The 44,188-nt window shown below is 39.6% G+C and carries 42 protein-coding genes; 24 read left to right on the forward strand and 18 right to left on the reverse strand.

Annotated features, from left to right (window positions below):
- Both H5116_RS20235 and H5116_RS18245 read left to right on the forward strand, forming a co-directional pair.
- Positions 1–211: hypothetical protein (locus tag H5116_RS20235; RefSeq protein ID WP_220487492.1), on the forward strand; the 211-nt coding region annotated here is incomplete at its 5' end.
- A gap of 165 nt (positions 212–376) precedes the next feature.
- Complete coding sequence (locus tag H5116_RS18245) at positions 377–724, forward strand: hypothetical protein (RefSeq protein WP_182695737.1); 348 nt, start codon at positions 377–379, stop codon at positions 722–724.
- Positions 725–882: 158 nt separating this feature from the next.
- Here the strand turns inward: H5116_RS18245 and H5116_RS18250 are convergent, their stop codons facing one another.
- On the reverse strand, positions 883–2,259 hold the full coding sequence (locus H5116_RS18250) for an NAD-dependent succinate-semialdehyde dehydrogenase (RefSeq protein ID WP_182672851.1): 1,377 nt from the start codon (positions 2,257–2,259) through the stop codon (positions 883–885).
- 216 nt (positions 2,260–2,475) lie between these two features.
- Positions 2,476–2,991 carry an NUDIX hydrolase gene (locus tag H5116_RS18255; protein ID WP_182716784.1) on the reverse strand — a complete coding sequence of 172 codons (516 nt, stop codon included), beginning with the start codon at positions 2,989–2,991 and terminating at the stop codon, positions 2,476–2,478.
- A gap of 234 nt (positions 2,992–3,225) precedes the next feature.
- On the opposite strand from H5116_RS18255, the gene H5116_RS18260 reads away from it, so the two are divergent.
- From H5116_RS18260 to H5116_RS18285, 6 genes are all read left to right on the forward strand, one after another.
- The gene (locus tag H5116_RS18260; protein ID WP_039485084.1) at positions 3,226–4,566 is read left to right on the forward strand and encodes a sigma-54 dependent transcriptional regulator; all 1,341 of its coding nucleotides are present in this window, start codon (positions 3,226–3,228) and stop codon (positions 4,564–4,566) included.
- A gap of 14 nt (positions 4,567–4,580) precedes the next feature.
- Positions 4,581–4,790 (forward strand): histidine kinase, encoded by a 210-nt coding sequence (locus tag H5116_RS18265; protein ID WP_039485081.1) that lies wholly within the window; start codon positions 4,581–4,583, stop codon positions 4,788–4,790.
- A 38-nt stretch (positions 4,791–4,828) separates the two neighbouring features.
- Positions 4,829–6,313, forward strand: a complete 1,485-nt coding sequence (locus H5116_RS18270; protein WP_182716785.1) for an ATP-binding protein — start codon at positions 4,829–4,831, stop codon at positions 6,311–6,313.
- On the forward strand, positions 6,314–6,775 hold the full coding sequence (locus H5116_RS18275; RefSeq protein ID WP_039485075.1) for a response regulator: 462 nt from the start codon (positions 6,314–6,316) through the stop codon (positions 6,773–6,775).
- A gap of 10 nt (positions 6,776–6,785) precedes the next feature.
- Positions 6,786–8,753, forward strand: a complete 1,968-nt coding sequence (locus H5116_RS18280) for a hybrid sensor histidine kinase/response regulator (RefSeq protein ID WP_182716786.1) — start codon at positions 6,786–6,788, stop codon at positions 8,751–8,753.
- A 332-nt stretch (positions 8,754–9,085) separates the two neighbouring features.
- A complete protein-coding gene (locus H5116_RS18285; RefSeq protein WP_182716787.1) occupies positions 9,086–9,706 on the forward strand; it encodes a fumarylacetoacetate hydrolase family protein in 621 nt (206 codons plus the stop codon).
- Here H5116_RS18285 and H5116_RS18290 read toward each other — a convergent pair.
- The 3 genes from H5116_RS18290 to H5116_RS18300 all read right to left on the reverse strand — a co-directional run bounded on the left by H5116_RS18290 (position 9,657) and on the right by H5116_RS18300 (position 12,197).
- Positions 9,657–10,580, reverse strand: a complete 924-nt coding sequence (locus H5116_RS18290) for an ABC transporter substrate-binding protein (protein WP_149602191.1) — start codon at positions 10,578–10,580, stop codon at positions 9,657–9,659. The two genes, H5116_RS18285 and H5116_RS18290, sit on opposite strands and share 50 nt — an antisense overlap.
- 117 nt (positions 10,581–10,697) lie before the next feature.
- The gene (locus H5116_RS18295; protein ID WP_154903473.1) at positions 10,698–11,750 is read right to left on the reverse strand and encodes an aldo/keto reductase; all 1,053 of its coding nucleotides are present in this window, start codon (positions 11,748–11,750) and stop codon (positions 10,698–10,700) included.
- 18 nt (positions 11,751–11,768) lie between these two features.
- Positions 11,769–12,197, reverse strand: a complete 429-nt coding sequence (locus tag H5116_RS18300) for a thioesterase family protein (RefSeq protein WP_002958095.1) — start codon at positions 12,195–12,197, stop codon at positions 11,769–11,771.
- Positions 12,198–12,928: 731 nt separating this feature from the next.
- On the opposite strand from H5116_RS18300, the gene dinB reads away from it, so the two are divergent.
- Together dinB and H5116_RS18310 are read left to right on the forward strand one after the other, a co-directional pair.
- On the forward strand, positions 12,929–13,981 hold the full coding sequence (dinB, locus tag H5116_RS18305; RefSeq protein ID WP_182716788.1) for a DNA polymerase IV: 1,053 nt from the start codon (positions 12,929–12,931) through the stop codon (positions 13,979–13,981).
- A gap of 129 nt (positions 13,982–14,110) precedes the next feature.
- Positions 14,111–15,631, forward strand: a complete 1,521-nt coding sequence (locus H5116_RS18310; protein ID WP_002961658.1) for a leucyl aminopeptidase family protein — start codon at positions 14,111–14,113, stop codon at positions 15,629–15,631.
- A 71-nt stretch (positions 15,632–15,702) separates the two neighbouring features.
- On the opposite strand, the gene H5116_RS18315 is transcribed toward H5116_RS18310, so the two are convergent.
- Together H5116_RS18315 and H5116_RS18320 are read right to left on the reverse strand one after the other, a co-directional pair.
- Complete coding sequence (locus H5116_RS18315; protein ID WP_154903475.1) at positions 15,703–17,340, reverse strand: methyl-accepting chemotaxis protein; 1,638 nt, start codon at positions 17,338–17,340, stop codon at positions 15,703–15,705.
- 142 nt (positions 17,341–17,482) lie between these two features.
- Complete coding sequence (locus H5116_RS18320; RefSeq protein ID WP_182716789.1) at positions 17,483–19,708, reverse strand: S9 family peptidase; 2,226 nt, start codon at positions 19,706–19,708, stop codon at positions 17,483–17,485.
- A 111-nt stretch (positions 19,709–19,819) separates the two neighbouring features.
- On the opposite strand from H5116_RS18320, the gene H5116_RS18325 reads away from it, so the two are divergent.
- Entirely contained in the window at positions 19,820–20,224 is a 405-nt protein-coding gene (locus tag H5116_RS18325; RefSeq protein WP_182716790.1) for an HIT domain-containing protein, read from the forward strand.
- Between the two features lie 41 nt (positions 20,225–20,265).
- Here the strand turns inward: H5116_RS18325 and H5116_RS18330 are convergent, their stop codons facing one another.
- Positions 20,266–21,966 carry a dipeptidyl-peptidase 3 family protein gene (locus H5116_RS18330; protein ID WP_182711485.1) on the reverse strand — a complete coding sequence of 567 codons (1,701 nt, stop codon included), beginning with the start codon at positions 21,964–21,966 and terminating at the stop codon, positions 20,266–20,268.
- 296 nt (positions 21,967–22,262) lie between these two features.
- Here H5116_RS18330 and H5116_RS18335 point away from each other — a divergent pair, with 296 nt between their 5' ends.
- Positions 22,263–23,102, forward strand: coding sequence for an HDOD domain-containing protein (locus H5116_RS18335; protein ID WP_039485043.1), 840 nt, complete (start codon positions 22,263–22,265; stop codon positions 23,100–23,102).
- Positions 23,103–23,157: 55 nt separating this feature from the next.
- Here the strand turns inward: H5116_RS18335 and H5116_RS18340 are convergent, their stop codons facing one another.
- From H5116_RS18340 to H5116_RS18360, 5 genes are all read right to left on the reverse strand, one after another.
- Positions 23,158–24,840, reverse strand: coding sequence for an amidohydrolase (locus tag H5116_RS18340; RefSeq protein ID WP_182716791.1), 1,683 nt, complete (start codon positions 24,838–24,840; stop codon positions 23,158–23,160).
- 132 nt (positions 24,841–24,972) lie between these two features.
- The gene (locus H5116_RS18345; protein ID WP_002961647.1) at positions 24,973–25,209 is read right to left on the reverse strand and encodes a calcium-binding protein; all 237 of its coding nucleotides are present in this window, start codon (positions 25,207–25,209) and stop codon (positions 24,973–24,975) included.
- 9 nt (positions 25,210–25,218) lie between these two features.
- A complete protein-coding gene (locus H5116_RS18350) occupies positions 25,219–25,455 on the reverse strand; it encodes an EF-hand domain-containing protein (RefSeq protein ID WP_182694203.1) in 237 nt (78 codons plus the stop codon).
- A 186-nt stretch (positions 25,456–25,641) separates the two neighbouring features.
- Positions 25,642–25,869, reverse strand: a complete 228-nt coding sequence (locus H5116_RS18355; RefSeq protein ID WP_024597597.1) for a hypothetical protein — start codon at positions 25,867–25,869, stop codon at positions 25,642–25,644.
- A gap of 24 nt (positions 25,870–25,893) precedes the next feature.
- The gene (locus H5116_RS18360; RefSeq protein WP_002961641.1) at positions 25,894–26,127 is read right to left on the reverse strand and encodes an EF-hand domain-containing protein; all 234 of its coding nucleotides are present in this window, start codon (positions 26,125–26,127) and stop codon (positions 25,894–25,896) included.
- Between the two features lie 330 nt (positions 26,128–26,457).
- Here H5116_RS18360 and H5116_RS18365 point away from each other — a divergent pair, with 330 nt between their 5' ends.
- Genes H5116_RS18365 through H5116_RS18380 form a run of 4 tightly spaced genes read left to right on the forward strand, consistent with a single transcriptional unit; the run spans position 26,458 to position 30,322 of the window.
- Positions 26,458–27,915, forward strand: coding sequence for a sensor histidine kinase KdpD (locus H5116_RS18365; RefSeq protein WP_182716792.1), 1,458 nt, complete (start codon positions 26,458–26,460; stop codon positions 27,913–27,915).
- A gap of 1 nt (position 27,916) precedes the next feature.
- Positions 27,917–28,462, forward strand: coding sequence for a hypothetical protein (locus H5116_RS18370; protein WP_024597599.1), 546 nt, complete (start codon positions 27,917–27,919; stop codon positions 28,460–28,462).
- A 2-nt stretch (positions 28,463–28,464) separates the two neighbouring features.
- Positions 28,465–29,811 carry a sigma 54-interacting transcriptional regulator gene (locus H5116_RS18375; protein ID WP_182716793.1) on the forward strand — a complete coding sequence of 449 codons (1,347 nt, stop codon included), beginning with the start codon at positions 28,465–28,467 and terminating at the stop codon, positions 29,809–29,811.
- Between the two features lie 10 nt (positions 29,812–29,821).
- The gene (locus H5116_RS18380; protein WP_002961636.1) at positions 29,822–30,322 is read left to right on the forward strand and encodes a DUF1543 domain-containing protein; all 501 of its coding nucleotides are present in this window, start codon (positions 29,822–29,824) and stop codon (positions 30,320–30,322) included.
- 30 nt (positions 30,323–30,352) lie between these two features.
- On the opposite strand, the gene H5116_RS18385 is transcribed toward H5116_RS18380, so the two are convergent.
- Positions 30,353–30,580 carry a hypothetical protein gene (locus H5116_RS18385; RefSeq protein ID WP_182196206.1) on the reverse strand — a complete coding sequence of 76 codons (228 nt, stop codon included), beginning with the start codon at positions 30,578–30,580 and terminating at the stop codon, positions 30,353–30,355.
- Positions 30,581–30,712: 132 nt separating this feature from the next.
- Here H5116_RS18385 and H5116_RS18390 point away from each other — a divergent pair, with 132 nt between their 5' ends.
- The gene (locus H5116_RS18390) at positions 30,713–31,963 is read left to right on the forward strand and encodes a multifunctional CCA addition/repair protein (RefSeq protein WP_182716794.1); all 1,251 of its coding nucleotides are present in this window, start codon (positions 30,713–30,715) and stop codon (positions 31,961–31,963) included.
- A 5-nt stretch (positions 31,964–31,968) separates the two neighbouring features.
- On the opposite strand, the gene H5116_RS18395 is transcribed toward H5116_RS18390, so the two are convergent.
- The 3 genes from H5116_RS18395 to pdsR form a co-directional block, all read right to left on the reverse strand.
- Positions 31,969–32,133, reverse strand: coding sequence for a hypothetical protein (locus H5116_RS18395; protein WP_182196201.1), 165 nt, complete (start codon positions 32,131–32,133; stop codon positions 31,969–31,971).
- 281 nt (positions 32,134–32,414) lie between these two features.
- Positions 32,415–34,553 (reverse strand): proteobacterial dedicated sortase system histidine kinase, encoded by a 2,139-nt coding sequence (gene pdsS / locus H5116_RS18400; protein ID WP_182716795.1) that lies wholly within the window; start codon positions 34,551–34,553, stop codon positions 32,415–32,417.
- The gene (gene pdsR / locus H5116_RS18405; RefSeq protein ID WP_182716796.1) at positions 34,553–35,242 is read right to left on the reverse strand and encodes a proteobacterial dedicated sortase system response regulator; all 690 of its coding nucleotides are present in this window, start codon (positions 35,240–35,242) and stop codon (positions 34,553–34,555) included. Before pdsR ends, pdsS begins: the two co-directional genes overlap by 1 nt.
- Before the next feature lie 204 nt (positions 35,243–35,446).
- On the opposite strand from pdsR, the gene pdsO reads away from it, so the two are divergent.
- The 3 genes from pdsO to H5116_RS18420 are packed head-to-tail and all read left to right on the forward strand — an operon-like array spanning position 35,447 to position 38,845.
- A complete protein-coding gene (pdsO, locus tag H5116_RS18410) occupies positions 35,447–36,178 on the forward strand; it encodes a sortase-associated OmpA-like protein PdsO (protein ID WP_182716797.1) in 732 nt (243 codons plus the stop codon).
- A gap of 46 nt (positions 36,179–36,224) precedes the next feature.
- Complete coding sequence (locus H5116_RS18415) at positions 36,225–38,243, forward strand: marine proteobacterial sortase target protein (RefSeq protein ID WP_182716798.1); 2,019 nt, start codon at positions 36,225–36,227, stop codon at positions 38,241–38,243.
- On the forward strand, positions 38,240–38,845 hold the full coding sequence (locus H5116_RS18420) for a class GN sortase (RefSeq protein ID WP_182716799.1): 606 nt from the start codon (positions 38,240–38,242) through the stop codon (positions 38,843–38,845). Before H5116_RS18415 ends, H5116_RS18420 begins: the two co-directional genes overlap by 4 nt.
- Here the strand turns inward: H5116_RS18420 and H5116_RS18425 are convergent.
- Positions 38,740–39,699 (reverse strand): DMT family transporter, encoded by a 960-nt coding sequence (locus H5116_RS18425; RefSeq protein ID WP_182716802.1) that lies wholly within the window; start codon positions 39,697–39,699, stop codon positions 38,740–38,742. The two genes, H5116_RS18420 and H5116_RS18425, sit on opposite strands and share 106 nt — an antisense overlap.
- A gap of 119 nt (positions 39,700–39,818) precedes the next feature.
- Between H5116_RS18425 and proB the strand changes: the two genes are divergently transcribed.
- The 4 genes from proB (at position 39,819) to gltX (ending at position 43,938) form a co-directional block, all read left to right on the forward strand.
- The gene (gene proB / locus H5116_RS18430; protein WP_024597326.1) at positions 39,819–40,922 is read left to right on the forward strand and encodes a glutamate 5-kinase; all 1,104 of its coding nucleotides are present in this window, start codon (positions 39,819–39,821) and stop codon (positions 40,920–40,922) included.
- A 101-nt stretch (positions 40,923–41,023) separates the two neighbouring features.
- Entirely contained in the window at positions 41,024–41,998 is a 975-nt protein-coding gene (locus H5116_RS18435) for a GGDEF domain-containing protein (RefSeq protein ID WP_182716800.1), read from the forward strand.
- Positions 41,999–42,054: 56 nt separating this feature from the next.
- Positions 42,055–42,414, forward strand: a complete 360-nt coding sequence (locus tag H5116_RS18440) for a glutaredoxin domain-containing protein (RefSeq protein WP_002961611.1) — start codon at positions 42,055–42,057, stop codon at positions 42,412–42,414.
- A 39-nt stretch (positions 42,415–42,453) separates the two neighbouring features.
- The gene (gene gltX / locus H5116_RS18445; RefSeq protein WP_182716801.1) at positions 42,454–43,938 is read left to right on the forward strand and encodes a glutamate--tRNA ligase; all 1,485 of its coding nucleotides are present in this window, start codon (positions 42,454–42,456) and stop codon (positions 43,936–43,938) included.
- Positions 43,939–44,188: the final 250 nt, after the last annotated feature.

A 44,188-nucleotide genomic window follows, 5' to 3' on the forward strand; every position in this document is an offset into this window, starting at 1 on the left:
TGCTCAGGAAGAAAGTGGCACAAATCGTTTCGTGATGGTGTTTCGTGGATTAATATACAGTATTGCAGCAAAAAATAATTCACTCCCAAAATCGACCATGCTCGAAACTGTCCAGTTCCGCGCAAACCGACCACCGCTGACAACGGTGGTCTTTGACGTTTTGAGATACGAGAAGTTATCTGAAAGCGGGGTTCTAGGTTATTTACTCTGACGAGCTTTTGTCCAAAATGAGTTTGATCGACCGTCTGTTTCTCGCTCATTGTTGCCTGTCAGGTTAAGTCTAGTGAAATAGATTGCATTGCATAATTAAAGTTTTTATATTGTTCGGCAATATTTTATTTGGTGCTAATAAAGCACTGCGTGCAAAGGAAAGCATGTGAATTATAAAAAAATGTACTATCCAGTTAAGGCGCTTGCTGTTTTATCTTTAGTTGCTGTTGCTATTAAGTACTGGATGCCAACTGAAATTGGCTTTGCGTTTATGCTGTTGCCTTATTTGCTTCTATATTTTTTAGCTAACGCTAAAAACTATAAAAATAAACGGCTCATTTTTATTAGAATTATAGCTGCATTACTTACTATTACTTTAGCGGCAGTACTTGTCTTTGGTATTGAACCTGACCCTCAAGCTGGGATTGGTATTATGTTTTTGCTGATAATGCAGCTAGCTGCAATTAGTGCCTCTGAATTTATTATATTATTCTTTTATATTGATAATGATTAAAAAGCAAACTGCTCATTTACAGTTATTACTGTTTAGTTGCTGTGTGGTTTGAACTTAGTAAAGACTAAGCTCTTCTGTAATCTAATTTTAAAGTTAAAAAAACCTAAAAGCGGTTACCCACTTTTAGGTTTTTTAATGTACTAGTATTTAAGGCTAAATTAGCTATTGATCATAATACATTTGATATTCACAAATTCGCGCATACCAAAGCCGCCGTGCTCTCGGCCGTAGCCACTTTCTTTAACACCACCAAACGGTAGGTTAGGTTGTGCTAAACCGTAGCCGTTAATATTGATCATGCCTGTGTCAAAGTACTTTTTAGCTAGTTCAATGGCTTTTTTCTCATCTTTAGAGAAAATACCGCCGCCTAAACCGTAGCGAGAGTCGTTAGCGATGCGCATTGCATCGTCGTTGTCTTTGGCTTTAATAAGCGAAGCTACTGGGCCAAATAATTCGTCGTCATAGGCTGGCATACCAGGGGCTAAGTTATCTAGTAGAGTAGGTGGGTAGTAGTAGCCCGTTTGCGAAGGTATTTCGCCGCCCGTTACTATGTTTGCACCTGCTTTAACTGATTCCATGACTTGGTCGTGAATGCCGTCGCGTAAATCTTCACGTGCCATTGGACCTAAATCTGTGTCGTCTGCCATTGGGTCGCCCATTTTCATGGCTTCAAATTGTTCTTTAATTTGCGCTTTAAAGTCATCATATAGTGACTCTACAACAACAAAACGTTTAGCTGAAACACACGTTTCACCGTTATTGATCATGCGCCCGGTTACACAGGTTTTAACTGCAAGCTCAAGGTCTGCGTCATCAAGTACTAAGTAAGCGTCGTTACTACCAAGCTCTAACACTGTTTTCTTAACGTGTTTACCTGCTTCTTCTGCTACTTTTTTACCTGTTGCATCACTACCGGTAAAGGTTACGCCGCTAATTGCTTTGTGCGAAATTAAAGAACTGGCTGTTTTGCCGTCGATAAGTAAATTGTTAAAGCAATACTCTGGGAAACCAGCTTGTTTAAATAGCTCTTCTATTTTTTCAGCCATGCCAAATACATTACCAGCATGCTTTAATACGGTTGTGTTACCCGCCATGATGTTAGCAGCGCTGTAGCGAATTACCTGATAAAGCGGAAAGTTCCACGGTTGAATACCTAATAGTACACCTGTTGGTTGGTAGCTGATGATTGCGCGGCCGCCGTCCATATCACGTTCTTCGTCAGCAAGTACTTGTGGGCCTTGTTCGGCTGTATAACGACAAATTCCTGCACATAGTTCAACTTCTTGAAAGCCTTGCTCGTAAACTTTACCCATTTCTTCGGTCATGAGTTTTGCAATAGCTTCTTTTTGATCTTCAAAGAGTGAGGCTAACTTATTAAGGTATTTTGCACGTTCAGTGAATGACGTTAATCGCCATTTTAAATATGTTTCGTGAGATTTTTCGATTACCTGTTCTGCTTCCTTTTGAGAAAGTAGTGTATAGGTTTCAATGGTTTGCTCAGTTGCGGGATTAATCGTTTTAACTGTGTTACTCATTTCTATCTCCTTACAAATTTAGTTATTTAAAAGGTGCAAGGCTAGAGCCAGTTTTTATAAAAAGTTGATTTTGTTTTTATCCATCTGATTTTATTAATTAAATTTATATTTTTGCTGAAGGAGGATTTTTTAAATATAAAAATTGAGGTGCTCGAGGCAGTAAAATATTCTGGGCGTTGCAAAATTTACAACACCCTCTGGGGCAAACACAGAGCTTTATATTAGCTCCTTTGCAATGCGCTTTAATAAGTAAGTTTCTCGTAAAATAGAAAGCCCTTGTTTTTCACTGTTAGCAATGGTGCGCTCGTTATGTGCAATTGCGTCGTTAATATCAACCCATTTAGCTGTCATGCCATTTTGCTGCTCGTAATGCTCTAACTGCGCTTTGCCAAACTCGTCGGCTATACTGCATACAAAGCAATACGATTTAATATGAATAATATCAAAATCGTCCTTATACCAAGGGCGATACTCTTCATAGAGTCCAAAAGCTTCAACTACACTTATTTGTTGTGCACCGGTTTCCTCGCTTAGTTCGCGAATTAAGCCTTGCTCAATACTTTCGCCGTCATCTACTCCACCGCCGGGTAGGCTGTAGTCTTCATAACGGTTTGTATACATTAAAAGTATTTTATTATTTTTAATTACAATGGCGCGAGCTGTTAAGCGTGTAAATTGAGTACCTTGGTCAATATTAATACCTGAATGTATTAAGGTTTTTAATTGCTGCATTTCGTCTCCTTTTTTAGGTTTTTAATAATAATAGTTGCTACCATTCTATAAATAGAAACGATTTTAATTATTAATCATAATTTGTGATCGATTTTTTTCAGCATACGTAAATGTTAGGTTGGTAACATTAATAGCATTTAATCGCTTAAGTTTATTTTAAAAATTAGATTCTGGGCGCACCTTTAAATTAATATCAAGGATGCGTAGAATAAGAAAAAAGCATAGGGATTTATCATGTTAGACATACTTTTAGTAGATGACGACGTTGAATTTAGTGACGTTGTTTGCCACATAGTCGAATTCCTCGGCCACAATATAAGCACAGCTACCAGTTTAAAAGAAGCACATCAATGGTTTGAAAATAATGCCTTTGATCATGTGCTGCTTGATTTTATGCTGCCTGATGGTAGCGGTTTGCACTTACTTGATCACTTAAAAACGATTGGGCAATCTCCAAAAATTACACTTATTTCGGGCCATCCTTCAGTTAAAGGTATTTTAGCTGATATGTGTGAGCCAAATGTAGGGCATTTATTAAAACCATTACAACGTGAAGATTTAGAACTCGTTTTAAATGGCCCTAAAAAAGCAGTTAAAAAAGCAAAGTCGAGCGGTATTGTACGCCACTTTGGCGGTTTAATTGGTGAATCTGAGCCAATGCAAAAGCTTTACAACATGATTGAACGCGTAGCTAAAACAAATGCTAACGTGATGCTTATGGGTGAAAGTGGTGCAGGTAAAGAAGTAGTGGCTCAAGCTATTCATAACGCAAGCCAGTGCGAAGGGCCATTAGTTGCTAGCAACTGTGGCGCACTTTCAAAAGAGTTAATTGGTAGTGAGTTATTTGGCCACGAAAAAGGCGCATTTACAGGCGCAATTGCACGTAAAGAAGGTGTATTTGAGCAATCAAATAACGGTACTTTGTTTTTAGATGAAGTAACTGAAATGCCAATTGATATGCAGCCAAATTTACTGCGAGTGCTTGAAACTAAAAAGGTAACACGCGTAGGTGGTAACAGAGAAATACCAACCAATTGCCGTGTTATTTCAGCTACTAACCGCTCGCTTACCGATTTGGCACAAAATAATGTTATTCGTGAAGATATTTACTTTAGGTTGGCTGTTTTTCCTATTGATATACCGCCACTTCGCGATAGAAAAGAAGATGTACCTTTATTAGCGAAAGCCTTTTTAGATCAACTTAATGACGAAAACGGCACTGCCTTTAGTTGGACTGCCGCACAGCTCAAAGAGCTGCAAAGCTATGAATGGCCGGGTAATGTGCGAGAGCTCCGCCATGCTATACACCGTGCATTTATTATGAGCGACCCACAAACCAGCGACATTATTTTACCTGATAACTTAGAGTCACCCTTTTCGCGCGTCAATAATCAAGCTGCCGAAAAGCCTGTATCAGCAGGGCAAACAATTGAAGAAGTTGAAAAAGAACTTATTCATGCAACGCTTGATAAGGTGCAAGGTAATAAAACGCTTGCTGCACAAATGCTTGGTATTAGTACTAAAACACTTTATAACCGCCTTAATGCATATGGCGGTATTGGCGAATATAAATAGATTTGAGGAAGGGCATGACATCCGATAACCAAACAGAGCAACTCAATAAATTAGTACACGATGCAAGAGGGCCGCTAAATCGTATTTCGATGAATGCTGAGCTGATTAAATTGGTACTTGAAAACGATATGCCAAAAGAAAAAGCGTTAGATGCACTTGATAAAATTATCAATAATTGCCAACAGTGCAGCGAAAGTTTGCAAAAAATATCAGACTCTCAATAAATATTAAGTGTTGTATAAACTTTAATTCGGGAAGCTAAATGAGCAAGAAAAAACAGCAAGGTAAAGCGAATATCACTTGGGCAACATTTATGGTGGTTGTGCTAGGTATTATTGTGGGCAACGCATTTTTAGCATTGAATACGATTCAAGGCTTAACACAAACCCAAAAAAGTTTAGACAACACTAGCATGCTAACCACTGCAATTGAGAAGCTGCATCTATCCATAGTGCAGGCTGAGTCTGGGCAGCGTGGTTATTTATTGACAGAAGAGACTGACTATTTAACGCCGTACTACGATGCTGTAGGCCAAATTGAAGCGCAAACAGATCATGTCAAGTCGCTTCACTCTGAGATTGACGGTCAAGCTGAGCGTATAGCCCAGTTGTTAGTTCTTGTAGATAGTAAAATTAAAGAATTAAAACAAACTGTAAACCTTGCGCTAGATGACAAAGAAAGACGTGCGTTGTATGTATTAAATACGCATAAAGGAAGAAAGCTTTATAAGCAAATTAGAGAGTATGTTAATGAAATTCAAGACCGTGAATTACTCTTTAAAGTAAGCCATTTTTCTAAATTAGCACAGATTAAAAATGAAGCTAAAATTACATTCGCTATAACAGCAATAACGAGTGCGTTACTGATTATTGGTATGTTTATTATGACGCGCCTTAATTTAAGAAATGCAGCACAATATCGTTTTGAGCTTGAAAAACAAAACGAAACATTAGCAATGAAGGTTTCTGAGCGGACACAAGAGCTAACATTATATTCAGATGAATTGAGCCGTAGTAACCGAGAGCTTGAAGAGTTTGCTTTTGTAGCAAGCCATGATTTACAAGAACCTCTTAGAAAAATCCAAGCCTTTAGCGACCGTCTTGAAACCATGTTTAAAGATGAATTGGGTGAAAAGGGGATGGATTACATTGGGCGCATGAAAAATGCAGCGCAGCGTATGTCTAACTTGATTAACGACTTATTAGAGTTTTCGCGAATTACAACGCGTGGTAAAGATTTTGATGACACGAATTTAAATGAAGTTGTAGCTGATATATTAAGTGATTTAGAGATTGCGATAAAAGAGTCTGAAGCACAAATTGATGTAGATGATTTACCAGTTATTCAGGCCGATAAAAGCCAAATGCAGCAGCTGTTTTTAAACTTGTTGTCGAACGCTGTTAAATTTAGGCGTCCCGACGTAAACCCACACATAAAAATTAGTTATCAAGATGAAGATATTTTCAGCTCTGATCATAATACTCATTTAAGTTTTCAAGTTATTACCATAGAAGATAACGGTATTGGTTTTTCACAAGACTATGCCGATAAAATATTTGTACCGTTTCAACGCTTACATGGACGCTCACAATATAAAGGCACGGGTATTGGCCTTTCTGTATGTAGGCGTATTGTGGAGCGCCACGGCGGAACAATTACAGCCCAAAGTAAAGACGGTGAAGGTGCAACCTTTATTATAAAACTACCTGTGGAAGCTGAGCTTTTCACATTGCAAGGAGAGGCTTAAATGCCCTATTCAAAAGTAAAACCGATTACTATTTTAATGGCAGACGACGATGAAGATGATCGTTTGTTAACACAAGATGCCCTTGCTGAAAGTCGTGTACTTAACGAGCTTCACTTTGTTGAAGATGGCGTTGAGTTGCTTGAGTATTTAGAGCGTAAAGGTAAGTTTGAAGACAAAGCAGTTTCGCCGCGTCCTGGACTTATATTACTTGATTTAAATATGCCTAGAATGGATGGCCGTGAAGCGCTTGAAGCTATAAAAGGAAACCCTAACTTAAAGGGAATTCCGGTTGTTATATTAACTACGTCTAAACAAGAAGAAGACATGGTTAAAGGGTATAACTTAGGTGCTGCATCTTACATTACAAAACCAGTAACGTTTGATGGTTTGGTTGATTTGATGAAAACGCTAGGAAAATACTGGGTAGAATTTGTAGAGCTACCGACAACATTTAACGATTAATGGAGATTGTATGTTAGATAAAGTGACTCAGTTGCTGCTTGTAGAAGACGATGAAGATGATTACATACTCACCTGCGACTATCTGGACCAATTGGATTCACACACGTTTAACATTCAATGGATAAGCTCTCCAGAGCAGGCAATTGCAACGCTTAGTAAAAATGAGCACGACATTTGCCTGCTTGATTACCGCTTGGGTGCATCGAATGGTTTAGATGTATTAAAAGAAGCAATTGCCAATGGCTTTAGCGGTCCCATTATTATGCTTACCGGGCAGTCAAACGACGAGTTAGACTCGGCGGCGCTTGATGCCGGTGCAGTAGATTACTTAATTAAAACAGAAATGAGTTCGAGCCGCTTTGCGCGAGCTATTCGTTATGCTTTGGCACGTAAAGATGTTGAAGGCGAGAGAGTAGAGCGCTTAAAAGCTGAAGCCGAAAACCGTTCAAAAGATCGATTTTTAGCTCATTTGAGCCATGAGTTACGTACTCCTCTATCGTCTATTTTAGGCTACACCGAACTGTTAATGCAGAGCGATTTTAGTCAGCAAGCTGAAAATGAATTGGGTGTTATTTATCGAAACGGTAAACACTTATTGAGCTTGTTAAACGACGTGCTCGACTTATCTAAAATAGCAGCCGATAAACTGGAGCTGACCCTAAGCGAAGTTAACCTTGATAGCATGCTTGCCGATGTATACACGCTAATGCGCGTATCGGTGCTTGATAAGGGCCTTACGCTGCGCTTTGAATCACATCAGCCATTACCTTTGGTTGCACGACTGGATGCAACAAGAGTTCGTCAAATTTTAATAAATCTAATAAACAATGCGGTTAAATTTACCGATAAAGGCGAAATTGTTGTTAATGCGTGGATGCAATGGGTTGATGATCGCGAAATGCTATTTTTTAGCATTAAAGATTCAGGTATGGGCATTGCCCCTGAAAAACAAGAACTTATATTTAAGCCATTTGAACAAATAGCAGATGTAGAATCACGCTCTGTAGGTGGCGCAGGCTTAGGTTTGGCAATATGTGCTGAATTGTTAGCGCGTATGCACGGTGCTATTAGTTTGCACTCTGAAATAGGCAAAGGTTCTACATTTACGATTTCGGTATATCCAGGTGATATTAGCGAAGTAGAACGACAAGTACTTAATTTTAGTAGTGCCCCACAATTACAAAGTAAATCGGCTCCATGCAAAGTGCATGGGCGAGTATTAGTGGTTGATGATTTACGTGATTTACGCATGTTAGTTGGTCATATGATCAGTACCTGTGGTGCGCGCGTAGATTATGCCGAACATGGCCAGCAAGCACTTGAAAAAGTACGCATAGCAGATGCGTATAAAGCGCCTTACGATATTATTTTTATTGATATTCATATGCCTGTAATGGGCGGCAAGGAAGCTACCATAGAGCTTAGAAAAATGGGCTACAAAGGCCCAATAATTGCGCTCACTGCAGCTACTATGAAAGGCATACATGAGGAGCTTGCTGCACTTGGTTTTAACGATGTAATACCAAAGCCTGTTGATAGCGCGGCTTTATATCAATGTTTGCAAGATTACTTGGTAGCGCCAGAGCATGCACCGCAAGCTAAAGATATAAATTGTAGTAATGGCTTAACCGAGAAAAAGCAGCGCTTTTTACTTGTGGAAGACGATCATGATGCAGCGCAAATTACGCAACTACTTTTAGAAAGTTTAGGCGTTGAAACCGTCATTGCGTCTAGCTGCGCACAATGTTTGCAAATACTTAATCACGACCAGCAATTTAATAAGGTATTGTTAGATATGCATTTACCTGATGGTCGTGGCGTTGACTTAGGCCAGCAAATTAATGAACGATACTCTGAATTACGTTTAGTGATTGTAAGTGGCGCAGAGCCAGATCCAAGAGAAATAAAAGATTTAAATATTGACCGAGTTTTACTTAAACCTATTAATTTGAGCTTACTTGAAACGCTTATTAGCTAGGGCCTGTTTATCTTTCGAGGTTAAATTTGCAGCAGTTTATTTGGTATTTAGGCAAGGCAGAGTCTATGTAGTGTGGTTATTCCTCATAAATAGGCGATAACGTAGCACAAATGCCAAATATGCGCTGCCCGAAGGGTTCTGTCCAGGGGCTATTTACTCTTTGTTGCTCGGTTTTTACTTATTCTTACAGGGATGTAAGTCAGTAGAATAACGCAGGAGCAGTTATCGAGCCCACTAGGTTACAAATCTCGCGTCGCGATTAAATAGCCCCTAGATTGAACAAATTTTAATCCTGAAAGGTCAACAGGTCCAATAACTGAGACATTATTTATATGCATTCAATAAAGTTAGTATCTGAAGAATTAACACCATCAAAAGTAGTGTGTGTTGGTCGTAATTATACCGCACACATTGCAGAGCTAAATAACGAAACGCCAGATCAAATGGTTTTATTTAATAAGCCAAATAGCGCAATTACTAATACGTTATTTGCAGCTCACAACGGCGATACGCTGCATTATGAAACCGAGCTAAGTTTTGTAGTTAAAGATAAAAAATTTGCAGGTGTTGGACTCGGCCTTGATTTAACTAAGCGTACTGTGCAAAGTAAATTAAAAAATAAAGGGCTTCCATGGGAGCGCGCTAAAGCGTTCGACGGCTCTGTAATTTTAACTGATTTTGTAGCGCTAACTGATGCAATGAAGCACTTTACCTTTGAACTTAAAATTAATAATGAAGTGATTCAGCGAGGTGATACTCATTTTATGCTGCACAACCCTGACTCAATTTTACAAGAAATTAGTGAATTTATGAGCTTAGAAGACGGTGATGTAATAATGACAGGTACACCGTCGGGCGTAGGTGAGGTAACAGCTAAAAGTATTTTTGCAGTGGCGCTTTATGCTAATGATCAGTGTTTGCTTGAGCATCAGTGGCAAGTAAGTAAAAATTAATGACTTGCTGTTGGTAGTGTTTATCAAAGTCAGTAAAGGTGGTTTTAAGCCAATTATGCTGACTTTGTTGATACTCAGGCGATTGAAGTACATTATTTTTTAATGCGCGGTTAATTTTTTTAAGGGCTTGCTCTGCAAAATTATTAGGTGCTTTAGCCGCACAGCCTATTGCTCCTCTTATAAATTGAATGTCATTTTCTGCAATTGGCACACTTTCTATATTCGTATACTCCCCTTGTTTATTAAAGTAATCAGCCATAAACGGGTAATCAATTGAGTAGTCTAAAAAGCCGTGACTCAAGCGTGCTATAACAGCCTGACTTTCATTTTCGCTACTCCAACTTAACGAAGACTCTTTATCTCGTTTTGTATTTTCAATAATTGTATTAATTTTAGTTGTAAATTTACGTGCAGCCGCTTGCCCGTATACATATTGCGGGTCGGTTAATAAATTAATAAGGTGAATAGGCGAGCCGTGCTTTTCTTCTAATTGCGGCTTTAGCTCTTTAGTCGTGATAATTGAAAATGGGGGATATACCGTTGTTGGATTTGAGTAGTTAAGTTGTTGGTTATTATTTTTTTTATAAATAACACACGGAAAACATACATTTTTCCCTTCATTTAAATATTTATTTATACGCTGCTGAGGAACAATTAAGCGAGTATGTTTTACATCAGTTATGGTTCTAATGAGTTGCTCGGTTAGGTTGTCGCAAATACCGCCTTGTGGTGCGCTTTCACTTTTAGCTATATGAAAAGGGGGCGTGTAACTTTGCAGCCAAATAATCTCTTCTAGAGGTTGTACTTTTTGCTCAACGGCGTGCGCGTTGAATACAATTAATAAGCAAAATGCATAGTATCCGTTTTTCAGCATTGATAAGTGTTCGTTGAATTAAGAAAACTTAATAAAAGTATAGTGTTGGTTGTAGTAGGGTCAAATATTTTAGTTAAAAAGCAACCTCATTCAAGGCTGCTTTTAACTCATACATGCTTAATAAGGCATCGGATGGTTTCTAAATATGGTGTTAATCTCACTAAGAATTTCGTCGTTTAGCGTTATGCTAAATGCGTCTATATCTTCCTTTAATTGAGCTATAGATGTTGCCCCAATAATTGAAGAAGTTACGCCATCTACTTGGTTACACCATGCTAAGGCTAGTTGTGCTGGAGTAATATTGTTTGCATGAGCCAGCTCAACATACTGCTTAGTTGCTTGCTCTGCATTGGGTGTATCTCTAAAAATACCGTTACGCTGCATGAAGGTCCAACGAGAACCTTCTGGGCGAGCACCGTTTAGGTATTTTCCCGTTAATAAACCGGCTGCTAAAGGCGACCACGGTAAGTAGGCAATATCTTCGTGTACACATTGTTCTATTAAATACGGCCAGTCTTTAGCGTGCGCTAAGCTAAACTCATTTTGAATAGATACCATACGCGGTAAGTTATGCTCTTTGGCCAAACTTAAAAACTGGCTTATACCCCATGGCGTATCGTCAGATAAACCGCAGTGCTTAATTTTACCTGCTTTAACACATTCATTAAGGCCTTCTAGAATATCAAGCATACTAGCTTGCTGCTCTTGTGTATTTACGTCGGTAAATTTAAGAGTGCCGGGCCATTGTCTGCCAAAGTGAGGGGTAGAGCGGTTTGGCCAATGTAGTTGATATAAATCAATGTAGTCTGTTTGAAGTCGCTTAAGTGAATCATCCACGGCTTCTATTACTGTTTGGCGAGTAATATTGCCGCCATCACGTACCCACGATAATCCATTGCCTGCAATTTTTGTAGCTAGTACCACATCGCTGCGCTTTTGCTGATTACGCGATAGCCAATTGCCAATAATTTCCTCGGTTTTACCATAGGTCTCTGGCGAAGGAGGTACAGCATACATTTCGGCTGTATCAATAAAGTTTACGCCTTGCTCTAGCGCGTAGGCTATTTGTTCATCAGCGTCGCTTTGAGTATTTTGTTTACCCCAAGTCATACTCCCTAGGCACACTCGAGATACGTTTACGCCACTGCTACCTAGTGGGTTGTATTGCATAAAAATTCCTTAACTAAATTAGTTTTGAGCATGGCTGATTAAAGCCGATAAAAGAGGCTCGGAGATTGGGGCTTTTTGCCCTGTAGTAAAATCAAACATTACAACTTTAGATGCACCCGTAGTCGTTATTGCTTTTTGTGCATGGCTGTAAACTGTGTAGTTCATGGTAAAGCGATCTGTTTTAAGATCTGTAATTGTAACGCCTACAGTGAGTGTGTCGGGAAAAGTTACTGGGCGTTTATAGCGAACGTTATTTTCGCTTATTACTGGGCCCACACCGTTTGGGCTTATTGTGTCGAACAAATTTATTTTATTTAAAAAGTCGATTCGGGCTATTTCAAAGTAACGTAAATACACTACATTATTTACGTGTTGTAGCGCATCCATATCAGCCCATGCTACGGTGATATCGGTATGAATAGGGTGCTGATCTTTAAACGTTTGCATTATTTATTGGCCCTTGATTTTTAAAGTACTTAGATTATCAACATGGTGTTACGAGCTCAAGGTAATTAATGGCATGTTTTTTTTATAAGATGATTGTACCTGTTTAATTTTAGGTCTACAGTTAAATTACACAGACACACAAAAACACACACAAAGGTAATAATATGCAGAATATAATTAATTGGTCCTTAGCTTGTTTGGTTTTTATAGCCTCTTTTACCTGTTACGCGATGGGGAATGAATCTGGCGCTATCATTTTAATGTTGGCAGGATTTTTATTTGAGGTTATGTATTGGCTACGTGGTTATAAGAGATCGGAGGACAATAAACACTTTTTTTAATCGTTAACTAGTAGGGCCTGTTGACCTTTCAGGATTAAAATTTGTTCAATCTAGGGGCTATTTAATCGCGGCGCGAGGTTTGTGACCTAGTGGGCTAAGTAAAAACCGAGCAAAGCTTCCGCGTCCTGCTCACGCCCCTTACCTACATCCATGTAGGCAACAAAGAGTAAATTGCCCCTAGGCAGAACCCTTCGGGCAGCGTATGTTTGGCATTTGTGCTACGTTATCGCCTATTTATGGGGAATAACCACACTACATAGGCTCTGCCTTGCCTAAATACCAAACATACTGCTGCAAATTTAACCTCGAAAGATAAACAGGCCCTAGGCTTGCTTATCACATTTGATTCTATAATAATGACTGTATAAATAACCAGTTTTTGTTGTGGTGATGAAGAAGTTTATTCACATAGACATGGATTGCTTTTATGCAGCAGTAGAAATGCGAGATAATCCAAAACTTGCATGTGTACCGCTTGCTATTGGAGGCAATAGCCGACGAGGCGTGCTCTCAACCGCTAACTATATAGCTAGAGAGTATGGCGTGCGATCGGCTATGTCGAACTATCATGCTAAACAATTATGCCCCGATTTAGTTATTGTCCCAGGGCGCATGGCTGTATACAAAGAAGCTTCAAACCAAATACGTGAAGTATTTAGCCGCTATACAAACTTAATTGAACCCCTTTCTTTAGACGAAGCCTACCTAGATGTAACAGACAGCACCGCTTGTAAAGGCAGTGCCACACTTATTGCACAGCAAATAAGAGCCGATATTTACAATACTACAGGGCTCACTGCATCAGCTGGTATTGCACCGATTAAATTTATTGCCAAAATAGCCAGTGACGAAAATAAACCGAATGGTCAATTTGTCGTTTTGCCTGATGAGGTCGATGACTTTTTAGCGCAATTACCGCTTGGGAAAATTCCAGGAGTGGGCAAAGTAACGCTCGAAAAGCTAAATTTAAAAGGCTTATATACCGGCAAGGATGTACGTGAAAAAGGCGTTAACTGGATGCAGCAACATGTGGGTAATTTTGGTGTGTCGCTTTATCAAAAATGTGCAGGTGAGTATGTTGGTAAAGTATCCACAGATCGTATAAGAAAATCGCTGAGTGTTGAACATACCTACGAGTACAACAAAACAAGTTTGCAAGAGTGCTTAGATGAGCTGCCAAGATTGTTAGAGGAATTAGTTTTAAGGCTAAATAAACAGCAGTTACAAAACCGTATTAATAAATTGAGTGTTAAGGTGAAGTTTGCAAATTTTGTAGTGACCTCAGCCGATCAGGTATATCACGAGCTCAACACAGAGATACTTGTTCAACTACTTACTAAGGCCTATCAGCGTGGGCTACAACAGCCTGTAAGATTACTTGGCATAGGCGTTGGCATTAAAAACGAGCCAGAGCAAAACTTCCAACTTAGTATTCTCGATTAAGCTGTAAAGCCTGTAACTCCAAGTTGCCATTTATTGATAGGTTATGTGATTAGCTCATCGCTCCTTGCTGGTCTTCAATATTTAAATCGACGATAATAGGGGCTTATGTTTTCTAACAGGACCTTATTTATGGCATACCCTCAAGCGGTTAGTGCAAGCCTTGAATGCACATCTCATGATGCGCTTATTATTATTAGTAATGACTTTTCTCAGTTACCAAATAACTCATTACGTGATGCTATTTTAGCTCAAGCAAACGTAGATTCTCGCATCGGTAAGCAAGTTACTTTATTAGTAATTGAAAACAAGCGCGTTGTACTTGCGCCAACCGGTCCGTTAAATAGAGATTACGACGACGTGCGTCGTTATTTTGATGCTGCTAAATTAGCAATTAACGAAGCAAAAGCGTCGGGCAGTGTTAACCCTGCATTATTTTTACCAAATTTAAATGGCGATAGCCGTTATCAGCATGCTTTAGAAGTTGCTTATTTAGGCGCTTGCCAAGCCTTATGGCAGCCATTAGAAGCGCGTGAATATCACGGTGAAAGCATTGAACCAATTACACAGATTGGTTTAGTTGGCGCAAGCGAGCAAACTATTAAAGCTGTTAATGCAATTGCAGCAGGCCAATATGCAGCGCGTGACCTGTGTGGCACTGAACCTGAGCGTATGGCTCCCCCACGTTTTGCTGATTACTGCGTTGAATTGTTTAAAGGCTCAAACATTGCAGTTGACGTAATTGATGATATTGCAGCTATTGATAAAAACTACCCAATGCTAAGTACAGTTGCTCGCGCATCGTATGCAGTTGAGCGCCATCACCCACGTGTTGTTAAGCTTGAATATGTACCCGAGGGCGAAATTACTCGCACACTTATGTTTGTAGGTAAGGGCCTTGTATACGATACAGGCGGTGCAGATTTAAAAGTAGGCGGCCATATGGCAGGCATGAGCCGTGATAAAGGCGGCGCAGCTTCTGTTGCGGGCTTTATGAAAGCCGTTGCTGATTATCAGCCTAAAGGCGTTAAAGTGGTCTCGTACTTAGCTGTTGTTCGTAACTCTATTGGCTCAGATTGTTTTGTGCCAGATGAAATTATTACTAGCCGTGAAGGTGTTCGTGTACGTATTGGTAATACCGATGCAGAAGGGCGTTTAGCAATGGGCGACCTGCTTAGCGAAATGAAAGATTTAGCTAAAGGTGAGGTTAATCCAACGTTATTTACTGTAGCTACATTAACGGGTCATGCAGCTCGCGCAATGGGTCCTTACGGTGCGTATGTTGAAAATGGTCCAGCTCGTAGTGCTGGTGTTTCACGTCAAATAGCTGACCTTGGAGATTTGTGGGCCGATGGCGCTGAAGTATCGCGTTCACGCCGTGAAGACTACGACTTTATTAAACCACGTACGCTAGCTGACGATGTTTTATCTAGCAATAACGCAGCATCTGCCGTTACTGCTCGTGGACATCAGTTCCCTATGGCGTTTATGGCTATTGTTGGTGGGCTTGATAAGCACGGTAATGACTCTGCACAGCCTCTACCTTATGTTCATATGGATATTGCAGGTAGCGGTGTTGAAGGCGGTGATTGGCAGCATGGTAAGCCAACAGCTGCATCAGTAACGAGCTTGTTTGCACGTTATTGTTTGTAAGCTAAAAACTTACATGTAATAAAAAAGCCCTGTTAATTCAGGGCTTTTGCATTTTATGAGAACGCTATCGATTAATCTAATTTAAAACGATTAACTACGCTCGAAAGACCTTCGCTACTTTGTTTGAGATTATCACTGGCATCGGTAAGCTGCTTAGTATTATTTAATGATTGCTCAGTTGATTGAGATAGCTCATTTATACGCAAATTAACCTCGTCGGCAGCTTGCGTTTGTTGTTCTGTGGCACGTGCTATTTGGCTGTTCATTTCGGTAATAATTGAAACAAGTCGTTCTATTTCATTAAGTGAAGTATTGGCTGATGACGCCTGCTCTACGGTAGAAACTGAAAGTGCTTGGCTTGATTTAACTGCTTCTACTGCTGCTTTTGCACCTTCTTGTAGTTTAGTGATCATGGTTTGAATTTCGTCAGTACTTTGCCCTGTACGACTGGCCAGTGTTCTTACTTCATCTGCAACAACAGCAAATCCTCGACCATGCTCTCCTGCGCGAGCAGCCTCAATGGCAGCGTTTAATGCCAGTAAGTTTGTCTGCTCCGATATACTTCTTATTACATCAAGCACAGAGCCTATATTATGGCTCTCGTTGGCTAAATCTTCTGTTACACGGCTTACTGTTTCAATGTTGCTTGAGAGCGTTTCTATTGCTGTAATTGTTTGCGCAACCACATTTTTACCCGTTGATGCGTTTTGTGCTGCATCCTTAGCTGCTTGCTCTGCTGCTTCAGCGTTACGGCTCACATCGTGTATTTGGTGAGTCATTTGCTCCATGGCAGCTGCAACTTGGGTTGAACTATCGTTTTGAAGCTCAATAAATGAGTGGCTTGTTCTACTTGAGTCGTCAACTGTATGCGCATGTTCGCTTACATCGTTTGCACTTTGTGCTACATGAACAAGTGACTCGCGCATTTTTAGAGCAAATAAATTAAATGAACGTGATAGTTCAGATATTTCATCATTACCGGATTCATTTAATTTACGAGTTAAATCGCCTTCGCCTTGTGAAATATCTTTCATCATATCGGCCGCTAAGCGAGTTGGTATTAAAATACTCTTACCTATAAAGTAACTAAGTAAAATAACAGCAATAATCATAATTATTGCACTGATGACTATAAGGTTACGTTGCTCGCTAAATGCTTCGTCAATTGAATCAAGGTAAACACCCGAGCCAATAATCCACTGCCATTGATTAAAACCTTTAACAAATGCGATTTTTTCAACCGGTTTATCTTTACCTGGTTTTGGCCATTTATAAGGGATAAATCCCTCGCCAGAGCGTTTAACTATATTTACCATATCAACAAACAATGCTTTGCCGTCAGGGTCCTTGTTATTAGTTAAATCTTTTCCATCAAGCGCAGGTTTTATAGGGTGCATAACCATTGTTGGCTGGTAATTGTTAATCCAAAAGTAATTGGTTTTGTCGTAGCGCAGTGCTTTTATTGCATTAAGTGCTTGTGATTGAGCTTGTTGTTGAGTGAGAGTGTTATCTTGTTCAAGCGCATAATAGTGCTCGATTATACTGTACGCCGTTTCTACTACATTTTGTGTTTTTATGTATTGCTCGTCTTTTAGCGAACTATATTGATGAGTTAGGCTCGATATACTAAGTATTATTAGTCCAAATACAACGATGGCTATTAACAGTGAAAAACGCTGGGATATACTAAAACTTCGTAGATTAGGCATACATTTATCCTCAAAAAGTGTGCGCTTTAGCGCATAGAATAAGCGTAGCTAAAAAAAGAGTTTAATCTAGGCTTAACGCCTATTAATGCAAAAAAAAGGCTGATTTATCAATCAGCCTTTAGTCTGTTATTACTTTACTTGCTTATTTAACGTCAAAATGGCGATTAAAGAAGTTTGTAATTGTTTGATGTAAGTGTGTTTGCACTTGTTTACCACGTAGGCTGTGCTTAGATCCTGGGTAGGTCATCATTTCAAACTGTTTTTCGTTATCTTGCAGTTGTTTAAATAACTTAGTTGAATGCGTAAACAATACGTTGTCATCAGCCATTCCATGGTAAATCATTAATGGGCCTTTTAAGCCATCAGCATATGGAAATACTGCGCTGTCCTCATAGCCTTTAGCATTTGTATCAGGGTGACCTAAATAACGCTCTGTGTAATGTGTATCGTATAGAGCCCAATCGGTTACTGGAGCACCTGATACGCCGGCTTGAAAGTAATCGCCTGCTTTAAACATAGTCATAAGTGCCATGTAGCCGCCGTAGCTGTGGCCATAAACACCGATGCGTTGTGGATCAACGTAATCAAGTGTACGTAAAAACTCTACGCCTTTAATTTGATCGGCAACTTCAACCACACCTAAATGTTTATAAATAGCATCTTCAAACTTTTTACCACGGTTGTACGAACCACGGTTATCCAGTTGAAAAATTACGTAACCTTGTTGCGCCATGTACTGAAAGTACAAGTTTTTACTGCGCCAGCTATTCGTCACTCGTTGAGCATGCGGGCCGCCGTATACGTTAACAATAACAGGGTGCTTTTTGCCATCAGTAATGTTGCTAGGCTTAAATAAACGGTAATGCATAACTTGGCCATCTTCGGCTTTAATTGTGCCGTATTCTGGTTTTGTTAAGTCGCTTAAATAAGGGGTAAGCGGATGGTTACTATCAAGCTTATTTTCTTCAAGCCAGGTAATAAATTCACCGTTTACTTTACGAAGCGCTGCTGAGTTTGGTTTATTATCAGACGAGCTATTATCGATAAAGGTTTTATTGTCTTTTGCTAGCACAACATTGTGGTACTGACCTTTTTCGGTAATACGTTTAGAATCGCCTTTTTTAAATAAAGGCGCGCTGTATAAATGGCTTTCAAGCGGTGTATCTTTTCGACCGGCAAAATACACAATGCCTTTTTTCTCATCAATACCTTTTAAGCTATCAACAGCCCAGTCACCTGAGGTAATCTGGCGAACAAGTTGACCGTTTGTGCGATACAGATATAAATGTTTAAAGCCGTCGCGCTCAGATGCCCATACAAAGTGTTTTTTGTCATTTAAAAACTCAAGATCAAAATGTAGGTTTATCCACGTTTCGCTGTTTTCGGTCAGCGCTACTTTTTGGGCTTTAGTTTCGCTGTTATAAAAACGCAGTTCTAATTTATGTTGCGAGCGATTTTGCCATTGGTACGACAGTGTATTGCTGTCTTTTAGCCATTTAGCGCGTGCAATGTAAATGTCTTCATCTTTACCTAAATCAATCCAATCTACTTTTTGGTCGTTTAGCTTAACCACACCAAGTTGAATTTTAACGTTATCGGTACCTGTAAACGGGTAGCGCTGGTTAAATAATTTTACTTCGTCAGCGTAAATTTCGTTACGGATAGCTTCTTTTACAGGGGTTTCGTCAACGCGGGTATAGGCAATTTTAGTTTCATCACCTGACCACCAGTAACCTGTCATACGGCTCATTTCTTCTTGAGCAACAAATTCGGCCATGCCGTTTTTAATTACGCCGCCGCCATCTTTACTAAGCTGAATCTCTTTACCTGATTCAAGCTCTAAAGCATAAAGGTTTTGCTCTCGAATAAACGATACGTAGTTACCTTTAGGTGAAAAGCGTGCATCGGTTTCAAATGCTTCAGTGTCGGTTAGTTTTTTACTTTTAGCTGAGGCTAAATCGTAATAGTAAAGGTCACCATTGAGTGGGAATAAAAGTGCTTTGCCATCTTTAGACCATTTGTATTCAAGTATGCCTTTACCAAAAATACGTTGGCGTTCGCGGCGTGCTTTTTCTTCATCTGATAGGTTTTCTGGGCCTGAAAATAACTTTGCTGAATCAACTAGCACACGGTTGGTGTTATCTTTTAGATTGTATTCCCATAAATCGTAGCGGTTGTAGTCATCGCTTTTGCCTTGTAGGTAAGTTACACGGCTGCCGTCAGGCGAAAATTTAAGTTGTACAGGTGATTTACCAGAAAGGCTCGGATCGTCAAAAATTCGCTCCAGCGATAAAGGTTTTGCTTGAACACTAATAGCGCCAACCATTAACGGTATAGCTAGTGAGAGGTGTTTTATTTTTTTTAGCACAAGGTTGCCTTAGCTTATTATAAATATTGCTTTGATGGTAAAGCCAAGCGTGTGCAACTGCAACTAAATGCTATAAAGTGGCGATTATCAAAGACAAAGTAGGACATAGCAATGACTCACCCTGAATTTAAACTAGCGCCAGAACTTAAACGCGACTGTATAGAACTTGCCGATTGGCCGTTGTGTAAAGTACTTTTATTGAACGACAGCTTGTATCCGTGGTTTGTATTAGTGCCTAGGCAGGCTAACTTAAAAGAGATAATTGATTTATCTGAGGATGATCAAATTGTTTATTTAAAAGAGTCAGCCAAGCTAAGTAAATTATTAATGGATGTATTTAAACCTGATAAATTAAACATAGCGGCTTTAGGTAATATGGTGCCGCAGTTGCATATTCATCATATTGCGCGTTTTACGAGTGATGCTGCATGGCCTGCGCCAATATGGGGTAAACACCCAGCAGTGCATTATACAGATCTACAAATCACAGAGCTAAAAAAAGCGCTGCAGTTATAAGCTGCAACGCTTTTTTAGGGTTTAACTAAGTTTAACTAAACTTATTTAAGCCCTAGTATTTCCTTACCTTGCTTAAATGTTACATCTACAGGGATATTAGCTTTACTTAGTTTTTCTAAGTCTTTAGCAAGTTCTTCTTTAATGTCGCCATGCGTTGCAATTAGTTGATCTACTTTTTCATAATCGCCATCACCTTGCAGAGTTAAAATTAAGCGAGAAAGCTTGGCCATTGCAATGCTCATTTTTTCCATATTAACGCGGTATAAGCCTTCTTCATTTTTAGAAAAAGCACCTTCTTGAGCAAAAAAGTTAAAGCGGATCATATTTGCTTTACCATGCGCGCTTGATGCTCCAAAACGAACTGAGCGGAATATACCTGCCATGAAGGTGGTGTAATAATCTTCAATAGTGCCTTCAGTAATTTCGCCTTTTTTAAGTAACTGTTCAATCATGTATAGACCTAAAATATCGGCTTTACCTTCTTCAAGTGCACTCGCGTGTTCTTGTAGTGATTGACGAACAGTACCTTTACCAGTAATTGTATTTTTAATACCTAAACCATGCGCTACTTCATGGAACATCGTATTGGCAAAAAATGCGTCAAAAGTAATGTGTTTACGCTGCTCTGGTACAATTAACTGCTCTGAAATTGGCACTAAAATTTTATCAAATTTAGCACGCATTGCGTTTTTAAGTTGCAGACGACGAGTTCCTTTTTCTAGCTGTACTTGCTCATCGTTTGGTAAGTTAATTGCTATTGTTTTACTACCTGCGTTTGAATGCCCAGCGTAGTAAACAACATCATATGCATTTAGGTCGGCGTCAGAGCCTGGTACTTCTTGTTTGTACTTAGCATCTACAGGTAAGCCTTTTTGAAGCTCAGGTAAAAATGCTGCAAATTTAGCTAAGCGTTCGCTCCATTTTAAATCTTTAATAAGTACGTAAGATTCATAAGCTGCGCGGTAACCAAATAATTGATCTTCATAAGTTTCAATTGGACCAATAACCACATCTACTGGGTTATTTTTCATATCCATCCAAGCAAAGTCAGATACTTGGAAGTCATCTTTTTGTAGAGCATCGGCACGCAAGTTTAGATAGTTAGCAAATTCTTTATCGTCAGCAAGTTTGCTTGCTTCACGTAAAATATCAGCGGCTTTTGCAAGCTCATCAGCGTATTCTTTTGAATAAGGCACGCTGTAAAGCTTACCTTGCTCATCACGCTTAATTACAGAATAAAGCCCTGTTTTGTCTTCAACGTCTGCATTGTTTAACTCTTCTTTGGTTATATCAGCAGGGTAAAACTGTGCGCCAAGAGGTTTTTCTTTATAGCTGGATAAAAATGCTTCATCACCATTTAAACGATCCCATGGACCATAGTTAATATCAGCAAATTTACGTACTTTTTCATCGTTTAGTTTTGCTAAAAAAGCATCTTTATTTTCACCAAATGCTTGCTTCCAAAATAACTCATCCATTATTTTTGAAGCGTCAATAAGCTTTGCAACCATTGCTCGTTGATTATCGCTTAAGTGCGATAAATCACTTTGTAAGCTAAAGTCGGTGTAAATATCTAAACGTTGTTTATCTGCATTAATAAGCTTAGGGCCTGACTGTGCACTGCTTTTTTGAGCAAGCTCTACGGCTGTGTTGTCGGTAGAAGACGGCGCTTGTTCAGAACATGCGCTAAGAAAAACGACACCAGAGAGCATAATTGCTTGGCTAATTTTATTTAAGATCATTATATTGCCTGTTAAAAAGTAAGTTTAATAATTTGTACTGCTTTAGTTAAAATATTAAGTATGTACAAACGCTTCCTTATTGTGAGTGCATTAAAGCAAAACTAAATGGTAAATAGCAAGTATTTGGCGTTGTAAGGCAAGCATGAGCGGTAAAGCATTATAAATAAAAATAAACTTCTATAATTTTCTTAACTTTATCGGTAAGTTAGACAATACTAATTATATTACTAATACGAAAATTAACTGCCTGAGTTTGCAGTTACTTTACAGGCTGAACACAAAAGGATGGCAGCTTTATGTCTACAGAAAACGCTTTATTAACGATTCTAGTCGATAGAATAAATAACGATACGTTGGTTTTACCAACGCTACCTGAAGTAGCGATTAAGGTTCGCCAAGCTGCAGATAACCCAGATGTGAATTTAATCCAAATGTCAGATGTAATCTCACAAGATCCAGCGCTTTCAGCTCGTATGATAAAAGTAGCTAATAGTGCGATTATGGGACGTTCTGTAAAAGTATCTAATTTACAACAAGCAGTGACTCGTATTGGATTACGTCAAATTAAAAACATTGCTACAGCTATGGCTATGGAACAATTATTTGTATCAAATAATGAGCTAATTAAAGGCTACATGGGTAAGGCATGGCAAAAAACATTAACCGTTGCTAGCCATTCAATATCACTTATGGAGTTTTATTTAAAAAATAGTAAGCACACGTCACTTAACCGCGATTCTATTACACTCGCCGCACTTGTTTATAATATTGGTGTATTACCAATTTTAACTGAAGCTGAGCGCCACCCAGAGGTATTTGCTAATCCAAGCTTTTTGGCTCATGCAATTCAAAAGCTTAGCGGAAAGGTTGGCTCATCTATTATGCAAGCGTGGGAATTCCCTAAAGAGTTTGTTGATGTAGCTCAGAGCTGGGCTGACCCAAGTTACAAACCTGAAAAAGTAAGTTACGTGGATTTTATTCGAGTAGGGGCTATTTTAGAGGGCACGTTACAGGTTTCTGATAAGTCTGCAGCGCTGCAAACGTATATAGACAAAGGCGTTATACCGTCTATGCAATTATTCACAAGTGATGAGTACAACGACATGCTAAAAGATGTGAAAAACATGTTTAGCTAAAAGTGCCTTCCTACACAACCAAAAAGGGTTAACTTGCGTTAACCCTTTTTTAGTTTTATTTTTCGGTGGTATTTTCTGTCTTAGTTTTTTCGTATCGCTTTATTCCTGCTACCCATGTTTGCAGTACGTTTGTTTTGTAGATCTCCTCAAGAGGCACTTTAAAGTAGTCTTTATCAATTAAAATAAAGTCGGCCCATTTACCTTTTTCTAAACTACCTACCTTAAATTCTTGATGAGCTGCATAGGCGCCGCCAAGAGTAAATGCACGTAATGCATCTTCGCGGCTTAGTACTTCACTTGCACGCCAGCCGTTTTCCGGTAGTTTGTTATGATCCATGCGTGTAATGGCTGAATACAAACCATCAAATGGATTTGCAAGCTCTACAGGGTAATCAGAGCCCGCTGCAACAACCGAACCTTGCTGTAAAAATGTTTGCCACGCGTAGGCGCCGCTTAGTTGTTTTTCAGTTAAACGCTGCTCTGCCATATGCATATCAGAAGTGGCATGTACCGGCTGCATTGAAGGGATTATTTTTAACGCTTTAAAGCGAGGGATATCATCAGGGGTTACAATTTGGGCGTGCTCTATTCGGTTTCGCAGTAATATACCGCCCGTTTTTTTAAACACATTTTGATAGGCATCAAGTACTACTTTATTTGCTTTGTCGCCAATGGCGTGAGTATTTGCGCTAAAGCCGCTTTTAAAGCTTTGTGTAAAGAGTGCTTCGAGTTTCTCTTGTGTTTCAAGCATTAAACCATGGTGACCAGGTCTGTCTGCATATTCTTCAATAAGTGCTGCACCACGAGAGCCCAGTGCGCCATCGGCGTAAACTTTAACACTGCGAATTTCCATAAAGTCATTTTTGTCGTGGTACCGGCCTGCCTTTAACATTGTGTCTAAATCAGGGCTTGCACCACTTAACATTGCCACAATACGCAGTGGTAAATTACCAAGGTCGCCGCGCTCTTTGTAAACCTCCCATGTGGTTTTATCAATACCTGCATCGTGAGTAGAGGTAATGCCTAAACTTAATAAATGTTTACCAGCTGCATCTAGTGAGTCACTTATATCTTGTTTTGAAGGGGCTGGCATATGCTGTGTAATTAGCGATTCTGCTTTGTCTACAAAAATACCCGTAGGATTGCCAAATTCGTCTTTAATTATCTCACCGCCTTCAGGTGCTTTTGTTTGGGCGGTAATACCTGCAAGTTCGAGCGCTTTTGAATTAACCCAAATGGCATGGCTATCAACTCGAGAAAGCACCACAGGTCGATCGTTAACTACTTTGTCTAAATCTTTAGCCGTAGGAAAGCGTGTATCAGGCCATAGCTCTTGGTTCCAACCTCGCCCTATAATCCAACCTTGTTTGTTATCGGCAAATACTTTTAGTTTATTCGTTACTTCATCAACCGATTTTGCACCGCGTACATCAAGTTGCGATAAATTATCGCCAAGGCCAATAACGTGCCCATGAGCATCAATTAAGCCTGGTAATAAGGTATTACCGTGCGCGTCAATTAGCTTGGCATCTGGGTAGCTATCTTTAAGTGTATCGCTACCTAGTTTTACTACCTTGCCATTTTTAATAACGAGGGTAGTAAACTGCTGTACTTCACCTTGATATAAAGGGGTATAACCGTTGGCATTATAAATTACTTTTGTTTGAGCAAGAGTGTAACTAGAACTAGCGCAAAGGCTGGCTAGTATGAGTGGTTTGATTATTTTTTTGAGCGACATAAGGCATTATTTTTTATTGTTAGTGCGTTAACACTAGCAAACCCAACTTTATAATACCAATATGTGAGACAAATTATGATGAAGAAAAAAGCAGTAAAGCTAGAACATAAAATATCTAGCTTTTGAAAGGGTTTATTTACTAGCGTATAAACTGTATTCACTTAGCGTTAGCTTGCCGTCTTTGTCTTGATCGTAGCTTGAAAACCGAGACCACAAAGCGGGGTCTACAGCGGTTTCTGAACGTGTTAAAAAACCATCCTGGTTTCTATCAAGTTTTTCAAATTGCTCTGCAACATTGTTGCTTGCAGCAAAGCCTAATGTGCTAAAAATACTAAACGCAAAAAGCGCTATATAGCTTGTTTTTTTCATGAAAAATACTCAGTAGAGGTTATTGGTAAGGTAATTTTTAAATTCGATTAACGAAATTTGGTTATCTTGGTTTTTGTCCCATTTTACAAATGTGTTTAATAGCTGTGGTTGGGGATCAAGTTCGTCATGCGTTAAATAGCCACTTTTGTCGCTATCGAGGTGATCAAAGCGTTGCTTTACATCAAGTGCAGCGGCATCAAAGCTTAATAGCATTAAGATGCTTATAGTAAGGGGAAGTATCTTCATGGTGTTCCTTCCAAAAGATGTATTTAAAGTTTGTGGCTAAAATAAAGTGAAAAGGAAAAAGCACTTGCCGTAATTTAACTCCCAACATTAAATCCTTTTACACACTCCCTCAGGGATTATGGCAAATGCTTTTAATTCCAGTTTACCTATAACAAGCTTAAGTAAAGCTTAATCAGTAATTACTCATTAAGGTTTAAAGCTTTCAAATTCTTTTTTTGAGACCTTTTCATCACCGTCTTCATCTAAGTCGGCAAATTGTCTCATTACTTCCTTATCTTCCTTTGCTTCTGCAATTGAAATTTGTCCGTCCATGTCTTTATCTAAGTGGGCAAAACGCACATTTGTTGGCGATGCAATTACGGTGGCACTAATTGCTAAAAACATTAATGAAAAAGCGGCTATAAGTTGTTTCATAATCACGTTCCTTATTAAATGAGTTTATTGAATAAATTTTTTGAATTCATCTAGCGACAATTGCCCATCTTGATTAGTATCAATTTGAGAAAAATTCTCGTGTAACACAGCATCTTCACCTGCTTCGGCTTCACTTAATGTGCCGTTACTGTCTTTATCAAGTTCGTTAAAAGTCGCGTGAACGTCCATTGCGTGTGCATTAGCGCCTAAAAAGCCTAAAGCCAGTAATGATGAAATTACTAAAATGCGTTTGTTCATAATTATTTCCTTATTGATTAAAGTTATTACTCCTATTACAAAAATGGTGCCAATAATAATTGTTGTTATTTTTCAATTGGTTATTGTTTTAGCTTTAAGCCAGTGAGAAGTTTTTACTGGGTTTATTGTAATTTTTGTGCGCCTTTTGCAACACTATTTAATGGGGTTAAAAGGGAGTTTATTAAAATCAACGAGTTACGTTGTCTCTATTTGGCGACACATTGTTTTGTAGTGCTGGCTGTTAATCGTATTAAATATAATTGCTGGTTCAGCTAGTGTATAAGGTAAGCACTTAATAATAGAACGCTTAACTTAAAAGGACTAAACGAAATGCCAGCAACCATAGCTAAAAAATACCAAGCAATGCTTAACTGGCGGCCTAATTTAATTGGGCAATTTGCAATGAGTATGCTGCTTTCGTTACTGCCGCTTTCTATAGTGGTGATCGTATTTTTAAATGCGCTTAATAAGCAATTAGCGGTTACTCAAAGTATTGTGAGTAACAACTACCAAGTTACCAAATCGTTTAACACTTTAAAGCAAGAACTCAACAGTCTTGAACGCGCCACTAGGCAAAACTGGGTATTAAAAAGTGAATCGCTTGATAAGCTCATTGTCGATAAATGGCAATCATCCCTACAAAGCATTGATGAACTCAAATTTGTAAACACGAATAAAGAGTATATCCACCAATGGCAACGCTTATATACCACCTTACAAACCGCGCATGTAAAACTCGTTGAGCAAAAACAGCAACAAGCTGAGCTATTTGTGCCAGTGAGCGATTTAATTGCTGAACTTACTTTATGGTTACGTGATAAAAACGAAGCGCAAATTACCAATAACCAAAATGAGCTTACAAGCCTGCAAGCTTCATTTATAAACTGGCTGGTGGCACTTATTCCACTGACTTTAATTGTTGGGGGAGGCTTTTTATGGCGTATAAGTGGGCGACTAAAAGGGTTAACTACGGTTATTGATAAGCTTGGGCAGGGGCATTGGCAGCAAAAAATATCTGTGAAAGGTTCAGCTGAGCTTGTTGAGCTAGGAGAAAAGCTCCAATGGGTACAAGAACAGCTTCATATGCTTGAGCAGCAAAAAGATACTTTTTTACGCCATGTAACTCATGAGCTAAAAACGCCGCTTGCTTCAATGGTTGAAGGCACTGACTTATTAACTGATGAAATAGTAGGCCCAATTACCGCTGAGCAAAAAGCAGTGCTTGAGCTTATTAGCCAATCTATGGTGCGCCTTCGCACAATGATTGACAGTTTGCTGAGTTATAATGCGATTCGCACCAGTAAAGACAGCTTAAGCGAAGTTGAATTTAGTCTTCTTATTAATAAAATTAATAGCCATTTTGAGCATCGCTTAACTGCGCGTGAGCAAGCTCTGCAGTGGCAAAATACTTTACCTAACAAACCGCTTGCTTTACCTAGTGAGCTTATTGAGATGATTTTAATTCAGCTTATTTCAAATGGCTTAAAATTTTCAGAGGATAAGCAAAGCGTTACTATTAATTTAGCGCTTGAGCAAAACCAGCTTTGTATCGTTGTACTTGATAAAGGGTGCGGTATTAAAGAGCAAGAAAAAACTCAAATTTTCAGCGCATTTTATCAAGGTAAACACAGTAAAAATGTTACGCTGCAAGGCAGTGGACTGGGTTTAACTATTGTAAAAGAGTCTGTTGAACAGCTGAGAGGTACACTTAGTGTTGAGCATAACGAGCCACATGGTTGCCGGTTTTCAATTAAAATTCCCATAACAAAAAATCTAGGAGTTAATTAACATGCGCTTGCGTTTAATCGCTATTTTATGTGTGCTCAGTAGCAGCATGGTTATATCAGGTTGTGAAATTAATAATGGGCAAGAAGAGCGTGTGTCAATTACACCTGCACCTGTGGTCGATACAAAAAAAACGACCGACAAAAACAGTAATCCTAGTCCAAAACCTAGACCAAAAATTGAACCAAGCTATCCTCCTGCAGAGCAAGTTATTGCATGGCACGCTAATCAGTGTGGTGGATTTAAATTGATACCTAGCAAAGATGTTTTTACAGGCGAAAACGAGCTTAAACGCTTTTTTAAGTTCATGTGCTTAAACATAAATGATGATCCAAATACGGTAATGACTAAGTTGCTAAAGCTCGATCTTGCTTACTTTTGGCCTGATGACATAAAGCAATATTTATGGCTTCAAAAGCAGCAAGTAACTATGCAAATAAATGCTAAAAAAGAGCAACAAGCACTTAATAATAAAATGCAAGAAACCCTCTCATCGTTAGCAACGATTGAGCAGCAACTTTTACTACGAGAAGAAACGAAGGAGCAGTAACGATGGCCGCAACTAAAGTACAAGGTGCAAAAGTATTACTCGTAGACGACGACGCTAGCTTATTAAAACTGCTCGCTATTCGTATCGAATCAAAAGGATACGAAGTGACAACCTGCGAAAGCGGCTTAACCGCACTACAAATACTTAAAAGCCAAGTGTTTGATGCCGTAATAACCGACTTACGCATGGATGAAATGGATGGTATGGCACTGCATCGTCAGCTGCAAAGCCGCTACCCTGCATTACCTGTTATTATGATGACAGCGCACGGCTCAATTCCTGATGCAGTAGAGGCAACTAAACAGGGCATTTTTGCATTCATAACTAAACCAGTGGATAAAGATGAGCTATTTGACAGCCTTGCTAAAGCGATAGAAATTCATGGTGTTAACGCCGATGAAGCTGCACCTAAAAGTAATATAGTTACGCGCAGTGGTGCAATGCTGCACTTGTTAGAGCAAGTAAAACTACTTGGGCCAACGCAAGTTAATGTACTTATTTCGGGGGCTAGTGGTACTGGTAAAGAATTACTCGCACAGGCGATTCATCAGCATAGCCATGTAAGCGGTGGCCCTTTTGTTGCAATTAACTGCGGCGCTGTACCTGGGGAGCTTTTAGAGTCCGAATTATTTGGTCATAAAAAAGGCTCGTTTACGGGTGCAATTAAAGATCACCAAGGTTTGTTTCAACAAGCACAGGGTGGCACGTTATTTTTAGACGAAATTGGCGATATGCCGCTTAACTTACAGGTTAAGTTACTGCGCGTATTACAAGAAAAAACAATTCGCCCAGTAGGTTTTCAAGAAGAGATAGCAATTGATGTACGCATAGTGTCGGCAACACATAAAAATCTTCCTGAAGCTATTTTAAACCAGCAATTTAGAGAAGATTTATACTATCGCTTAAACGTAGTTAATTTAAAATTACCGCCACTGTGTGAGCGCCGCGAAGATATAAGCTTATTAGCACAGCACTTTAGTGCAAGCATTGCTAAGCGCATGAACCAAACTGAAAAACACTTTGCAAGCGATGCTATGCATGTGCTTGTACGTTACGACTGGCCAGGTAATATCCGCCAATTACAAAACGTAGTAGAACAGGTTGTAGCATTAACGCCAAGCGATGTTATTTCAGAGCACTTAGTGTTAGCTGCGCTAAATAGTAATGAAAAAAACGTAGAACCATTATCACTAAACGACGCTAAAAAAGAGTTTGAGCGCGACTATGTAATTAACACTTTAAAAATGGCTGGTGGTAACGTAGCTGAAGGCGCTAAGCTTGCCAAACGTAACCGTTCAGACTTTTATAAGTTGATTAAAAAACATAATATTGATGTAGATAATTTATAAAGAGAAGCAAATGCAGTTATTTATGGTGTATTTAGGTGGTCGAATTCAGGGTTGCCACATTGAAATGCACGATATTCGCTTTGTAGTAGGGGAGAATATAGAGCAAACCTACTCAAAGTTAAAAAGCCAATGGGTAGGCGACAGAAGTAGTGTTCACATGGATAGCTACATGGCAATTAATCATATTGATGGCTTTAAAGTAGAAGTTGTTGATAGCTATGTAGAGCAAAATAAACAACTTTATTTTGTAAATTTAGGCGCTTACAGAAGTGATTCCATGGCTGAGCAACATGACTTTGCACTGTATGTTGCAAGCAGTAGCCATGAAGCTAAAGAGCGCGCTAAAAACGATTTGCTCGCAGGGCTTAGTCATATTCATAAAGATGATTTACATGATGTGGACGATTGCTTTGCCATTGATTTACTCGACAGCCAGCTAAACATTAAGCTCACGCCCAGCGGTATATCGCAGCCGATAAAGCCAGACTGGTTTGGCTATCACATACTTTAAATTATAATAAGTAGCTAAAACAGAGTAGGATTAAGAGTCCTGCTCGTTTTGCTCATCTTTTTCGCTTTTAGCCGCCATTTTAAACGCCACAATAACCAACCCAAACATAGCAAACGGCAGTGCTGCCAACATGTATTCAACCACATTACTGTCTTGAAAATTTGCTTGTAGTAAAAAGTGACCCGCCACACACATTAAAATAACCACTAATAAAATGGGTAGTAATATGAGTTCTTTTTTTGATGAATGGTTTTTCATTAATTGTGAGGCTATAGCTAAAAATAATGCGCCATTGTAATGAGCTTACTTAAGCTTGGCAAATACCGCAGAATTTTTTAATTAATGATATGATTAGCGTCAAACAATTGGGCAAGTGTTATTGGGAATAAAGTGAAAAGTAACTTAAAACAAGTTTACCTCGTTGGTGGTGCAGTGCGCGACAAACTGCTAAATATAAAATCAAAAGATAACGACTATGTAGTGATTGGGGAAACACCAAAAACGATGGAATCGCTTGGTTTTGTGCCAATAGGTAGTGACTTTCCGGTTTACTTACACCCAAAAACAAAAGAAGAATACGCACTGGGGCGCACAGAGCGTAAAAGTGGCAAAGGCTATACAGGCTTTGTGGTTGATGCCAGCCCAACCGTTACGCTAGAAGAAGATTTAGCAAGGCGTGATTTGACCATTAATTCAATGGCGCTTGATGAACACGGTAATATTATTGACCCGTTTAATGGCCAAACTGACTTACAAAATAAAACACTGCGCCACACCACTGAGGCATTTGTAGAAGACCCTGTTCGAGTACTGCGTATTGCCCGTTTTTTAGCGCGCTATGGCAGCGATTGGCGTATTCACCCAAGTACCTATGCATTAATGCGCGAGCTTAAAAATAAAGGTGAGCTAAATCATTTAGTACCTGAGCGCGTGTGGCTTGAAACTGAAAAAGCACTGGGTGAAAAGCACCCTGAGCTTTATTTTGAAGCACTGCAAGGTTTAGGTATTTTTCCAGAACTTGAGCGCATGGTTAATGTACCGCAACCGGCAAACCATCATCCTGAAGGGGATGTATTTGTGCATACTATGTTGGTACTTAGGCGTGCAGCCGATTTGAATTTTAACTTAGAAGCACGCTTTGCTGCACTTACCCATGATTTTGGAAAAGCGCTGAGTTTTAAAAAGTATGGAAACCTACGAGGGCACGAACGCGAAGGTGTTGCAGTTATTGAGGCGTTTTGTGAGCGCTTAAAAGTGCCAAACCGTTTTCGCGATGTTGGTGTACTCACCAGTGATAATCACACCCTTTGCCACACGATTGATCAGTTAAGGCCGCAAACCATTCACAAGCTAATAGTGACTAACCTAAATGCGTTGGTACACCCAGAACGTTTTATAGCATTTACCCAAGCATGCCAATGCGATGCACAAGGGCGTGGTGAAACACTGGTCGATAAGCCATACCCGCAAGCAACTAAACTGCGAGCAATTCATACTGAACTGCAAAAAATGGATAAGAAACAAGTAGTGCAAGATGCACTTAAAAATGGCAAAAAAGGCCCTGAAATAGGCGAAGAAGTAAAACTTGCAGAAATAAACTGCATTAAAGCATTTTTAGAACATGAGAAGTCCCAAGCGTAATAAAATTAGACTAAGTAGTGCGATACACCTTGGTTTTTAGTCGCGTCGTGCTTTCTTAGCTCTTTGTAATTGGTGTTTTTTGGTTTTACCTCTTCAGACTTGGGCTTTTTAGAGGGCCTGTATAAGTCAAAAATAAAGTCTAGTTCTTCACGCTCTAGTGATGGTTTCATGAGTATTCCTTCAATTTAATACTTTAATATGATGTAGGGTATGGTCATTCGACTGAATAAAAAGTGAATAGTTACATTTGAAGTTGTACTAAATTGTAACCGGCGGGTTTTAAGGGATGAGAGGGGTTTATTTGTTAATTTATATGGGGTTAAGATAAATTAAAGTAACTCTTTTTAACTAAAAATATACAGCTGAATTTAATTTATTACGTACTTACTATTTGCATATAATGCAGTGGCTATAAATATAACGGTACAAATATAACGGTATAAATACAGCCCTAACCATTAGCTAACGGCAGTGTTACGGTAAATACTACACCATCACCTTGTTCGTTGTTTTGCGCGGTTACACTGCCTTTATGGTAATCGCACACCAGCCTTACAATATAAAGCCCTAACCCCAAATGTGGCTGTTGCTGCATTTGCTGGGTACGTACCGACACCATTGAATCAAAAATATGCTCAGTTAATCCTTCGGGTAACGCAGGGCCTGTGTTTCTCACTGTTAATGTTGCTTTATTTTCGCTCTGCTTAAGGCTTACATTAATAGCCGTATTGGCTTTGCTGAACTCCAGCGCGTTATTAATAAGTTTATCAAGCAGCTGAGCTATAAACTCCGGTGCACCTTGCATAGGTAATTTGTTTTGGCATACATCAAGCGTAAATAACTGGTGTGGGTAAGTAAGCTGATAGCCTTGCATGCAACCATTTATTACTTTTTGTAAATCAAAAGGCTCAGGCTCGTTGCTTTGAATACTTTGCTCAAGGCGAGTGGCTTCGCTCATGGTGGTTATTATTTTACCTAAGCGTTCAACGCCTTCACTGGCGCGGTCGAGGTATTTTTGGCTCTGCTCGTTCTGTGGCAAGCTTTGTAAGTTCTCGAGTGACGAGCGCACTACGGCAACCGGCGTGCGCAGCTCATGCGATAACCGCGACGACATATTTTCTAAGTAATCGGTATAGCCACCAAGTCGGCTCACAATGTTTGAAAAACTACGAGACAGATCCCCAATTTCATCGTTAGCATCGCTGTAATTAATACTGCCGGTAACACGCCCTTGTGCATCAATTGCTTGCTCAGCGGTATCGCGCAGCCGCCTAATTCGGTTTGATATACGTGAGGCAAAAAAGAACAAGGTGACAGTACCAATTAGCATCACAGCTAAAATAACGTTAAAGAGTTTTTCGAGCGATTTGTTACGCAGCGTACGTACGCCGTTTGTGGTTTCCTCTGCTATTACCGCGCCAATTACTTGGTCTTGAATCCAAATAGGGTAAGCGGCCGATAAAATAACGGCTTTACTGTCGGGTGTTAATCGCCAAGACGATGCAGGTTGTCCTTTTAATGCTTTCGCTAAATGTGTGCCCTGCATAGAAGCTACATCGTGCAGGGTATCTAAAAACTCATTTTCGGGGCGCGTTAATATTTTATAGTAAATTGGGTGTAAGTAATTTTGCTCAAAGCGCTGCCACCAAGTTTCAGGTGCTTTGTTAGCAAGTCCATCAGCCCATACGCCATCTGCATTTTGAATAGTACCCGATTGCGCAAGTACACGATGATGGTTATCAACCACCCAAATGCGGCTACCACTGTGGCCCATACCTTTTAAAATACGGCTAATTTCTGGGGAAGGGACTAATACCGAGCCCAAATCGTTTGGGTTATTTAAGTTTGAGGTTGACATTATTTTAGGCTCTAGCAATGCCTCTTTACTATCAATGTCAACAATAGCAAAGCCAAGTTTGTTGCCCAGCATGCTAATAGGAAAGCGCAGCTCTATGTTATAACCTGATTCGGTACTTTCAAAATAGCCCTGAATTTTAGTAAAAGGGGCTTTGGTATTTGCATCAAACGCATTAATCCAGCCGTCTTGGCGCGGCGCAATAATGTAAGTATTAAACTGGCCGTCAGGCGTTTTTAAACCAATTTGTAAATAATCGTTATTGGTAATACTTAAGCTATTTTTAGCGCGATAAATAAGAGTATTGTCGGTGACTTTAAATACGGCGTATAAGTAGTTATCAAACTTGCCAACCATATGATCAAACGATAAGTCACTGGCTTGATGTTTGTTATCTGTTTTTTGTAAGTAGCGCTTGTCGTAATGCCAAAATAGCGGTTGATAGCTGTCCCAATCGTTAAGTTTACCGTCGAGCTGAATAGGGTTTTTAAGATTATAAGCGTATAAATCGCGGCCTTTTACTACTTGGTCTAAAAAGTTGGTTTGCTCGTCAAATAATGCAGGGCGCTCATGTAATGCAGTAGCAAGTGCACGAGTGGTGCCTACGAGGGTTTTTTCTTGGCCTTGGCGTAAAAACTTTTCCATTTCCCATACGTACTCGTAGCCAAGCCACGGTAGCAAAAACAAAAAACATGAAAGTAATATAAATTTACTGCGCAGACCAAATCGTAGCATTAGTGTTGTTCCCAACGGTAGCCCATACCATACACGGTATCTATGCAATCAAAGGTGCTATCGATTGCTATAAATTTTTTACGAATACGTTTTACGTGCGAAGTAATAGTGCTGTCGTCTACATAAATTTTTGCATCGCTCATTAAATCGTTACGGCTTTTAACATGGCCTGGTCGCTGGGCAAGTGAATGCAGCATCCAAAATTCGGTTACGGTTAAATCAACTAATTGTTGCTGCCAAAATACCTGCATACGTTGCGTGTCGAGCGTTAACTGCCCGCGTGTTATGAGTGCATTTGCATCAGCGGGTTGTTCAAGTGCTTCCATGCGGCGAAATAGCGCACCAATACGTGCAGCCAAGTGGGCCAAGCTTATGTCTTTTGTTAGGTAGTCGTCGGCGCCCATGCGTAGGCCGCATACGGTATCTATTTCGCTATCGCGGGCGGTTAAAAAAATAATAGGCAGTGTTTTAGAAAGCGATCGCAATGTTTGGCACAGTAAAAAACCACCATCTATTTCATGGCCTAGGCCAATATCAACAATGGCTAAATCGGGCAGGGCATTTTTAAATTCAGCTTCAGCGCTAGCGCGATCGGCAAAGCCACTTACTTGGTAGCCCTGTGCACTCAACATTTCTATGTAGTTTTCGCGGATTGCGGGTTCATCTTCAACGATGGCTATTTTTTTCATCTTAATCATTATCCTATCGGCTCTGCTGTGCACTATATCGAAGTTTTTAAGCTAAGTACGCTTAAAAAGGCAATTGCCATTTTTTTGCCACAATTGCTCAGCAGTTTGCCATTTTTGATCCCCTTTGTTGCCACTTGAGCTTGTTTTAATAGGTCCATCAAAACAAAACATCACAAATTAAAAAGTAAGTTTAAGGATCAAATCATGAAGAAGACATTAATTGCGTTAACACTCGTTGCTAGCTTTTGTACTCCAGCAATTGCCTCAACATCTAACACGCCATCAAAAGAAGCCCATAAAGAAACGGCTATTGGTTTAGGTGCAGGCGCTATTATTGGCGGCGTAGTAGGCGGGCCAATAGGCGCGTTTATTGGGGCATTTGCCGGTGGTTTAATAGGTGATTCAAAAGTAGCTGATAACAAAATTGCAGAGCAAGAGCGTGCAATTACGGTTATGAAAGAAAAAACCAGCGATTACCAACACGTGCTTAACCACAACAATATGTTAGAGCAACAGCTAGAAGTGCTTGTCAATCAAAATGAGCAGTTAACTCAAGTTCAAATTAATAACTTATTGGCGATGACGGTGCAATTTAAAACAGGTTCAAGTGTTATTGCCCCGCATTTTGCACTGCAGTTAGACCAACTCGTTACCTTGTTAAACAACCAACCACAACTCGCACTTGATTTAAGTGGCTTTGCCGATCAGCGCGGCGATGAGCAAGCCAACCTTTTACTTTCTAAAGCACGTGTAAATGCCGTGCAAAGCTATTTAATAAAGCACGGTGTGAGCCATAAACGTTTAAGCACGCAGGCATTTGGCGAGCAGCAAACATTGGCTAACAGCAACACGGTGGAAGATAACTTTTTTGATAGACGCGTAACGCTTACCACTCGCTCAATGAATCCAGTAAATGGCCAAACGGCGAGTAACTAAATCTAACTGAATCTAAGTAAAACAAAGCGTTCGATGGAGTGATTTTATGTTGAGTAAACCAACCAAAATGCTTACTAAAGTAAGCATTTTTATATTCATAGCGATTGTGCTGTTAGCGAGCTTCAAAAGCCATGCGCAATCACCCAAGTTAGAGCTTTTTGATAGCAATGGTGCGCCAGCAGGCCCTGCAATAATATTAAAAAGCGACGCCAATATGACCTTAACTGGCCTGATTAATCATGTTGTAGTCACGCAAACCTATCAAAACGAAAACCCGTTTGCGGTTAATGCGCGCTACGTTTTTCCATTGCCTGATGAAAGCGCCGTACATGCCATGACTATGCGTATAGGTGAGCGAGTCATTAAAGGCCAAATTGATAAAAAGGTAGAAGCCGAAAAAAAATACGAGGAGGCTAAAAAAGCAGGTAAGCAAGCGGCCCTTGTACGCCAGCAACGCGCCAATATGTTTATTACGAATGTGGCAAATATTGGCCCTGGTGAGCAAGTAATTATTGAGCTTGAGTATCAAGAGATAATTGATTACAGCAGCGGTAAATTCGCTATTAGGTTTCCTACTACCATTACACCGCGTTATCACGCGATTAGTGGTGAAGTTGAGGTGAGTACTCAAAACCAAGCGTATGTTAACTCACTCCCAACGGGATGGTTAAGCCCTGTTTACAGTATTAAAAGCAGTAATCAAAATGATAACGTATCAAGCAGCCAATTTAGCTTAAACATAGATATAGACGTAGGCTTAGAGCTGGTGGATATCAATTCTAAATTTCACAATGTTGATGTGCTAAACACCGCGTTTGGACAATATAAAATAGCGTTAAATGAGACAAATGCAGTTAATCGCGACTTTGTACTTGAGTTTAAACCGCTGCAAAAAGAGCAAGCTCAAGCCGCATTTTTTACTCAGCAGTTTGAAAATGGTGACCGATACGGGCTTGCTATGCTAATGCCACCAGGGGATCACTTTACACAAACTCAACGCTTACCTCGCGAAATGGTATTTGTAGTTGATACGTCAGGCTCTATGCACGGGCAATCTATGGAGCAAGCTAAAAAAGCGTTGTTTTATGCACTTTCATTACTTGATAGCGATGACAGCTTTAACATTATTGGTTTTGACAACATAGTGACTCCAATGAGCGATAAACCACTTATAGCCAGTGACTTTAATTTACGCCGTGCAGAGCGATTTATTTATAGCCTAGAGGCCGACGGCGGCACTGAAATACAAGGTGCGCTTAATGCCGTACTTGATGGCAGCGAGTTTGATGGTTTTGTACGCCAAGTTGTATTTTTAACTGATGGCAGCGTAAGTAATGAAGATGCATTATTTAAAAATATTCAAGGTAAGTTAGGCGATAGCCGCTTATTTACAGTGGGTATTGGCAGCGCACCGAATAGCTTTTTTATGCGCCGAGCGGCAGATATAGGTAAAGGCTCATTTACCTTTATAGGCAGCACAAGCGAGGTGCAACCTAAAATGCAGCAGTTGTTTGATAAGCTTGCACATCCGGCTATTACTAATTTGGGGCTAAGCGATGAAAGCGGTAACAGCTTAGATTTTTGGCCGTCACCACTACCTGATTTATATTTTGGTGAGCCTATCATGGTCGCCATAAAACTTAATAATGCTAAAAATGTGGTACTTGCTGGGCAAACAGCACAAGGGCCTTTAAGTATTAAATTAAGTACACAAAATAGCTCAAGCGCTCAAGGTATAGCAAAACTGTGGGCGCGCCAAAAAATCAAGTCATTACTTTTATACAACGAGCAAAATACAGTTAAAGATGAAGTACAGGAGCTTGCGCTTACTCATCAATTACTTAGCCCGTTTACTGCTTTTATAGCGATTGAACAAACTCAAATAAAAGAAGTGGCAGAGCAAACGGCGCAAGCTACTAATGCAGTACCACAAGGTATGGCAATGCGTTTACCGCAAACCGATGGGCAAAGCAGGTTACATATATTACTAGGCTGTATTTTATTATTGGGATTTGGCGCCCTTAAAATAAACCGATCATTTAAATTAAGCAGGGCACGTAAATGAAAAAGTGGCTAAGCGTGGGCTTACTAATAGCTGGGCTTGGATTATTTGGTCACGGCGCTTATATGCAGGCAAAAGCATGGCTTGCTCAAGTATTAATTGAGCAAGCATGGCAAGAGGCGCTTAAATCACCAGGCACTAAAGTAAAACCGTGGTATTACGCCGACAGCTACGTGACTGCAAAAATTGATTGGCCAAGTCATAATAAAACATTAAGTGTATTGGCAGGAGCAAGCGGGCGTAACTTAGCGTTTGCGCCTAGCCAATTTTTACCCGCAGGGGAGCTGGGCGGAAAAGAGTTTGGAAACGAAAAAGGCGCGCTAATAGCAGGGCATAACGACACCCACTTTGCATTTTTACAACACGCCAAAGTGGGAGAGGCGTTTACTTTGCAACTGCAAAGTGGGGTGATTCAAAATTATAAGGTAACGGGGATTGAGGTTATTCATCAATCCCAAAACTCATTTTTACAAACACCTGGGCTGTATTTGCTTACCTGTTACCCTTTTGATTCACTTGCCTCGGGTACTGATTTAAGGTTGCTTGTATCTGCGCAAATGTCTTCGCCTGATTCGCTAAGCGGTATATCAACCACGAGTTCTTGATGGCGCTGGCTTACCATTACGCCAATAAATACCACAAATATGCTCAGCCATTGCCAAACGTTGAGCACTTCGCCCAAAATAATAGCTGACAAAATAAGTGTGAAAATAGGAATTAAATTAGAGTACGCAGCAGCGGTTAATACCGATACCTTGCTAATTGCATAGTTGTACATGCCATAGCCGCCAAGGGTTACACATGAGCCTAAATACAAAATGCTCATGAGCGCAGTTAAGTCGTGTTGATTTTCGCTTGGTAGGTCGATAAAAAATAAAAACGGCGCAAAAAACAAGCTGCCGCTAATACCTTGCAACGCAATTAAAGTCAGGGGCGAGTAGCGATTAGCTAAATGTTTAATACTTACGGTATAAAATGCAGCGCACACCATAGCCATAAGCTCTAAAAAGTTACCTAGTAACGGATTAGGTGCTTGGTCGGTACTTGGTGAAAGAAGCGTAAGTAAAATACTGCCGCCTATACACAGCGTAAAACCGACAACAATGGCTTTGCTTACATGCTCTTTAAGTAATACAAAGGCAAGCAACGCAATAATAATAGGCAAGCAAGAGACAATGACACCGGCCTGCGAGGCTGATGTGTATTCCATTGCATGGCCTTCAAATAAAAAGTATAAGCAAGGCTCAGCAAGCGACATACCCACTAAATACTTCCAGTCACCTTTTAAGTACTCAAACCGAATAACGTAGCGCCATAAACAAAGCGACAAAACTAACGTGGTGAGCATGCGTAAAAATATCACCAATGCAGGGTCGTAAATAGCAATGGCGTATTTCAGCGCAATAAAAGAGCTGCCCCATAAAAAGGTGGCAATAATTAAACATAAACTGGCAGGCATAGAGAGTAATTTACTTAATTTAATAAAATCAGATCCTAGCATGAAAATTTTTAACTTGTTCAAAAATACCGAGCTGGTATAAATTAATTCATCTTTAATTAATCAATAGTAAAAAGCACATGCAAAGGGAACAGGTAATAGTTGTAAAGCTTGGTACAAGCGTACTAACTGGCGGCACCGATAAGCTAGACAAAGCACATATGGTTGAATTAGTACGCCAATGCTGCGAGCTTAAAAAGCAGGGGCATCAGGTTATTTTAGTATCGAGCGGCGCGGTTGCTGCTGGGCGCGAACAACTATTAAAACCCTGTGGCAGAAGCTTAATTGATAAACAAATGCTTGCTGCAATTGGACAAGGTCAACTTATTCATATTTGGCAGAGCTTGTTTGCTTTATATGGGGTAAATGTAGGGCAAATGCTGCTTACTCGCGCTGATGTAGACGACAGAGAGCGCTACCTTAATGCCCGCGATACACTCAATGCGTTATTAAATTACGACGTTGTGCCCATCATTAACGAAAATGACGCAGTCGCTACCAGTGAAATAAAAGTAGGCGACAACGATAATTTATCGGCACTTGTTGCTATTTTGGCTAATGCTAATAAATTATTGCTACTTACCGATCAAGAAGGGTTATTTACCAGCGATCCTCGCACAAATGCCGATGCCACCCTCATTGGCGAAGTAACACATATAAACGATGAGCTGCGCCAACTTGCTGGTGGCAGTGGTACAAACTTAGGTACTGGCGGCATGGCAACCAAATTACAAGCAGCCGACATCGCAAGGCGTGCAGGCGTTGAAGTCATTATTGCTAAAGGCGCTGGTAAAAACGTTATTTTAAAATGTATGAGTGACGAGTTACCTGGTACACGCTTTTTAAAACTCACCGCCCCAAAAGATGGCCGTAAAAAATGGCTACTAGCTGGGCCTAAAAGTACCGGCCAAATTGTTATAGATGCAGGTGCTATTAGTGCCCTTCAAAATAAAGGTGCAAGCTTACTTGCTAAAGGCGTTACTAATGCATTTGGACGTTTTGAAAGAGGCGATTTAATTGATTTAATAGATACTAAAAATCAAGTAATTGCACGTGGCTTAACGCGTTTTAGCAGTACCGAGGTAAATAAAATCAAAGGCGCACATTCAAATCAAATAGGTGAGTTACTTGAATACGATAGTGGTGCAGAAGTATTGCATCGCGACGACTTAGTATTACTTTAATACCTATTCTAAAGGATTAGTTAATAAGTATTACCTCATAACTTAGTAAATTCATGAGTATTGTCTAGACTAATAAAAGTTTAATTAGTTTAGGCAGTGTAATGAAGGCAAATAAGTGTGGGCATGAATGGATTATTAAGCTTACCCAGCAAGAAGAGGAAAGTGATTTAGATAGCGCATTAATACAAATAATTGGCGACTTGCTCGAAGTTGATAATTTTGCCATTTACGTCAATAAAAATTTTTCAGCCCCCATACCCCCTACTCTTATAAATTCAAATAGTAATTTAGAGCAATTAAGCCCAGATGAAGCATCATTGTTATTACAAAAGGTCACTCAAAATAAAATTAGGGTGAGCTATGCCTTTAGTAGTACTACAAGTTACGTGCCTATTTATCATTTTGGAAAAGTAGTCGGCACTTTATTAATAGAAACCGAGCAAGAATTACCAGAACGAACAACTATGTTAGCTGTACATATTTTAAATATTTATGCTAATCAGCTTGGGCTATTATATAAGTCGCGGTTAGATCCACTTACAGAGCTTTTAAATAGGCAAACATTTGATAAAAAAGTAATTGAGATTGTATCGGGTAACGGTTTTTTGTTACCAAGAAATGATAACAATAAAAAGCGACGTTGGTATTTAGCTATTGCCGATATCGACAACTTTAAAAATATTAATGATAACTACGGGCATGTAATTGGCGATGAGGTTATTTTACTTGTTGCACGGCTACTAAAAAATAATTTTAGAATTGAAGACTATGTATTTAGGTATGGTGGTGAAGAATTTGCTATGTTATTTCAAGCAAAAACAGAGGGTGATGCACATGTTGCACTTAACCGGTTACGCCTTAATGTTGCCCAATACCCTTTTCCACAAATTGGCCAATTAACCATTAGCATTGGTTTTTTAGAGTTAGTGAGTATTGATACTGTATCGAGTATTGTAAACCAGGCTGATTTAGCGCTTTACTACTCTAAAAATACTGGTCGTAATAGAGTTACCTCCTACAGTGAATTAGAAGTTAATAACGAACCAAAGATAGATAACAGTATTGAGCTTTTTTGATTGTAAATTTGTGCTAAAATCTGGCTCCTTAAATTGTTGTAAGCAGAGCACAGAACATGAAATTAGTTCGTTGGTTTTTAGGTTGTATAATCTTATTCTTTAATTTTGTATTTACTCCTCGCAGTAAAAAGCGTGCAAGCGACGAGCAAGCACAGCTTGATCAGCAAACCTCACAATTTAAACTGTACCAATTTAAAGCATGCCCGTTTTGTGTAAAAGTACGCCGCGCTATTAAGCGCGAAGGCTTAAACATAGAAACGCGTGATGCAAAAAATAATGAGCAATATCGTCAAGAGCTTCTTGAGCAAGGCGGCAAAGTTAAAGTGCCTTGTCTGCGTATAGAGAAAAATGGCCAAGTACAATGGCTGTATGAATCAAACGATATTATTGCTTACTTAAACAAAGTAGCTGCATAAACCACTTTTATTATCTCACTTATTTAAAGAGAATTTACCATGACAATTCGCACCCGTGTTGCCCCGTCGCCAACTGGTGACCCGCATCTTGGCACCGCTTATATCGCCTTATTTAACTACTGTTTTGCTAAACAACAAGGCGGTGAATTTGTACTTCGTATAGAAGATACAGACCAAGTACGTAGCACGCCAGAGTCTGAACTTGCGATTATGGATAGCTTACGCTGGTTAGGGCTTGAGTGGGATCATGGTCCTGATGTGGGTGGCGAATTTGGTCCTTACCGTCAATCTGAGCGTAGCGATTTATATAAAAAATACGCGCATCAGTTAGTTGACGATGGTAAAGCGTTTTACTGCTTTGCAACAAGCGAAGAGCTTGATAAAATGCGTGAAGAGCAAATGGCAGAAGGCTTGCGCCCTAAATACGACGGTCGTGGTTTAAACCATACAGATGAAGAAATTAAAGCAAACTTAGCGGCAGGCAAACCTTACGTTATACGTATGAAAATCCCAAGCGAAGGCACATTTAAGTTTAACGACTACCTACGAGATGAAATTGAGATCCCGTGGGAAAACGTAGACATGCAAGTGCTTTTAAAAGCGGATGGTTTCCCAACGTACTTTTTAGCGAACGTAGTTGATGACCACCATATGCAAATTAGTCATATTTTCCGTGGCGAAGAGTGGATTAACTCAGCACCTAAGTTATTAAAACTTTACGAAGATTTTGGTTGGGAAGCGCCAGTACTTGGTCATTTACCATTACTACGTAACCCAGATAAATCAAAGCTATCTAAGCGTAAAAACCCAACGTCTATTAACTACTATAAAGAAATGGGTTACCTGCCAGAAGCCGTGCTTAACTACTTAGGTCGTATGGGTTGGTCAATGCCAGATGAGCGTGAAAAGTTCACACTTAATGAAATGATTGAAAACTTTGACATGAAGCGCGTATCGCTTGGTGGCCCAGTATTCGACGTGGATAAATTAAGCTGGTTAAACGGCATGTGGATCCGCGAAAATCTAACCGACGAGCAGTTAATTCAGCGCTTTGTTGATTGGAAGTTTAACGGTGAAATGTTAGCTAAAGTATTACCTGAGGCTAAAACGCGTATTAATACCCTTTCGGATATGGTTGAGCTGGCAGGGCACTTTGTAGGTGGTATTCCAACTTACGACCCTGCGCTATTAACAGCTGGTAAAGCAGACGAAAACGTAATACGCCAAGCACTACAATTTTTTGTATGGCAGCTAGAAGGCTTACGTAGCTTTGATAAGCCCGCTATTTTTGCAATTGCAAAAGAAGTGGCTACATTCCACGAGCTTAAAATTAAAGACTTTTTAGAGCCAATTTTTGTCGCAATTACAGGCAAAACATCAAGTACGTCAGTGCTTGATGCAATGGAAATATTAGGCTCTGACTTATCACGTGCTCGTTTACGTGTTGCACTTGCTCATTTAGGTATTTCTAAAAAGCAGGCTAAAAATATAGAGCGTGCGTACCGCGAATACCCAAGTGCATAATTACTAAAATGCACTTATAAAAGCCGAACTTAGTAAAATAAGTTCGGCTTTTTTGTTTCAGGCTGTTTAGCTATATGACATCGTATTTTGATATTGTTTAGCCTAATACCAATCTGCTTATATACGGGGTCTATTTAACGTTAAGAAAATTACGCTAGAACTAGGCAAAAATTTTTATATCTAGTTGTTCTAAATAAAAAATTTTTAACGACGTTATAGTGCAATTTAATTCGTTAAATTGATCAAAGAT

It is taken from the genome of Pseudoalteromonas sp. SG45-2, from assembly GCF_014164115.1.
Classification (GTDB): domain Bacteria; phylum Pseudomonadota; class Gammaproteobacteria; order Enterobacterales; family Alteromonadaceae; genus Pseudoalteromonas; species Pseudoalteromonas distincta.

Coding starts and splice junctions, on each gene's coding strand:
- H5116_RS18250 (WP_182672851.1), bottom strand. CDS start 2,259: ATGAGTAACACAGTTAAAACGATTAATCCCGCAACTGAGCAAACCATT.
- H5116_RS18255 (WP_182716784.1), bottom strand. CDS start 2,991: ATGCAGCAATTAAAAACCTTAATACATTCAGGTATTAATATTGACCAA.
- H5116_RS18260 (WP_039485084.1), top strand. CDS start 3,226: ATGTTAGACATACTTTTAGTAGATGACGACGTTGAATTTAGTGACGTT.
- H5116_RS18265 (WP_039485081.1), top strand. CDS start 4,581: ATGACATCCGATAACCAAACAGAGCAACTCAATAAATTAGTACACGAT.
- H5116_RS18270 (WP_182716785.1), top strand. CDS start 4,829: ATGAGCAAGAAAAAACAGCAAGGTAAAGCGAATATCACTTGGGCAACA.
- H5116_RS18275 (WP_039485075.1), top strand. CDS start 6,314: ATGCCCTATTCAAAAGTAAAACCGATTACTATTTTAATGGCAGACGAC.
- H5116_RS18280 (WP_182716786.1), top strand. CDS start 6,786: ATGTTAGATAAAGTGACTCAGTTGCTGCTTGTAGAAGACGATGAAGAT.
- H5116_RS18285 (WP_182716787.1), top strand. CDS start 9,086: ATGCATTCAATAAAGTTAGTATCTGAAGAATTAACACCATCAAAAGTA.
- H5116_RS18290 (WP_149602191.1), bottom strand. CDS start 10,580: ATGCTGAAAAACGGATACTATGCATTTTGCTTATTAATTGTATTCAAC.
- H5116_RS18295 (WP_154903473.1), bottom strand. CDS start 11,750: ATGCAATACAACCCACTAGGTAGCAGTGGCGTAAACGTATCTCGAGTG.
- H5116_RS18300 (WP_002958095.1), bottom strand. CDS start 12,197: ATGCAAACGTTTAAAGATCAGCACCCTATTCATACCGATATCACCGTA.
- dinB (WP_182716788.1), top strand. CDS start 12,929: ATGAAGAAGTTTATTCACATAGACATGGATTGCTTTTATGCAGCAGTA.
- H5116_RS18310 (WP_002961658.1), top strand. CDS start 14,111: ATGGCATACCCTCAAGCGGTTAGTGCAAGCCTTGAATGCACATCTCAT.
- H5116_RS18315 (WP_154903475.1), bottom strand. CDS start 17,340: ATGCCTAATCTACGAAGTTTTAGTATATCCCAGCGTTTTTCACTGTTA.
- H5116_RS18325 (WP_182716790.1), top strand. CDS start 19,820: ATGACTCACCCTGAATTTAAACTAGCGCCAGAACTTAAACGCGACTGT.
- H5116_RS18330 (WP_182711485.1), bottom strand. CDS start 21,966: ATGATCTTAAATAAAATTAGCCAAGCAATTATGCTCTCTGGTGTCGTT.
- H5116_RS18335 (WP_039485043.1), top strand. CDS start 22,263: ATGTCTACAGAAAACGCTTTATTAACGATTCTAGTCGATAGAATAAAT.
- H5116_RS18340 (WP_182716791.1), bottom strand. CDS start 24,840: ATGTCGCTCAAAAAAATAATCAAACCACTCATACTAGCCAGCCTTTGC.
- H5116_RS18345 (WP_002961647.1), bottom strand. CDS start 25,209: ATGAAAAAAACAAGCTATATAGCGCTTTTTGCGTTTAGTATTTTTAGC.
- H5116_RS18350 (WP_182694203.1), bottom strand. CDS start 25,455: ATGAAGATACTTCCCCTTACTATAAGCATCTTAATGCTATTAAGCTTT.
- H5116_RS18355 (WP_024597597.1), bottom strand. CDS start 25,869: ATGAAACAACTTATAGCCGCTTTTTCATTAATGTTTTTAGCAATTAGT.
- H5116_RS18360 (WP_002961641.1), bottom strand. CDS start 26,127: ATGAACAAACGCATTTTAGTAATTTCATCATTACTGGCTTTAGGCTTT.
- H5116_RS18365 (WP_182716792.1), top strand. CDS start 26,458: ATGCCAGCAACCATAGCTAAAAAATACCAAGCAATGCTTAACTGGCGG.
- H5116_RS18370 (WP_024597599.1), top strand. CDS start 27,917: ATGCGCTTGCGTTTAATCGCTATTTTATGTGTGCTCAGTAGCAGCATG.
- H5116_RS18375 (WP_182716793.1), top strand. CDS start 28,465: ATGGCCGCAACTAAAGTACAAGGTGCAAAAGTATTACTCGTAGACGAC.
- H5116_RS18380 (WP_002961636.1), top strand. CDS start 29,822: ATGCAGTTATTTATGGTGTATTTAGGTGGTCGAATTCAGGGTTGCCAC.
- H5116_RS18385 (WP_182196206.1), bottom strand. CDS start 30,580: ATGAAAAACCATTCATCAAAAAAAGAACTCATATTACTACCCATTTTA.
- H5116_RS18395 (WP_182196201.1), bottom strand. CDS start 32,133: ATGAAACCATCACTAGAGCGTGAAGAACTAGACTTTATTTTTGACTTA.
- pdsS (WP_182716795.1), bottom strand. CDS start 34,553: ATGCTACGATTTGGTCTGCGCAGTAAATTTATATTACTTTCATGTTTT.
- pdsR (WP_182716796.1), bottom strand. CDS start 35,242: ATGAAAAAAATAGCCATCGTTGAAGATGAACCCGCAATCCGCGAAAAC.
- pdsO (WP_182716797.1), top strand. CDS start 35,447: ATGAAGAAGACATTAATTGCGTTAACACTCGTTGCTAGCTTTTGTACT.
- H5116_RS18415 (WP_182716798.1), top strand. CDS start 36,225: ATGTTGAGTAAACCAACCAAAATGCTTACTAAAGTAAGCATTTTTATA.
- H5116_RS18420 (WP_182716799.1), top strand. CDS start 38,240: ATGAAAAAGTGGCTAAGCGTGGGCTTACTAATAGCTGGGCTTGGATTA.
- H5116_RS18425 (WP_182716802.1), bottom strand. CDS start 39,699: ATGCCTGCCAGTTTATGTTTAATTATTGCCACCTTTTTATGGGGCAGC.
- proB (WP_024597326.1), top strand. CDS start 39,819: ATGCAAAGGGAACAGGTAATAGTTGTAAAGCTTGGTACAAGCGTACTA.
- H5116_RS18435 (WP_182716800.1), top strand. CDS start 41,024: ATGAAGGCAAATAAGTGTGGGCATGAATGGATTATTAAGCTTACCCAG.
- H5116_RS18440 (WP_002961611.1), top strand. CDS start 42,055: ATGAAATTAGTTCGTTGGTTTTTAGGTTGTATAATCTTATTCTTTAAT.
- gltX (WP_182716801.1), top strand. CDS start 42,454: ATGACAATTCGCACCCGTGTTGCCCCGTCGCCAACTGGTGACCCGCAT.